Genomic DNA, 57,671 nt, shown 5'->3' on the forward strand with positions numbered 1-57,671 from the left:
TATGAGCCGATCTGCCGCGCCGTGCCTTCGGCGGTCTTGAGCGCGATATTGCCGGCGAAGGCCTCGGTCACGACGACGTCGACCGTGCCGCGCCCGATATCGTCGCCCTCGACGAAGCCGACATAGTCGAGCTGCTTGAGGTTCGCCTCCTTGAGGAGTTGGCCGGCGACGCGCACCTCCTCGAGGCCCTTCATCTCCTCGACGCCGATATTGAGCAGGCCGACGGTCGGCCGCTCGACATCGAGCAGAGCGCGCGCCATGGCGCCGCCCATCATGGCGAAATCGATCAGTTGCTGGGCATCGGCATTGATGGTCGCCCCGACATCCAGCACGACGCTCTCGCCGCGCAGCGTCGGCCAGAGCGCGGCGAGCGCGGGCCGCTCGATGCCGGCCATGGTGCGCAGGCAGAACTTGGACATCGCCATCAGCGCGCCGGTATTGCCGGCCGAGATCGCGACGTCGGCCTCGTCCTTCTTGACCGCCTCGAGGGCGCGCCACATGGACGACTTCCAGCGCCCCTTGCGGAGCGCCTGGCTCGGCTTGTCGTCCATCTGGACCGTGACGTCGCAATGGCTGAAGCTGGAGCTGGCCTTGAGGCGCGGGTACCCGTCCAGCAACGGCACCACCTTCGACTCCTCGCCGAAGAGATGGAAGCGGACATCCGGTCGCCGCACGAGGGCGATGTCGGCACCGGCCAGGACCGTGGACGGCCCGTGGTCGCCGCCCATCGCGTCGATCGCAATTCTAACCATTCGATCCCTTCGACATCGCCCAATGCCGCCTGGCCTTCCGCCGTCGGCCCGGCCGTCACGGCCGCAAAATAGCGGCTTCGAACCACTCTAGAAACGGCTTTCGCCGCTTCCGGTCAGCTTATTTGTCCTTGAGGCGGGCAAGATTGGCGAAAGGAGAATCCTTTCGGGCCTCTCCTGCTGCAAATTCATCACTCAGTGCGGCTCCTTTGGCGCGCGGATAGGGATCCAGCGCCAGCGCCAGCTGTTCCACAATCAGCGGCCCCAGATCAAGCACCGGCCCTTCCAGGTCGTCCGGCGGATCTTCCTCGTCGAACTGAACGATCACCTCCGCCTCGGCAACCGTGCGCGGCTCGACCTTGCGCGCATGGGGCGGCAGAAATGTGAGGTGAAACGGCTCGTCGATCGACTGGGCGACGGGTTCGAGCGTGACGACGCAGGCCTGCACGACCTCGGCGCGGAGCTGCGCCTTCACCTCGATGCCGGCGTTGGACCAGCGCGAAACCGCGACGCTCACCGAAAGCGCGTTGACGGCGACGATATCGAGAAACGCCGCGATGGCCAGGCGCTCGCCTTCGCTGGTCGCAATCTCCTCGCGAACCGGGTCGTGACCGAGCCGGCGCGTGTCGAACGGGCGGTGGAAATCTGGAAAATCACTCATGCGGCCACCTGCCTACCACTCCGATCGGGTGGAGGAAACTCCAACCGGCCGGCGAAGAACTGCTCGACCGGCTGATTCGCGAGGGCCGCCGCCGCGGTGCGGGCATAGGACGCAAGGGCTGCGCCGGCCTCGTCCGCCTCCGCGCCGGGAAAGACATTGCGGGCGATCGCGTCGGCGAGCTCGCCGGGATGGGGATCCGCCAGCGCCGAATCATAGGCGCCGACGCGGCCATAAAAGGCCTGCGCCATCTTCTTCAGCCGCTTCGGCACGCCGATATCGCTGACGCCCATCTCTCGCAGATTGCGGTCCATATCCTTGAGAAAGGCGTCAAATACGTCCTGGCCGAGCTGGCGCTGCTCCTCTGTGGCCGTCTTCATGCGGTTCAGGAACAGGAAGGCGTGCAGCACGATCATGTCGAAGCGCCCATCCAGCGTGTCGGGCACGCCAAAATCGCGATAGAGCGCAGGCTCTCGCGCCTGCGCCACGATCGCGCCGTAAAGCGTATATGCAATGCTGGCATTGTTGCGGCGACGTGCGAACAGGCGCTGGAACATTCGGCCTCCTATCCGGGCGGACATCGAAAGCGGGGACACCGCGATTCCGACGGGTGGTTCCTTCAACGGGACGAGGAACGTTGCCACGAGCCCTAGCGCACGCTAGGGAGATTGCCAACCCGGGAGTGGTTCAGGAGAATGCAATGCGATTTGGCGTGACCGCCCCCCCTTCGGTCAATGTCGGAGCCAGGCGCCCTGCCGGCGTCGCCATGCTCGTCCTTGCCGCCGTCGCTTCGATTTCCGGCTGCGGTTCCAGCGGCGTCATGGGCACCAACGGCATCGTGAAGACCAATGTCGTCGGTGGCCTCAACGAGACCTATCATTCCGGCTTCGTCATGCCGGAGAACGGCCTCGACCAGGTTCCGATCGGCGCGAGCCGCGACCAGGTCCAGATCGTGCTCGGATCGCCGTCCACGACGGCCGATTTCGGCGGCGAGGTCTGGTACTACATCAGCCAGACGCGCCAGCGCACGGCGCTGTTCACGAAGCAGAAGATCGTCCAGCAGCAGGTGCTCGCCATCTATTTCGACAAGAAGGGCACCGTCGAGCGCATCGCCAATTACGGCCTGAAGGACGGCAAGGTCTTCGACTTCATCGCGCAGACGACACCGACAGGCGGCAAGGACCAGGGCTTCCTGGAGCAGGTGCTCACCGGCGCGCTCAATGTCGGCAGCCCGCTCGGCGGCTGACGCGAGGCTCCTATCGCTTCCATGAAAAAGGGCCGCCGGATCACTCCGGCGGCCCTTTCCGCTTCGGGGCGGCGTTCTCGCCTCAGTGATGCGCGAGCACCGCGAGCAGCAGCAGCGCGACGATATTGGTGATCTTGATCGCCGGGTTGACCGCCGGACCGGCGGTGTCCTTGTAGGGATCGCCGACCGTATCACCGGTCACCGAAGCCTTGTGCGCGTCCGAGCCCTTGTAATGGGTCTGGCCGTTGGCGTCGGTGAAGCCGTCCTCGAACGACTTCTTGGCATTGTCCCATGCGCCGCCGCCCGAGGTCATCGAGATCGCGACGAAGAGGCCGGTGACGATGACGCCGAGCAGCATGGCGCCGACGGCCGAGAACGCCTCGCTCTTGCCCGCGATCCAGTAGATCACGAAATAGACGACGATCGGCGCCAGCACCGGCAGCAGCGACGGGACGATCATTTCGCGGATCGCCGCCTTGGTCAGCAGGTCGACGGCCTTGCCGTAATCCGGCTTCTCCGTGCCCTGCATGATGCCCGGCTTCTCGCGAAACTGCCGGCGCACTTCCTCCACGATCGCGCCCGCGGCGCGGCCGACGGCGGTCATGGTGATGCCGCCGAAGATGTAGGGGATGAGGCCGCCGAGCAGCAGCCCGACCACCACATAGGGGTTGGACAGCGTGAAGTCCGGCACGATGCCCTTGAAGTACTGGAACGCCGTCGCCCCTTCCTTGTTTGCCTCAGCGATGAAGTAGGAGAGATCGTAGTTGTAGGCGGCGAACAGCACGAGGGCGCCGAGACCGGCGGAGCCGATCGCATAGCCCTTGGTCACGGCCTTGGTGGTGTTGCCGACCGCATCGAGCGCATCGGTGGACTTGCGCACCTCCTTGGGCAGGCCGGCCATTTCGGCGATGCCGCCGGCATTGTCGGTGACAGGGCCGAAGGCGTCGAGCGCCACGACCATGCCGGCGAGGCCGAGCATCGTCGACACCGCGATCGCCGTGCCAAAGAGGCCGGCGAGCGAATAGGTGACGATGATGCCGGCCACGATGACGATGGTCGGCATCGCCGTCGCCTCGAGCGAGACGGCGAGGCCCTGGATCACGTTCGTGCCGTGGCCGGTGACCGAGGCCTGGCTGATCGAGCGGACCGGGCGGTAGCCGATGCCGGTATAATACTCCGTGATCCAGACGATCGCGCCGGTGACGACCAGGCCGGCAAGGCCGCAATAGAACAGGTTGATGCCGGTGATCGACTTGCCGGCGACCGTGCCGATCTCACCCCAGCCGGTGAGCAGTTGGGTCGCGACGGCAAGGCCGATGACGGAGAGCAGCGCCGAGGCGATGAAGCCCTTGTAGAGCGCGCCCATGATCGACTGGTTGGCGCCGAGCTTCACGAAGAAGGTTCCGGCGATCGAGGTCAGGATGCAGGCCGCGCCGATGCCCATCGGAAACAGCATGATGCTCGGCAGGGCCGGCGAGCTGGCGAAGAAGATCGCCGCCAGTACCATGGTGGCGACCAGCGTCACCGCATAGGTCTCGAACAGGTCGGCTGCCATGCCGGCGCAGTCACCGACATTGTCGCCGACATTGTCGGCGATCGTGGCCGGGTTGCGGGGATCATCCTCCGGAATGCCGGCCTCGACCTTGCCGACAAGATCGCCGCCGACATCGGCGCCCTTGGTGAAGATGCCGCCGCCGAGGCGGGCGAAGATCGAGATCAGCGAGGCGCCGAAACCGAGCGCGACCAGCGCGTCGATCACGCCGCGGTCGTTCGGCGCATAGCCGGCGAACGAGGTCAGCACGAGATAGTAGACGGCGACGCCGAGGAGCGCGAGGCCGGCCACGAGCATACCGGTGATGGCGCCGGACTTGAAAGCGATCTCGAGCCCCTCCCCGAGGCTCTTGGTCGCCGCCTGGGCCGTGCGCACATTGGCGCGGACCGAGACGTTCATGCCGACGAAGCCGGCGATGCCCGACAGGATCGCGCCGATGGCGAAGCCGATCGCGACGGGAATCGAAAGAAGCAGCGCGACGATGACGAAGATGACGACGCCCACCACGGCGATCGTCGTGTATTGACGCTTCAGATAGGCGCTCGCGCCCTCACGGATCGCCGCGGCGATCTCCTGCATGCGCGCCGAACCGGCGTCCGCGGCGAGCACTGATCGCGTCGCCCATGCGCCATAGGCGAGCGCGAGCAGTGCGCAGAGAATTATCAGATAGATCACGTCGTCTTTCCTCCCGTTGCCGGCCAGGGCACACCGAGATTCAGCGTCGCCGCGCCGGCCGGGCCGCGCGGCGGGAAAAGCGATCGACCTCCCTGCTTTTCCCCCAGCTGAGATGAGTTGAGAACGCATTCGCGAATCGGTCAAGCGGATGCTGAAACCGCCTGACTTTTCGGTTTGCCGCTGCACGCCGTCTCCCGCTATTGTTGTATCGCCTCGCTGGGACGAGGCATCGATCGTTCCAGCCGGGAATTGGACATGCCGTCGCTTCGTTTGCTCGCCGCGCTCCTGGTCATCGCGACCTTCGTCACGCCGGCGGCGGCTCGCACTGACCTCATATCGAGGAATGCCTGCGCGTCCGGCGCGCCATGTCGTCCGCTCAAGGCCATGCGCCCGTCCGGTTCGTTGTCTGCGGCCCCAATCCCTCCGGCGGCCGACGCGCTGTCGCGCGATGCCAACGAACTGCGGCTCGCCGAGATCGAGGCGCAGATTGCCCGGAGGCCGCAGGATGAGTTCCTGCTTGTCGAGCGTGCCGGTCTGTCAATGGCCCTTGGACGCGTCGCAGATGGGCTCGCCGACTATGACGCAGCGATCAAGCTCAATCCGGCGATACCGGATTTCTATGCCTTTCGCGGGCTGGCGCGCTGGGATGGCGGCAGGCTGGAGGCGGCAGCGGAAGATTTCGGGGCGCTGATCAAGATCAATCCCCGCAACCCATGGGCTTATGGCAATCGCGGCGACATCGAGAGAACGCTCGGCCATCGCGCCGCGGCCTATGAGGATTACAGTGCTGCGATCGAGATCGAGCCGCGCGACTCAAAGAGCTACTTCGGACGCGCCGATGTGCTCTTCAGCGCCCGATTCTACGCTCAGGCAGCAGAAGACTATGGCGCCTCCATCGCGCTGGATTCGTCCGACTTTGCAGCCTACTACAACCGCGCGCTCTGCTATCGGAACCTCGGGCGATTTGCGGAAGCGGCATCCGATCTCGAGGCGGCGCGCAGGCTGGCCGGCGATGATCCTCGCGTGCTGGAAATCCAGGCGCGCAACGCGATCGATCTCGACGATCTGGACGCGGCACTCGTAATCGCCATGGCGCAACTGGATGTGCCCGGCCGCGCGGCCGATGGCTATCTGACGATCGGGCTCGTGCGCATCAAACAGCGCGACTTCGATTCGGCTGTCGAAGCCCTGAAGTATGCCCGCTCGCTCGGTCTCGATTCTTCGGAACTCTTTCTCGCGCTCGGCACGGCATTCGACAATCAGAACCGCCTGGACGAGGCGATCGAGGCCTATGGCAAGGCCGCCGAGGCCGAGCCCCTCGACAGGCGGCCGGTTCGCTGGCGCGGAGAAGCCCAACTGCAGATGGACCGATACGGCCTGGCACTCGTCGATTTCAACCGTCTGATCCGGGACGATCCGACGGACGCCGCGGCTCTGCGCAAACGCGCCGCCACCCTGCTGAGGTTGAACCAGACCCAAGATGCGCTCGCCGACGCCACGGCGTCTATCGTCCTCGATCCCGATTCGTATGAGGGACGGCTCATCCATGGGATGACCCTGCTCGGCGTCGACCGCTATTCCGATGCACTCGCCGCACTCGACCGCGCCCTCGCGATCCGTCCCGACAGCGCCTTTGCCATCTATCAGCGCGCCATCGCCCAGGACCTCCTGGATGACCAGCCGGCCGCGCTCGCCGGCTACGACCGTGCGCTGCAGGCGGATCCGGATCTCGTCGATGCCTATGCGGACCGATGCGATCTCAAGTCCCGCATGGGGCGCCTCGACGACGCCCTTGCCGATTGCGGCAAGGCACTCGAGCGCGACCCGCAGAGCTTCAACGCTCTCGTTGCACGCGCCGATAACCGGGTGCGCCGCGAAGAATATGCAGCGGCGATCGACGACTTTAGCGCGGCACTGCGCATCCGACTCAATGCCACAACGCTCGCCGATCGCTGCAAGGCGTATCGCGGCGCAAACGAGTTGGAACTCTCCCTGGCCGATTGCACGATGGCGATCTGGATAGATCCGCATCTGGCGGCGGCTTACGCGCAACGCGGACGAACGCTCCTCTCGCTCGATCGCTACCCAGCCTCGATCATCGATTTCGATCGCGCCCTCGCGATCGCGCCGGATGATTGGTGGTCCCAGTATTACCGGGCGCGCGCGCTCGATTTGAATGGCGATCGCGACGCAGCCCTCGCCGGATTCAATCACGTCATCGAGTTGAACCCCGAGGCGGCGCAGCCCTATGCCCAACGATGCAACCTTCGCGACCGCATGGGTGAGACCGATCTAGCGATCCAAGACTGCGACCGGGCACTCCTGGCCAACCCAGAATTGACGACAGCACTGGATTTCCGCGGGCAGATTTTTGTCAACGAAGGCCGATACGACGACGCCCTGAAGGACTTCACGGCTGTGATCGATATCAAGGGCGATACGGATGCATATCTGGCTCGCTGCGATGCCTACAAGCAGATGGGAGACGCGGAGACCGCGCGCGCCGATTGTCGAAAAGCCGTCGAGATCAGCCCGAATGACGCAAATGCCCACGAGGCTATGGCGGACGTTCTCGTGGATCTCGGCCTCTACAGCTCCGCGACCGACGAATACGGGGCTGCAATCGAGCTTAGCCCAGGGCGTGCCAGCCTGTTCGTCGCTCGAGCCGATGCGTTCATCAGAACAGGGCGCCCGGATAGGGCGGCCGACGACGCACGCAGTGTCATCAGCATCGACCCCGACAATGCGATGGCTCACAACAATCTAGGAGTTGCTCTCGAAAGGCAGGGCAGTATCGACGAGGCATTCGAGGAGTATCAGAAGGCCATCCGGCTTGATCCGAGCGATGCACTGCCGCTCATGAATCGGGCCGACATCTACCGACAGCGCGGCCAGTTCGACCTCGCACTGGTCGACCTCAACCGCGCGGTGAGCTTAAATTCCGAGAATCCCGACCTGCTGCTGTCACGAGCTTGGGTTTTCCGACTGAAGGGTCAGTTCGATGTGGCCCTCGCGGACGCTGATCGCGCCCTTTCTATCGATAAGCGCCAGGCGTGGGGCCATTTCGAGCGCGGCGCTGCTCTGGAAGGCCTGGGCCGGAATGGCGATGCTGTAACCGCGTACGAACAGGCTATTCTGATCGATCCAGACTACGTGCCTGCGATCCGCAACCGCGGCGGTCTCCTCGGCCGCCTCGGCAATTTCACGGCCGCTCTTGCGGATCTGGATCTGGCAATAGCCAAGGATCCCGAGGATGGGACGGCCCTCCTATTTCGCTGCCGCGTGCGGAACAGCATAGGTCGCAATACTGAAGCGCTTGCCGACTGCGACAATGCCCTGAGGATCGATCCCGGTCGGGCTGAGACACACTATGGACGCGCGCTCGTGCTATTTGATCTTGGCCGAGCCCAGGATGCCTTGAAGAGCATTGATCGTGGAATTTTATTATGGCCGGACGATCCGGAACCACGAATAGCGCGGTTTCTCTGGAGCGTAATTCTAATAGACTGGAACACAGCCGGCCTCGACTTCATCCATCTTCTGGCTGTGCGAACAGGAAGCGTCCGGAGAGATTGAACGGCAGAATTCCCGTTAACATGGTCCGCGTCTTCCACCGCAACGCCGCCACAGCGAGAACGAGACGGCGGGGCGAGCAAACTGAGGACTCTGCGTTTTCCCGATCATGACAGGCGGGATTTCACGTTGGCGCGTCGGTCGAGCGGCTGGCGCGGGGCAGCGTCGCCCCCCTTTTGCGAACGGACGCTTCTTCCCGCTAGTCTTGCGGAGATTCTCGTCCTGCGTGTTCCTGGTCCGATCGGAAAAGTGACTGATGCGAAGCCTGCCGATGTTCGCGATCCTCCTGGCCCTGATCGCGCCGGCGGCTGCCGAGCCGGTCGCCGGTGCGAGCGCTGATTCTCTGGTCGCGCCTGCAGAAACGCCGTCCGACGCCAAGCGCCTGATCGAGAGCGGCAGCGCGGCATTCGAGCGCGAAGAGTTCGACGCGGCCCTCGCTGATCTCGACCGCGCGATCGCCATCGACCCGTCCAATGCGACAGCCCTCGCCCTGCGCGGGTCCGTCTATCGCGCGCTCGCGCGCTATGACGAGGCGATGGCGGATTTTGATGCGGCGATCGATCTTGATCCCACGCGCGCCACCGCCTTTGCCGGTCGCTGCGATACCTACCGCCGGATGGATCGACCCAATACGGCTGTGCCCGACTGCGCCCAGGCGCTCATCCTCGACCCCATGAATCCGGATGCCCTGCTGGCCAGGGGACGACTCGCACTCGATCTCGACGACAGCTATTCGGCGATCCGCTATTTCACGGTGGTGATAGAGAAGGACGATCGCAATCGTGTTGCGTTTTTCGACCGGTGCGGCGCCTACAACAGCCAGAAGAATGTGGAGCGGGCTGTTGCGGACTGCAGCCGCGCCATCGAACTCGCGCCACGCTGGGCTGAGGCCTATGCGCGCCGCGCCAATGTCTATCTCGACGACAATCAGCTCGACGCGGCCATTGCCGATTACTCGAAGGCCATCGCGCTTGATCCGCGCTCGGCCAGCTACAGGATCGATCGCGGGCATACGCGCATTCTGGCAGGGCGCTACGCGCTCGCCGCCTCGGATTGCGAGGCCGCCTTGCGGCTCGATCCGGAGAGCGCCCTAGCGTTCAACAATCTGGGCTTCGTCCGGGAGCGGCAGGACCGCCCGGACGAGGCGCTGCGTCTCTATGCCCACGCGGCGGAGATCGATCGCGGCAATCTTCTGCCGCGATACAACCGGATTGACCTGCTCAAATCGCTGGGACGAAATGAGGAGGCCATGGACCTCCTCGATGCGCTGATCGCGGATGCGCCGGAGGAATCCGACGCCTATGCCGGGCGGGCCGAACTCAATCTGACGCTGGGACAGACACTGGATGCGCTGAGCGATGCGGGCAAGGCGATCGCGCTCGACCCTCGCAATGCCTGGGCGCACAATATCGAGGGCATGACGCAGGAGCGCGAGGGGCGAACCGACGCGGCGCTGGCCGCCTATGGGCGCGCGATCGACATCGATCCGGACTATCAGTCGGCCCGGCGCCAGCGCGCGCAGATCCTGCTCGATCGCGGCGACGCCGAGGCCGCCATCGCCGACCTCGACGCGGTAATCGAGGGCAAGGATCCGAGTTCCGCGACGCTGCTGCTGCGGTGCCGCGCGCGCATGCAGATGGGCGCCCTGCCCGAAGCGCTCGACGATTGCGACCGTGCGCTGGAACTCAATGATTCGAATGCGCGGATCTACGAGCAGCGCGGACAGGTTCAGGTCCGCCTCAACGACGATGCCGGCGCACTGGCGGATTACGACGCGGCCATCAGGCTGGACCGGCAGTCGGCCGTCGCCTATCGCGGACGGGCCTGGGTGCTCATGGCATTGGAGCGCAGTCCGGAAGGGCTGTTGAGCTTCGACCGGGCGGTGGCGCTCGATCCGAACGACTACGAAACGCGAGTCGGCCGACTGTTCTGGAACATCTATCTGCTGGACTGGTTCGGCACGGCGTTCGACGCGTCGCGCGTCATCGCGCTGACGGCACGCCGGAACTGAGCCCCCTCACGCCATCCGCCGCGACCGGAGCAGCGCCGTCCAGGCGAGAGCGGCAAGGCAGAGGATGGCGACGGGGAAGATGATCGCGTTGATGAAGCCCCAGCCCGGGCCGTTGAACAGGACGCCGGCGCCGAAGGAGCTGGCCGCGGAGGTGGCGAAGACGAGGAAGTCGTTCAGGCCCTGCACCTTGCCCTTTTCCTGCGGCAGATAGGTCTCCGTCAGCATGGCCGTCGCGCCCATGAAGCCGAAATTCCAGCCGACGCCGAGAAGGATCAGTGCGCCCCAGAAATGGGCGAGCGAGATGCCGGTGATCGACACCACAGCGCAGAGCGACAGCAGCGCCAGCCCGGCGATGACGACCCGGTCCTTGCCGAAGCGCGCGATCAGGCGGCCGGTGAAGAAGCTCGGCGCGAACATGGCAAGCACGTGCCACTGGATCCCCAGCGCCGCGTCGTCCTGCGTCAGCCCGCAGCCGACCATGGCGAGCGGCGCGGCCGTCATGACGAGGCTCATCAGCGCATAGGACGACATCCCGCAGAGCACGGCGGCGAGGAAGCGCGGCTGCCGGGCAATCTCGCTGAGCGAACGCGCCGGTCGCCGATCGGCCGCCACGGATTGCGCGTGACTGATCGGCCGCAGCAGTGACACGACGGCGGCATTGCCGACGGCGAGGAAGGAAATCGCCAGGAAGGCGCCGGCGAAGGGGATCGGCGCGAAGAGGTCGCGCGTCAGGATCGCCGTCTGCGGGCCGATGATCGCCGCCAGCACGCCGCCGCCCATCACGAGACCGAGGGCGCGGCTCCGCGCCACCTCGCTGCCGCCATCGACAGCCGCAAAGCGATATTGCTGGACAAAGGCGGCCGTGCAGCCGGTCAGCAGGCAGCCGAAGGCGAACAGCAGGAAGGAGCCGTGCAGGATCGCGATGCAGGTGACCACGCCGCCCAGCATGGCCGGCACCGAGCCGATGATGAAGCCGGCGCGCCGGCCGACCCGGGCCATCAGCGTCGCGGCGGGGATGGTCGACAGCGCGGAGCCGAGCGTCAGCGCCGTGGCCGGGATGGTGGCCAGCGACTTGTCCTCGGCGAGCAGATAGGAACCGACGAGGCCCGCGAACACGATCGCGATCGGCATCAGCGAGCCGCCAAAGGCGGTGGCGGCGGTCAGGATGATGGCGTTGCGCCGGACGGTGCGGTCGATCTCGACGCCCGTCGCGCCCGGATTGCCCTCGGACAGCTTCGACACTTTACGATCCCCAAGAGCATTTTCGAGCGAAGTGTGGGAACCGTTCGCATGAAGAAAATGCGTCGAAACAAGAACCATGGCGTTTCCCCGGTGAACCGGAGTTCGCCGGAGAGGCCCTAGAAGTGGTCGTGCGAGACGCGACCCATCGAAATCGGACGTCCCGCGCCGTCAATGGCGCGGGGCGCATCCATGCCGTCGACGATGCGTCCGATCACCGTGAGAGGAATATTCGCCTCTCGGGCTTCGTCCTGGAATGCATCGAATCGCGCCGGCGGCACCGATGCTAGAATTTCATAGTCGTCGCCGCCCGTCAGCACGCTTGTGAGCGCCGTGTCGTCGCGGCGGACCAGTTCGCGCGCTGCCGCCGAGAGCGGGACGGACGTCGCGTCGATCTCGGCGCTCAGACCGGAAGCGCGGGTCATGTGGGCGAGGTCGCCCATGAGCCCGTCCGAAATGTCGAGCGCCGCATGGGCGTGGCGGCCGATCGCAGCGGCGAGAACCGTGCGCGGCTGCGGATGGAGATAGCGATCCAGAAGATGATCGGCGCCCTCGGCCGGCGGGGCGATCGTGCCGAGCCGGAGGCGCAGGCCCAGCGCCGCGTCACCGATCGTGCCGGTCACGACGAGCAGGTCCCCTGCCCGCGCGCCGCTGCGGCGGACCATGCGGCCCGTCGGAACCTTGCCAATGGCGGTGATCGAGAGCGTCAGCCCGCCCGGCGCGCGGACAGTATCGCCGCCGAGCAGCGCGATCCCGTAGCGGGCCTGGTCCTCGCCGAGCGCCGCGGAGAACGCCTCCATCCATTCGACCGTCCAGTCGGAGGGCAGCGCCAGGCCGAGCAGATAGCCGATCGGCTCCGCGCCCTTGGCCGCGAGGTCGGAGAGATTGACGCGCAGCGCCTTGCGGGCGATCGACGCCGGCGGGTCGTCGGCGAAGAAATGGATCCCCGCGGCGACCATGTCCTTGGTCAGGACGAGGTCATGGCCGGGCGGGGGCGTGAAGGATGCGGCGTCGTCGGTCAGTCCGAAGGCGGCAGGGTCGTCGGCCAGCGGTCGGAGGAAGCGGCCGATCAGCTCGAACTCGCCGGGCCGCCGGACCTCCCCGGACATGCTCAGCCGCCTCCCGAAGGAGCCGGCGATCCCTCGAACTCGTCGGGGCGAAGGCGGCGCGCGGCCGTGTCCAGCACGCCGTTCACCATGCGGATCTCGTCGCCCATGCCGAAGAACGCGCGGGCAACGTCGACATATTCGGTGATGATGACGCGCGCCGGCACATCCTTGCGGCCGACGAGCTCATAGGTGCCGCAGCGCAGGATCGCGCGCAGCGTCACGTCGATGCGCGTCAGCGGCCAGTCGGAGGTCAGCGAGGTATGGATCGCCGGGTCGAGATTGCGCTGCTCGCGCACCACGCCGGCGATGATGTCGCGGAAGAAACCGGCATCGGCGTTGCGATACTGCTCGCCGTCGAGCTCCTTGCCGAGGCGCAGGTTCTCGAATTCGGCGACGACCTCGGTCAGCGAGGCGCCGCCGACATCCATCTGGTACAGCGCCTGGACAGCGGCGAGGCGGGCCGCGCCGCGCTGGTTGGCGGGTCGGGTGGCGCGGTCGGTCGGCGCCCGGTCGGCAACCACCTCAGATACCGAATTTCTTGCGGAGCTCGACCATTGCGAGCGCGGCCTCGGCGGCGGCTCCGCCCTTGTTCTTCTCGGCGACGCGAGCGCGCGCATAGGCCTGCGCGTCGTTCTCGACGGTGAGGATGCCATTGCCGACGGCGAGCGATTCGATCACGGCCATGTCCATGATCGCGCGGGCCGATTCGTTCGCGACGGTGTCGTAATGCGTGGTCTCGCCGCGGATGACGCAGCCGAGCACGACGAAGCCGTCATAATCCGCCTCGCCGTCTTCCATAGCCGCCAGCGCCATCGACATGGCAGCCGGAATTTCGAGCACGCCGGGAACCGAGACGCGATCGAACGTCGCTCCGGCCTTCTCCAGCGCGAGGCGCGCGCCGAGGAAAAGCTCGTCGGAGATATCCTCGTAGAATCGTGCGTCGATAACGAGAAGATGGGGAGCGTCGGTCATTTCGGGGGCTCTTCTATCGGTACTGCGCGGTGTCCGAACGGGCGGCAGGTGAACCACGCGCATCCCCCGCTGTAAAGGAAAAAGAGCGTCACGCCCTGCATGCCTGCCGCGCACAGCAACATGGCTCCGATCGCGCATGGCGCGCCGGCCTGCCCAAGCGGGGCCGGCAGCGGCGGAAATGTCGCGATGGCGCGGCGCGCCCGCTCAGGCCGCCTCGGTCAGCCGCGCGACATAGCGGGCCATCTGATCGACCTCGAGATGCACGCGGTCGCCGGCCTGGCGGCTGCCCCAGGTCGTGACGTCGGCGGTCAGCGTGTGCGGGATCAGGAGGACCGAGAAGCGGTCGCCCTCGACCCAGTTCACCGTCAGCGAGGTGCCGTCGAGCGCGACCGAGCCTTTGGTGGCGATGAATTTCGCCAGCCGATGCGGCGCCTCGAAGACGAAGCGCGTCGTCTCGCCGAGATCCTCGCGCGAGACGATCGTCGCGACGCCATCGACGTGACCTGAAACCATGTGACCGCCGAGCTCATCACCGAGCTTCAGCGAGCGCTCGAGATTGATGCGCGTCCCGGGCTCCCACTTGCCGACTTCGGTCAGGTCGAGCGTCTCGGGCGCCGCCTCGACATCGAACAGAACGCGGCCATCCGCCTGCGGGGCGAGCGAGATCACGGTGAGGCATACGCCGGCGCAGGCGATCGACGCGCCGATGGCGATCGTCGCGGCGTCATAGGCGCTGTCGATGGTGATGCGGTTCACGTCATTGCGCCGCTCCACGGCGGTCACGCGGCCGACATCGGTGATGATTCCAGTGAACATTGCTCAGCTCTTTCTCTCGAAGCGAACCATCCGGTCCTCGCCGAGAAGCGCCTCGTCGGCGATCTCGTAGCGGGGATTGCGATCGATCATGGAGAGCGCCGCGCCGGCGAGCGCGCGCACCCCGTCCGGCCCGACCACGACCGGCGCGCGATAGAGCACGACGGCGTCGGCGAACCCCTGTGTCACCAGCGAGGCGGCCACCCGGGCGCCGCCCTCCACGAGAAGATTGTTGATGCCGCGCTCGGCCAGGAAGCGCAGCACGGCGCCGAGGTCGAGCCCGCCGCTGCCGGTGCCGATCCTGTGAACGCTCGCGCCGGCCGCTTCGAGGACCGCGCAGCGGGCTGCGTCCGCCCCCTCCCCGACCATGACCCAGAGCGGCGCCTCGCGCGCCGTGGCGACGAGCGCGCTCGCCTCCGGCAACTGCGCCTGGCGGTCGAGCACGACACGGACCGGCGAGAGATGGGATAGGCCGGGAATGCGCACCATGAGGCGCGGATCATTGGCGAGCGCCGTGCCGATGCCGATCAGCGAGGCATCCGCCTCGATGCGCAGGCGCTGGAGATGATCGAAGGCTTCAGGGCCCGAGACCAGCATGCGCTCGCCGCTCCGCCGGCCGATCATGCCATCGGCCGAGACGGCGAGCTTCAGCGTGACATGGGGTCGCCCGACGGCGACGCGCATCAGATAGCCGGCATGGACGCGCCGCGCCTCCTCGCCGAGCACGCCGGCCGTCACCTCGATGCCGGCCTCGCGAAGGCGCGCGAAGGTAGCCCGCGTATGACCAGGCCGGGGATCCTCGAGCGCCGCAACCAGGCGGCGTATGCCGCTCGCGACGATGGCGTCGGAATCGGAAGTTCCGTCGGCGTGGCGGATCGGCGGTTCGAGGCTCGCATAGAGCGTGGCCCCCCGCGCGGCCTCGCCCGCCATGGCGAGCGCGGCCTGCACGGCATGCTCGGCTCCGCCGGGGCCGGTGGTGCCGCGGCCGACAATGATCGGCGCCTGCCCCTGCCAGCGGACGACGAGCGCGCCCACGGCGGGCGCCGGACGGCTGCGCCCGAGCGCGCGACGGCCGAAGCGGATGGCCGCGGCCATCAGCCTCCGATCGAGTTCGGGATCCGCAGCCTGCCGCTGGTCCAGCGCCATGGGCCTCTCCTGACGATCTCGCCGCTCGCCCGACCGCGGGACTGCGATTCGGTCGCCATGCGTCCTACCGGACGCGTGGCGATCTAACTCTTTGTTTTCGCATCGGATTGATCCGAAAACCGGATCCCACTTTTCGGTCCGATGCTCTAAACCTTGCCGGCCAGCTGTTCCTGGCCCGAGAGCTCGTCCAACACCGCCGAGAAATCCTTGGCCTCGCGGAAATTGCGATAGACCGAGGCGAAGCGGACATAGGCGACGTCGTCGAGGCCCTTCAGCCCCTCCATAACGAGCACGCCGATCTGCTCCGACGGGATCTCGTTCTCGCCGAGGCTCTCGAGCTGGCGCACCACGCCATTGACCATGCGCTCGACGCGCTCGGGATCGACCGGCCGCTTGCGCAGCGCGACCTGGACCGAGCGCATCAGCTTGTCGCGATCGAAGGGAACGCGCCGCCCGCTCTTCTTCAGCACGATGATCTCGCGCAGCTGGATGCGTTCGAAGGTCGTGAAACGGCCACCGCAATCCGCGCAGACGCGACGGCGCCGGATGGACGTGTTGTCCTCCGACGGCCGCGAGTCCTTCACCTGCGTGTCATCGCTTCCGCAATAGGGGCAGCGCATGGCGGCGCCCCTAGCTGTAGATCGGGAAGCGCGCCGTCAGGGCGTGAACACGCTCCTTGACCGACGCCTCGACGAGCGGCGCCGCGCCGTCCTCGGACTGCGACACCGCGCCGAGCACCTCGGCGATCAGCCGGCCGACCTCCTGGAACTCGGCGACGCCGAAGCCGCGCGTCGTGGCGGCCGGGGTGCCGAGGCGGATGCCGGAGGTCACGAACGGCTTCTCCGGATCATAGGGGATGCCGTTCTTGTTGCAGGTGAGGCCGGCGCGCACGAGCGCCTTCTCCGAGACATTGCCCTTGACGCGCTTCGGACGGAGATCGACCAGCATCAGGTGGTTGTCGGTGCCGCCCGAAACGATGTCGAAGCCCGAGCCCTTCAGCGTTTCCGCAAGCGCACGCGCGTTTTCGACGACGTTCTTCGCGTAGATCTTGAAGTCGGGACGCAGCGCCTCGCCGAAGGCGACGGCCTTGGCGGCGATGACATGCATCAGCGGACCGCCCTGGAGACCCGGGAAGACGGCCGAGTTGATCTTCTTCGCGATCGCCTCGTCATTGGTCAGGATCATGCCGCCGCGCGGGCCGCGCAGCGACTTGTGCGTCGTGGTGGTCACGACATGGGCGTGCGGCAGCGGCGAGGGATGCTGCCCACCGGCGACGAGGCCGGCGAAATGCGCCATGTCGACCATCAGATAGGCGCCGACCGAATCGGCGATCTCGCGGAAGCGCTTGAAATCCCAGATCCGCGAATAGGCCGTGCCGCCCGCGATGATCAGCTTCGGCTTCTCGCGCTCGGCGATCGCGGCGATCTCGGCGTAGTCGAGCAACTGGTCCTCGCGGCGCACGCCATAGGGCGCCACCTTGAACCACTTGCCGGACATGTTGACCTGCGAGCCATGGGTCAGGTGACCGCCGGCGGAGAGGTCGAGGCCCATGAAGGTGTCGCCCGGCTGCAGCAGCGCCAGGAAGACGGCCTGGTTCATCTGGCTGCCGGAATTGGGCTGCACATTGGCGAACTCGCAGCCGAACAGCTTCTTGGCGCGCTCGATGGCGAGCGTCTCGGCGATGTCGACGAACTCGCAGCCGCCATAATAGCGCTTGCCCGGATAGCCCTCGGCATACTTGTTCGTCATGACCGAGCCCTGCGCCTCGAGCACGGCGCGGGAGACGATGTTCTCCGACGCGATCAGCTCGATCTCGTGCTGCTGGCGACCGAGCTCCTTGGCGATCGCATCGGCGATCTCCGGGTCTGCTTCGGCGAGGCTGCGGTTGAAAAAGGCTGCGGTCGACGAGGTCATCGTCGCGCTATCCGTCACGGACATGGGCATCCATCCTGCTGAGAGCGCCGGGTCGGGAGCACCGGACTCGGAACCAGCGCGAAGTACCACATATGGTGGCGCCAAGCCAACCGGCTACGAGCAGCCCAGCAGGATCCGAGCGGCCGAATCCGGCCGCCCGTGCCTCATGCCGAAGTCACTGCTGCAAGGCGAGCTGGCCGGCGCCGTCGCGATTGTAGATGTCGTTGCGGAAATGCACGGTCCCGTCGGTCATGGCCCAGGCCGTGATGTATTGCAGGAACACCGGCATTTCCGGCTTCAGATTGACGTCCACCTGCTCGCCGGTCTTGAAGATCTCGTCGATGCGGGAACGCGGGAACTCCGGATTGTCGCGCAGCAGCCAGCCGATGACCTGGCGGATGTTCTGCACGCGGATGCAGCCCGACGAATCGAAGCGCTGCTCATGGCCGAAAATGTCCTTGAGCGGCGTGTCGTGCATATAAACCTGCTCGTCATTGTGGAACGAGAGGCGCACGGTACCGAGCGAATTGAAGTCACCCGGATCCTGGCGGAACATGTAGCCCTTGGTCGCCTGGTCGGTGTTCCAGTCGATCGAGGTGGACGGGACTTCCTGGCCGGACTGATCGTAGATGCGGATGTGCTTCTTCGTCAGATATTCCGGCTCCTTCTGCATCAGCGGGATCAGGTCCTTGCGGATGATCGAGGCCGGCACGGTCCAGTTCGGATTGAAGCTGATGCGATAGATCTTCGAATTGAGGATCGGCGTCTCGCGATCGATCTTGCCGACGACGGCCGTATGGCGCGACACGACGCGGCCATTCTCGACCACCTCGATCGCGGCGGCCGGAATGTTGACCATCACATAGCGGTCGGGCAGCGAGGCGGAGGCGGTTCGCACGCGGCTCAAATTGGTCTGGAGCTGGCCGAGGCGGATATCGGCCGACACATTCATCATCTGAACGGTCGAGCCGCCGACGACGCCATCGGCCGGCAGGCCATGGCGCGCCTGGAAGCGGCGCACCGCGGCGTCGACATAGGAATCGAAGGTCTGCGACGTCGGAATGCCGGGCGCGAGATCGCCGGTGACGGTGAGGCGCTGGCGCAGCACCGGAACCTGGGGGTCCTTCTTGCCGAGCGAGAGCTTCAGATCCGGCGACAGCACCGGCCAGCCGCCGCGCGCGACGATGTCGGAATATTGCGTGATCGCCAGCTCGATCGCCTGGGCCGTGGCGGGGGAGAGGATCGGCTCGGTCGTACGCACCGAGGCCGCGCCGCTCGACGCCGCGTCGAAGCCGTCCGACCAAGCGCCCTGCTGGTTCTGCAGCATCTGCAGGACCGGATCGTCGCTGGTACCGGCGAAGGCCGCCGTCGAGAGCACCGTCGAAGCGGCGGCGCCGCCAAGCAGCGCCCGCATCACCGCGCGCCGCGAAACGCCACGACGGGAGGAAGAGTTCTCAGCAGTACGGCTCATCGCGTCCTGATTCCGATTGAATTGTTCGCACAGAGACCGGGCCAAACCGCCCTCGCCTCCCAGACCCGCCCAATACGCGGCGGAATTGCCCTAACGCGCACCGACCGGCATCGGCAAGACACATCGCTCTCACGATCCCGGCACTTGGACGCATGATCCATGCCAGTATGGCGCTTTGATGTCGGGGCAGGACCGCGTCGACGCCGGGCGACGGGCGTTCGCGTCGCGACGTCGGAACGAGAAAAGCCCCGGCGGGGGCCGGGGCTCTTTGGCGCAGGGGTGGGTTGGTCGAGGAACGGTCGGCTTAGAGCCGGTAGAGGATCTGGTCGGTCCAGAAGCGCTCGAGGCGCTGGAGGGACTTGTTGAGGCGCTGGAAATCGTCGATTGCGATGCCGCCGACCTGCTGGATCGACTTGATGTGGCGCTCATAGAGGCGGCTGACGATGTCCGCGATCTCCTGGCCCTTCGGCGTCAGGCTGACGCGGACCGAGCGGCGGTCCATTCGCGAGCGCTGGTGATGGATATAGCCCATCTCGACCAGCTTCTTCAGATTGTAGGAAACGTTGGAGCCGAGATAGTAGCCGCGGGTGCGCAGTTCACCGGCGGTCAGTTCCGCGTCGCCGATGTTGAACAGCAGCAGCGCCTGCACCGAGTTGACGTCCGAGCGGCCGGAACGGTCGAACTCGTCCTTGATCACGTCGAGCAGACGACGATGAAGACGTTCGACAAGCGTCAGGGCTTCCATGTAAAGCGGCTTCAATTCCGGAGCGGCGGTCGGTTGAGCCTGCGAATCCACTGCCCGTTTCGCGGTGTTCATCTTCAAAACCCTTCTGTTGCCTGTGCGGTGTTCTTCCCGCCTCGTGTAGGGCCAACTTAGAGGGGCCGTTTGAAAATCACCTTAAGCAGCAGCCTTAACGCGGGCTTACCTTGCATTTCAGATTTCGAAACGAATCTTATCGTTAAAGAGTCGCTATCCGCCGGGGCGAAAGGCAGGGCCATCGTCCGCCGAGGCGGCGGATTTCCGCGAAATCAGTGCCGCTCGTCCGCGCCGCTCAGGCGGCCTTCGCGGCGTAACGCTTCTCCAGGATCACCAGCGCGGCGAAGCCGGCGAGCGAGGCGACGTGGAAAAGGACGATGATCAGGTCGAGCCCGAAGGTCTGCTCGAAGACCGTGTGCAGCGCGATCTCGAAGACCGCGGCATAGATCCACAGCACATTGCCCCAGGAGACGCGCATCCAAAGGCCCACGGCGGCGACGAGATCGACGACGGCGAGATGGATGGTGACGAACTGCCACTGCGTCGTCATCGTCTCGAGCGACCAGCCGGGCTCATCGAAGACGCCGGCGATATAGATCCATTGGCGCAGGCCCAGCAGCATGAGCACCGCCGCGATGCCGCGCAGATAGACGGTGATCGCGAGCGCATAGGGATTGTCGGGCTCGTTCGGGAGCTGGGTGATGCCGGTATCGATCATTCGAGCTCCAGATCCCCGTCGGCGGGGGTGACGAAATGCGCCTCGACCGCCCTTGCATCGACCTCGGCGAGGCCCGCTGGGCGCCAGCGCGGCTGGCGGTCCTTGTCGACCAGGGCCGCCCGCACGCCCTCATAGAAGTCGTGTCCGGTCAGAATATGGCTGGCGATGCGGTAGTCGAGACGGATGCAGTCGTCAAACGACAGCTCCCGCGCCGCCCGCACCTGGCGCAGCGTGACCTTGAGGCTGGTGGGGGATTTCGTGCGGATGTCCGCCGCCGCCTTCTCGGCGAAGAGGGCATGCGGACCCTCCGCCGCATCGAGCCGCGCGAGGATCGCTTCGACGCCGCCGGTCGCGAAGATGCGCTCGATCTCCGCATCGACGGCGTCGAGCGTTTCAGGCGCGATGCTCTGCGGCACATAGGGCGCGAGAACGGCGTCCACGTCGCCGGTCGACGCCAGCGCCTCGACGATCGCGTCGAAGTCACCGGCGGGCGCGGCATGGGTCGCGATGCCGGCATGGAGCGAATCGCCACGCGCGAGCCGCGCCGAAGCGAGCGCACAATACACGCCGATCTCGTGCGGCAGGCGCGCGAGCGCATGGCTGACGCCGACATCGGGGAAGAAGCCGATGCCGGTCTCCGGCATGGAGAAGACGGCGTCCTCCGCGAAGACGCGATGCGAGCCATGCACCGAGATGCCGGCGCCGCCGCCCATCACATAGCCATGCACGAGCGCGACATAGGGCTTCGGAAAATGCCGAACCGCGGCGTTGAGGCGGTATTCGTCGCGGAAGAAGGTGGTGAGCGGCGTGCCGTCGCGGCCGACATCATAGGCGCGGCGCACATCGCCGCCGGCGCAAAAGGCGCGGCCCTTGCCGCGCACGACCACCGCGGCGACCGCATCGTCGTGCTGCCATTCGCGCAGCTTCTCCGCGAGCGCGACGACCATCGCCTCCGTCAGCGCGTTGAGCGCGGCGGGTCGGTCGAGCGTCACGAGGCCGATCCGGCCACGCCGCTCGAAAAGGATCTCCGCATCTGCGCTCATCAAGTACTCCCTGTCCAAGGCCGCCCGATCCTAGGCAGGCGCGCCGAGTCGGCAAGGGTCGATCGGCAGTTGGTGCATTGATGAGACGTCCTGCGCACGCCGTTGCGCTGGATACTGGCGAGCGGCGCGCCAGTCCGGTATCATCTTCAACGCCATGTCCACACAAACGACGAACGGATCATCCGACGCCGCCCTTGAAAGCGCGTCGCGCCGAAACATGCACCCTCCCCCAATCGACGCTTGCTTCATCCCGACGGACCCTGCCTGCCGGGGGGAATCATGATCTGGGCCGATCTTCTGATCATCGCCGCCCTTATCGCCTTCAACGCGTTCTTTGCGCTTTCCGAGATCGCCGTCGTGTCGGCGCGTCCCGCCCGCCTGCAGGGCATGGCGAACGACAATGTCCGCGGCGCTGCCGCGGCGGTCCGCCTCGCTGAGGATCCGACGGGCTTCCTGTCGGCGGTGCAGATCGGCATCACGCTGGTCGCCATCCTCTCCGGCGCGTTCGGCGAGGCACAGCTCGCCGATCCGCTGAGGGCTTTCCTGCTCGAGGTGTTCCCCAGCCTCGGCCGCAACGCCAACACGATCGCGACGGTCGTCGTGGTCTTCGGCCTCGCCTATTTCTCGCTGATCTGCGGCGAGCTGGTGCCGAAGCGTCTGGCACTCACCAATCCCGAGCGCGTCGCCTGCTTCGTGGCCGGGCCCGTGGGCCTCGTCGCGCGGGTTGCCGCGCCGATCGTCTGGTTCCTGCGCCTCAGCACCGAGGCCATCCTCCGCCTGCTCGGCCGCAGCGTGAACGACGAGCGTGCCGTGACGGAAGAGGAAGTGAAGACGATGATCGCCGAGGGCACCGAGGCGGGCGTCTTCCATCAGGCCGAGCGCGAGATGATCGAGGGCGTCATCCGCGTCGCCGATCGCTCGGTGCGCTCGATCATGGTCGCGCGGCCGGATGTCGTCTGGATCGATTCCGACGATCCGCCGGATGAGGTCTTCCGGACGATCGTCGATTCGGGTCATTCGCGCTTCCCGGTCAGCCGCGGCGAGGTCGATGCCGTGCTCGGCATCGTCCATGCGAAGGACCTGTTCCAGCAGATGCGCAGCGGCGTGCCGATCGATCTCGCTCCGGCGATCCGCGAGCCGCTCTATGTCGACGAGCGCATGCCGATCCTGCGCATGCTGGATCGCTTCAAGACGTCGAACGTCCATATGGCGATCGTGCTCGACGAGTATGGCAGCTTCCAGGGCGTCGTGACGCCGATGGACATCCTCACCGCCATCGCCGGCGATATGCCGGAGCGGGCGGAGGACGAGGAGCCCGACGCGATCCAGCGCGACGATGGCTCCTGGCTCATCGACGGCAGCGCGCCGATCGATGTCGTGGAACGCACCCTCGGCCTCAAGGCCATGACGCAGGACGATGATTTCGCGACGGTGGCCGGCTTCATGCTCCACCATTTCGGCCACATCCCGGATCCGGGCGAATCCTTCGCCTATGAAGGCTGGCGCTTCGAAGTGGTCGACCTCGACGGCCGGCGCATCGATAAGGTGCTGGCCGAACGGCTCGAGCCGATCCCGGTATCGTGATCGCGAGGGCGCAGGCGTCCGGGAGTAGGACGTTCTGCGCCCTTGCCACATGGGCCGGTGGTGCTAACGTCCGCCGGCCGCGAGACGAGGAATTTTCATGACTGCCCATACGCCCTCCCCCAAATTCGACCTCAAGGGCGTGCTCGGCGGCGTCAGACCGCGCCGCAACCGCCGCGCAGACTGGTCGCGCCGTCTGGTGCGCGAAGTCGTGCTGACGGTCGACGACCTGATCTGGCCGATCTTCCTGATCGACGGCGACAATTACCGCGAGGATGTCAGCTCGATGCCGGGCGTCGAACGCCTGTCGGTCGATCTCGCCGTGCGCGAGGCCGAGCGGGCGGCTGGCCTCGGCATTCCCGCCATCGCGCTCTTCCCCTTCACCGAGCCGGCGCTGCGCGACCCCACCGGCTCGGAATCGCTGAACGCGGACAATCTGGTGTGCCGCGCCGTGCGCGCGATCAAGAAGGCCGTGCCGGAGATCGGCATCATCTGCGATGTCGCGCTCGACCCCTATACCAGCCACGGCCATGACGGCGTGCTGTCCGGCGAGACCATCCTGAACGACGAGAGCGTCGCGCTGCTGGTCCGCCAGGCGCTCAACCAGGCGGCCGCCGGCGCCGACGTCATCGCGCCGTCCGACATGATGGACGGGCGCGTCGGCGCGATCCGCGAAGCGCTGGATCATGCCGGCTTCCTCGACACGCAGATCATGGCCTATTCGGCCAAATACGCGTCCGCCTTCTACGGCCCGTTCCGCGACGCCATCGGCACGTCGAAGACGCTCATCGGCGACAAGCGCACCTATCAGATGGACTATGGCAATACGGACGAGGCGCTGCGCGAGGTCGAGCTCGACATCGCCGAGGGCGCCGACATGGTCATGGTGAAGCCCGGCCTGCCCTATCTCGACGTGGTCCGCCGCGTGAAGGACGCCTTCTCGATGCCGACGTTCGTCTACCAGGTGTCAGGCGAATACGCGATGATCCGCGCGGCCGAGCGCAATGGCTGGATCGACGGCGAGCGCGCCATGCTGGAGAGCCTCTACGCATTCAAGCGCGCCGGCGCCGACGGCGTCCTCACCTATTTCGCGCCCTTCGTTGCGCCGCTCCTGAAGCGCTAGGCCCGCGAGGACAGAGGCGGCCGGCAGGAAATGATGTCGGCCCGCGCAATCCTCACCCTGCTGTCGCTCCTCACCGCTCTCGTCCTGGCCGGATGCAGCCCGGTAGACCGCCAGCAGGCCGGGGTCTGCGTCGCCGTCGCAACTGCGATCGGGCCCGAAAACCGCGCGATCACCGTCCAGTCCGTCGCGCCGCTCGACGGCATCCCGCATGCCCTCCGCGTCGAATTCTCGGCCGCCGGTGATCCCGCCCCGCATTTCGCGGACTGCGTCTTCGCGGGCGGCGTGCTCGATGCCGGCCGCGGCGAGGTGATCGCCGTGCGGGGCGATCGCGGCGTCCTCGACGACAGGGAGATGGCGAATCTGCGCCGGTGGTTCCTCGACCAGCCGGGCGCCATCGCCGCCGCGATCGAAGAGACGAATTTCAGGGCCGAACGGTTCTCCCTCCTTCCGGTCGCGCCGCCGAAATGGCTCGGCTTCGCGCTCCAGCAGGCGACTAACACGCTCAACGTTGCGGCATTCTATGTGCCGCTCGCCCTCGCCTTCGCGCTCATCTACGGCCTGATCGGCCGCATCAACCTCGCCTTCGGCGAGATCGCCATGATCGGCGCCTATGGTGCCGTGTTCGGGATCGAGACGGCGATCCTGTCCGGCCTGGCCGGTCTTGTTCCGGCGATCCTGCTCGCCTTCACCACGGCGGTCGCGCTGGCGGCGCTGACGGGCTGGCTGGTCGGGCGCGTGGTAGTCACCCCGCTCGCCGAGGCGCCACCGCGCCCCTTCATCGTCGCGACGGTCGGCCTGGCCCTCGTCCTCTCAGAAGGCGTCCGCCTCGCCCAGGGCGCGCGCGAGGTCTGGCTGCAGCCCATGCTGGAGACGCCGATCGAGATCACCGGCGGGGAATTCCCGGTCGTGGTGACGCTGATGCGGGTCCTCATCATCGCCGGCGCGCTTCTCGTGCTGCCGCTCGTGCTTCTGCTCATGCGGCGCTCGGGCTTCGGCCGGGCCTGGCGCGCAGTGGCCGACGACCGGCTGATGGCGCGCCTTTGCGGCGTGGACCCGCTGGCGGTCACCGCGGCGACCTTCGTGCTCGCCTCGTCGCTTGCCGCGGCCGGCGGGGCGGTGCTGGCGCTTTCCTATGGCGGAACGTCGTATTCGCTCGGCTTCATGATCGGGCTCAAGGCGCTGTTCGCAAGCCTCGTCGGCGGGGCCGGTTCGCTGCTCGGCGCTGTGCTCGGCGGCCTCCTGATCGCCGCGATGGAGACAGGATGGACGGCCTATTTCGGCAGTACGAACCGCGATATCGTCGTCCTCGCCGTGATCACGATCCTGTTCGTGCTGCGCCCGAACGGGCTCCTCGGCCGCGGGCGTGCGGTCGAGGAAGGGCGGACAACGCGCCTTTCCTGATGGGAATTCCTGACCGATGGACCAGCCGCTCCCCCCGATCCCGACCCTCGACGACATACGCGACGCCGCAAAGCTGATCGCCGGCGAGGTCCTGCGCACGCCGATCCTGCCCGCGCCGCGCCTCTCGAAGCTCACCGGCGCGCATATCGCCGTCAAATACGAGAACCTGCAGGTCACGGCGTCGTTCAAGGAGCGCGGCGCGCTGGTGAAGCTACTCTCGCTCGATGCCGCGGAGCGCCGGGCCGGCGTCGTCGCGATGTCCGCCGGCAATCATGCGCAGGCCGTCGCCTATCACGCCGCGCGGCTCGGCATCCCCGCGACGATCGTCATGCCGAAGACGACGCCCTTCGTGAAGGTCGAGGCGACGCGCTCGTTCGGCGCCCGCGTCCTCGTCGAGGGCGACACGCTGGTCGAATGCCATGCCATCGCCTCCGGTATCGCGGACACAACCGGTGCCGTCTGGGTGCACCCCTATGACGATCCGCACGTCATCCGTGGTCAGGGCACGATCGCGCTTGAGATGCTGGAGGACGGGCCGCCGCTCGACGTTCTGCTTGTGCCGATCGGCGGCGGCGGATTGATCTCGGGCATCGCGATCGCCACGCGGGCGCTGTCGCCGGATACCGAGATCATCGGCGTCGAGACGGAGCTCTATCCCTCGATGCGCGCGGCGCTGGACGGAACCGAGGCGCGCTGCGGCGGCAATACGCTGGCCGAGGGCATCGCGGTCAAGGAGGTCGGCCGCTTGACGCGGGAAATCGTGCGCACGCATGTCGACGATGTCGTGCTGGTGCCGGAGAGTGCGATCGAGCGGGCTGTGAACGCCTATCTGACGCTGCAGAAGACCATGGCCGAAGGCGCCGGTGCCGCAGGGCTCGCCGCCCTCCTCGCCGATCCCGATCGCTTTGCCGGGCGAAGCGTCGGACTGGTGCTGTGCGGTGGCAATATCGATCCGCGACTCGCCGCCTCGATCATGGTGCGCGAGCTGGCGCGCTCGGAGCACATTGTCGGGGTGCGCATCGTCATCCCCGATCGGCCCGGCGTGCTCGGCGACATTGCTGCGACGATCGGCGCGAAGGGCGGCAACATCCTTGAAGTGCTGCACCACCGCACGCTGCTCTCGGTCCCGGCCAAGGGCGCCAGCGTTGACGTCACGATCGAGACCCATGGCCACGACCATGCGGCTGAAATCGTGGCCGCGCTGGAGGAACGCGGCTACGCCGTCCGCCGTCTCGATGGTCCGGAGGCCTGAAGCGTTCCGGTCCCAGCCTCAGAACGGCGTGGCGCCCGGCAGGCAGGCCGTCCGCTCGAACAACCAGAGCGGCGCGCCGCCGACCGCGCCCATCACACGGCCAGTCCAGACCGGATCGCGACTAAGCCGGGCGAGCAGGTCGGCCTCGAAGGCCGTTCCCGGTAAGAAGTCGGTGCGGCCAGGCATGGCTGGATCCGGAATGAGCACCAGATCGGCATTGCCGACGAGGGCATCGACCTCGCTGGCGGTTCGCGCCAAGGGCGAGGTGCTGTAGTCGACGTTGATTCCGCGCAAGGCAAGTTCGAGCAGGATCGCCTCGGGCGGGAATGGCTCGGGATTGGTCGTGAGCAGCCTCGGATTGCGCCCGCTGCAGATTGAGCCGGGACTCTGCGTTGCGCCGAATTTGGCAATCTCGTCCGCGGTTCGCGTCAGCAGCGACCGGAGTTCCGATGCCGAGGCCGGCAGCCCCGAAAAAGTGGTTACGATCGGCCGCGTCGCCAGCAGAACCAGCGCAAGGGCGGCCAGCGCCAGTGTCACGTTGCGGCTCGGCCAGATCTGGCGCGCCACCGCACCGACCCGCGCCATGGCCCCGGCAAGGACGAGGACGAAGGGGCAATAGAAGAAACTGCCCTGAAAGGGTGTCTTCTCCGCCGACGTCGCCATGGCGATGTAGAGGACGACAAGGGTCAGATAGAGCGCATGGGCAATCTGGCGCTCACGGCTGGGACCAGCGCGGGACAGGAGAAACAGGTCGGCCGCGATGACCGGGATCGCGATCCAGTTGAACGGTTTGAGCGCAGCGCGCCCGCCTTGGTCGAACGAATGGTAGAGCGCATGAAACAAGAAGCCTCCATCCGTCCGCCAGATGTCCTTGTTGCCGACCAACGCCTGGTAGATGTACCGGGCCGTAGGTTGTCCCCATACGATCGCAAAGGGCGCAAGCAGCACGACATACGTCGCGGCAGGCAGGAGCGCGCCACGGAGTACACGAACAAAAGGGACGCCCGTCGCACGGGCCTGCACAAGCGCGGTCATTGCGACCGCGATCCCGATCCCGGGGATCACCAAGATAACGCCGCTCGGCTTGACGATCGTCGCCGCGACGCAGAGCGCAGCAACCCCGATCCGCCGCCAGCGAGATGATGTCAGCAGGTCCGTCGCTGCGATCGCAATGAGCGCGAGCGCAAAGACGAGACCAGCCGCCATGTCGGGTCGGAACTCGGTGATCATCACGTGGCTGATCGGGACGAAAAGCAGGATCGCGACGAGCAGAAACCGCGCGGGAAGGCTGACGAGCGGCCGGCTCATCACGGCAAGCGCGGCGATGAAGAGCGCCAGGATCCAGCCATTGGCGAGATAGGCCGACTGAACTTCGTGTCCGAACAGCGTAAAGCCCAACATAGCTGTTAGCGTGCTCGCCGGGGCGTGGGGCGGGTTGGCGAGGATGCCGTCGGCAAACGAGCCGAACCCGCCCGGCATGTCGAAGGTCAGTCGTCGAACGGCGTCGAGCAGATAGACGACATCGTCATAGCGCGGGACGGTCGAAAGGCGGGAACGCAGTGCACTGAACGCTATGTTCCGTTCGAACACGAAAGCAAAGAGGCCGACGAGGCCGATCCCGAACGCGACGCGGCGCCAGATGCCCACCCGTGGCGGTGCCTCGGCCGAGGCCACGCTGGCACCGGTGAGGCTGGCGACCAGAAGGGGCATGTGGACGGAGGGAGCGCCGGGCGCAGACAAAGCCGTCCCGTACGCTGACCGGATCATTTCGCGGACCATCGTCAATTCAATCTATTCAAGAGGCCACGAGCGGCCCTGGGCGAAGCCCACAGCCCGTCGGGACATCGGCTGAGGCTCCCCGATCGGCCGTCTCGGGAAGACCCGAGACCGGCACCGCGCCAGGGCAACGACGCTCTTCTAAGGCAAGATATGTGGGTAAAATTCCCACGTCAATCTGATGCGCGCAATAAACCGCGCGCGCCGTCGCAGAGCCGCGAGCGGTTCGCGTCCGCGCTTCCTTCAGAGGATTGCTGCCGACCGTGATTGGCGGCCCGCCCTGTTTGTCTTGCGGCTAGGGCGTGTTTCGCTGCCCAGCGGCGGCGCCCGGTAAGCAGGCCGTCCGCTCGAACAACCAGAGCGGCGCGCCATCTACCGTTCCGACAATCAGTCCGGACCAGGTTGGATCGGTCTGGAGGTCGTGGAGGACGTCGCCGCCGAAAACGCTGCCCGGGAGCTTCTGGCCGAGCCCCGGCATGGATGGGTCGGGCGCGAGCACGATATCGGCACCGTCAATCGTCTGCTGGATCGCCTCGCGCGTTCGCAGGAGGTAGACGCTGTCGAACCTGGCGATATGGCCACGCACGGCCAGCTCGAACAGCACGCTTTCCGGCGTCAGCGGCGCCGGATACGTCGCGCTCAGCACAGGCATCCGGTCCGGACAGCCCGGCCCGATGGTGCGGCGGGACAGGAAGTCGGCCGTGCGGTCTGCCACGCTCTGGAGGAGGACCGGCAACTGCGGCGCGAAGGCCGGCACAGGCGTATAGCTAGATCCGAGCGGGCGTGAGAATGCGAGCGCGGCGACGAGACACGCCAGGACCGCGTCGGCCCCCCAGGACGGCAGGAGCATCGCCCGCAGCGTGACGAGGACGCGCACCATCGCGAGGGCCACCGCCAGTAGATATGGCAGATAGAAGAAGCTGCCCTGGAACAGCGTCTTCTCAGCCGACAGGGCCATGGCGGCATAGAGCATCGCGATGGTGAGGTAGAGCGCGAAGGGCGCGATGCGCTCCGCGCGGGGCCGATATCGCACCAGCAGGCAGATATCGGCGCAGATCAGCGCGAATCCGAGCCCGTTGAAGGGCCGCAGCGCCAGCGTGCCGCCATATCCGGAATAGTGGAAGGTCCAGTGGTAGTAGCGGCTGCCTTCGGTACGCCAGACATCGGCATTGCTGACAAGAGCCTGGTAGATGTAGGCGATGGTCTGCCCGCCCCAGACGAGCGCGAACGGGACCATCAGCACAACATAGGCGACGATCGGCAACAGGGCCCGCCGCAGCAGCGCGCCGATCGGTGAGCAGCCGATCCATGCCCGCAGCGCGAGTGAGAACACGAAGGCAAGGCCGAGGCCCGGGATGACGATGACGATGGCGCTCGGCTTCACGATCGTGGCCGCCACGGCCACGGCGGCGACAGCGATCCGGCGGCCGACGCTGGCCCGGCTGAGATCCACCGAGACGATGGCAACGAGCGCGATGGCGAAGATCAGCCCCGCCGCCAGATCCGGCCGAAACTCCGTGATCATGGCGTGGCTTGCCGGCGCGAAGAGCATCGCGGCGACGAACAGCAGGCGCGCCGGGATCGTGGCCAGTGGCCGGCTGACATACGCCATCACACCGATATAGAGGGCGAGGATCCAGCCATTGGCGAGATAGGCGGACAGCGGCGTGGGCCCGAACAGCGCGAAACCCAGCATCCCCGTCAGCGTGGTCACGGGTGCGTGCGGCGGCCCGTGGACGAAGCCGGATACGAACGTTCCGACGCCGTTTGCGAGTTCGAAGTTCAACCGCCGGATCGCGTCGAGCAGATAGGTCGTGTCGTCATAGCTCGGCGTGGTCGAAAGCCGCGAGTGATTCAGGCTGAAGGTGATGTTGCGCTGCAGGACCAGCGCGAACAGCGCGACCAATCCGGCTACGAAGACGGCCTGCCGGGCCAGACGCTGTTCGCCGAGACATCGTAGGACCTTCGACGACGACCGCTCGGTCGAGCGCTGCAAGGCCGGCTCGTTCGATGAAGAAGATGCCGTCACGCCACGTCCTTGCCCTCTCAGGAAGGGCTCGACACCGGCCCTCCGCCCCCATGACCTACGCCGTCTGCGACCCGCGATGCGTCTGAACAGCACAGGATTGAATATACGTCAGAGGCCCCACCCGGCTCAAAGTGAAGTCAGAAAGGTTACGGGATCGGACATTGTCCACAGGTCGGCCCATCCCACTCTGCGCGACCCGCCCTTGCGACAGGGCTCCCGGCATTGCAGCGGCGCGGTTGACGCACCATTTTCTCGCTGTGACGGTTTCATGGAGATCACGATGGCGCAGCGCGACGCGGTCTATTACGGCGAAGAGGTCTTCGATCCCGCGCGGGAGCCGGAACTCTTTTCGGGCGTGCTGTCGAAGCGCGTTCTCGCCTTCATCGTCGACGTGATCCTGCTCGGCGTGTTCGAACTCCTGGCGGTGCTCGTCGTCTTCGCGCTCGGCATCTTCACGCTCGGCTTCGCCTGGCTGCTCTTCGCCCTGCCCTTCTTCGCGATCGTCGCCGTTCTCTACGTCGCGCTCACGCTCGGCGGTCCGAAGGCGGCGACGCCCGGAATGCGGCTCGCCGGCGTCACGATCCGCTTCATAAATGGCGAGCGGATCGGCTTTTTCTTCGCCGCCGCCCACGTCATTCTCTACTGGGTTCTGCTCTCGTTCCTGACGCCGCTGGTGCTGATCGTGGGTCTCCTCTCCAATCGCAAGCGTCTCCTGCACGACATGCTGATCGGTACGATCGTGCTCAATGCCGATCCGCTCGTCCGCACAAGGCGGTGATCTGCTCTTTTCCCTTCCGATCCGACGCGACGGCGTATTATCGTCAGGGCTTCGGTGAAGCGCGTCGGCTGCAGGAGCGATGACTCATCACTCGACCGATACCCCGCAGTTCTTCCTGACGGCCCCCTCGCCGTGCCCCTATCTGCCGGGGCAGATGGAGCGCAAGGTCTTCACGCATCTCGTCGGCGGCCGGGCCTCCACGCTCAACGAGGTGCTGACGCAGGGCGGCTTCCGCCGCAGCCAGAACATCGCCTATCGGCCGGCCTGCGAAACCTGCAAGGCCTGCATCTCGGTCCGCGTCCCCGTCGAGCGCTTCCGCATGACGAAGAGCTTCCGCCGCGTTATCGACGGCAACCGGGACGTAATCGGAACGCGGGTCGAGGCCGCGCCGACCTCGGAGCAATATTCGCTCTTCCGCGGCTATCTCGACGCGCGGCACGCCGAAGGCGGCATGGCCGACATGTCGGTGCTCGACTACGCCATGATGGTCGAGGACACGCATGTCGAGACGATGCTGGTCGAATATCGCTTCCGCGGCCCGGACACCGCGTTCACGGGCCAGGGCGAGGGGCCGCTCATCGGGACAGCGCTGACCGACGTGCTCTCGGATGGCCTGTCGATGGTCTATTCGTTCTACGAGCCGGACATGCCCGACCGCTCGCTCGGAACGATGATGATCCTCGACCATATCGCCCGCGCGCGCCGGATGGGGCTGCCCTACGTGTATCTCGGCTATTGGGTGAAGGGCTCGCGCAAGATGGGCTACAAGGCCCGCTTCCGCCCACAGGAACACCTCACCGGCCAGGGCTGGGAGCCGGCGGCCGACGTCGAGTGAAGCCTCGCCTCAGCGTAACAGGCCAGCGATCTGCCGGCGGAGGCGGCTCGTCTCTCGGCGCGCCTTCTGAAGGATCGACAATCGCGGACGGGCTGCCTGCGCCGGTGTCTGCAAGGGCACCTCGGACATTGCGTCCGGCACCGGCATAGTGGCGTCGGCGATCGGCGGAGGATCGAGCTCGGGCAGGGTTTCGACGACCGCTTCGGCCTCGACAGCCTGTCCGAGATCCATGAAAAGGTCGGCCGGGCCGGAAGCGTCGACATCCTTGACGGGGTGATGCAGCCGGCCGCGTTCCGGGAACAGCTCCGGCGCCTCGTGGAAATACTGGAAGCTGAAAGGCGGCCTGTAGCCGAAATGCGGCGAGAGCTGCGTCGGACCGGTTGGCGGACGATAGTGCCGCCCCTCCCACCCGTTAGGCACGAACGCGCCGCTGCCGCCGAGATCGACGACCGACAAGCCGTGATGCGCCGCGATCGTCGGATAAAGCGCCTCGGTATGCCCGGCCCAGTCGCCTTGCTCGACCGCATTTGCATAGACTTCGAGGAAGCGGCGCGAGAAGCGCGCGACCGGATGGAACGATGCGAGATGCGTCGCCGGGTCGGTCTCCGGTGGCGTCTCGAGGGTCCGCCAGTGCCACCAGTCCGGATCATCGGTGCGCGAGCGCAGATGGGTCGCGACATAGTCGCCCGGCAGCGCGGCGACGGAGCGGAAGAAATCGCCCCAATGGCCCGAGAAGTCGACGTCATATTCGACGAACCAGACGTGCTCGAGGCCGCGCAGCGGCCCCAGCATCGCCGGAAAGCTGAACCGGTCCGCCGAGCCCGTCCAGATGCCGTAGCGTTCGGCATAGGAGGCACGGCGCGGCAGAACGGCGGCACCATCCGATGGCCGGACGACGATGTCGGGCACGCAGCCCTCGGGCACCGTCGCGTCGTCATGCGGAAGGCTGTAGGCGAGATAGACCGACATCATCGTGCCGGCTTCTGCTTTCAGGCGGTCGATGTGCGCGCCGATGCGTGGCGACCAGCGATGGGCCAGAACCATCGCCGCCTGCTCCCCGCCGAAAGTGCGCGGGGCATCGAAGGAAGCCAGCAATCCCGTCACGGCAGCGTCGGTGTACCGAAGCTGTTCGATTTCGGGAACTTCTCGGGCGGCAGGCGCCCGGCCTGGCCCCGTTCCGCGATGAAGTCTTTCAGTTCCTCCATAGAGCGGGTGAACGAGCGTCCGGACGAATCGACCCATATCAGTCCGTCCGCCTTGGCGAAGACGCGCATATCGGCCGGCCCGCCGTCGCGATAGCGCTGCAGCCGAACGCCCTTGCCGCGCGTCATCTCCGGCACCTGCTCGAGCGGGAAGATCAGGAACTTCCGGTTCTGGCCGATGATGGCGACCATGTCGCCCTTCGCCTCGACGCAGAGCCGCGCCTCGTCGGGCGCCTCGACATTGAGGACCTGCTTGCCCTTGCGCGTGTTGGCGACCAGCTCCGCTTCCGGAACGACGAAGCCGCGCCCGTCGGTCGCCGCGAGCAGCAACTTGCGCTCCGGCCGGTGGACGAAGACCGAGACGATGTCCGTCTCATTGTCCATGTCGACCATGAGACGGATGGGCTCGCCATGGCCGCGGCCGCCCGGCAGCTTGTCGGCCGCGAGCGTGAAGAACTTGCCGCCGGTGGAGAAGACCAGGATCTTGTCCGTCGTCTCCGCATGCAGGGCGAATTTGAGCTGGTCGTCCGTCTTGAAGGTCAGCGTCGAGAGATCGGCCTGATGGCCCTTCAGCGCGCGGATCCAGCCCTTTTCGGACACGATGACGGTGATCGGCTCGCGCTCGATCATCGACTGCTCGATGTCGACGGCATCGTGGGTCGGCGCCTCGGCGAAGGTGGTGCGGCGCTTGCCGAGCGGCGTGTCGGGTCCGAAGGTCTTGCGAACCTCGCCGATCTGCCACGCGATCGTCTGCCACTGCTTCGGCTCGGACTCCATCAGAGCCTCGATCTGCGCCTGCTCTTCGGTGAGCGCGGCGTGCTCGCGGCGGAGTTCCATCTCTTCGAGCTTGCGCAGCGAGCGCAGGCGCATGTTCAGGATCGACTCGGCCTGAAGGTCGGTCAGCTCGAAGACCCGCATCAATTCGGCCTTCGGCTCATCCTCCTCGCGGATGATGCGGATCACCTCGTCGAGGTTGAGGAAGGCGATGATGTAGCCGCCGAGCACCTCGAGGCGGTGACGGATCTGCCCGAGGCGGAAGCGCGAGCGGCGCAGCAGCACTTCGCGGCGATGGTCGAGCCACTCCCGCAGCACCTCGCCGAGGCTCATCACCTTCGGGACGATGCCCTTGGAGAGCACGTTCATGTTGAGCGAGATGCGACTCTCGAGGTCCGAGAGCTTGAACAGCGATTCCATCAGCAGCGCCGCGTCGACCGTGCGGGCGCGCGGCTCCAGCACGACGCGGATATCCTCCGCCGACTCGTCGCGCACATCGGCCAGCAGCGGCACGCGCCGCGTCTGCACGAGTTCGGCAAGCTTCTCGATCAGGCGCGATTTCTGCACCTGATAGGGAATCTCGGTCACCACGATCACATAGGTGCCGCGGCCTTGGTCCTCGACATGCCAGCGCGAGCGGACGCGAAAGCCGCCGCGGCCGGTGCGATAGGCCTCGGTGATCGCGGCGTGGTCGTCGACGATGATGCCGCCGGTCGGAAAATCGGGGCCGCGAACGATGGCTGCCAGTTCCTCGACCGACATCTCCGGCTTCTTGATCAGCGCGAGCGCGGCGTCGCAGAGCTCGGCGACATTGTGCGGCGGGATCGACGTCGCCATGCCGACCGCGATGCCGGAGGAGCCATTCGCCAGCAGATTCGGGAAATTGCCCGGGAGGACGATCGGCTCCTTGTCCTCGCCGTCATAGGTCTCGCGGAAATCGACCGCGTCCTCGTCGAGCCCTTCCAGCAGAAGGGCCGCGACCTCGGTCATGCGCGCTTCGGTGTAGCGCATGGCCGCCGCGCCATCGCCGTCGACATTGCCGAAATTGCCCTGGCCGTCGACGAGCGGATAGCGGACGGCGAATTCCTGCGCGAGGCGGACCAGCGCGTCATAGACCGACTGGTCGCCATGCGGGTGGTATTTGCCGATGACGTCGCCGACCACGCGCGCGCACTTCTTGAACCCGGAATTGGGATCGAGCTTGAGCTGGCGCATCGCATGCAGGATGCGCCGATGCACCGGCTTCAGCCCGTCGCGCGCATCCGGCAGCGCGCGGTGCATGATGGTCGAGAGCGCATAGGCGAGATAGCGCTTCTCCAGCGCTTCACGCAGGTTGATGCCCTCGACGTCACCGCCGGGCGGAGGAATCACCTCTTTTCCCATACCCTATCCGACTAAACGCCGGAGAGCAGGGTTTCAAGGCGTTGCGACGGCCTCACTCTTCCGCGAGCGGCGCGCGGGCGCGGAACGCTTCGGCGCGGCGGCATCCTTCTTGGGCGCCTTGGCTGGCTTGGCGGCCTTGGCGGACACAGGCTCGGATGATTTCGCGCTGCGCTTGCGCGCGGCCGGCGCAGCGGCGGAAACGACGTCTTCATGCACGATGCGCGTGCCGAGCACCTTCAGGCATTCGCGCATGAAGGCGGCGAGCGCGGTCCAGCCCTTGGCCGAGACCATCGTGCCGTCGACATAGGCCTCGGTGGGCGAGAGGTCGATATAGGTGCCGCCGGCGAGCGTCACTTCCGGCTCGCAGGCGCCGAGCGCCGCGACCTTCTTGCCGCGCACCACGCCGTCCACCGCGATCAGGATCTGCACGCCGTGGCAGATCGTGAAGATCGGCTTCTGCGCCTCGTGGAAATGGCGAACCAGCGCCTGCACGCGCTTGTCGGTGCGGATATATTCCGGCCCACGGCCGCCGGCGCAGTAGACGGCGTCGTAATCCGCCGGATCGACCTTGCCGAAGCTCTTGTTGATGACGAAGTTGTGCCCGAGCTTCTCGGTATAGGTCTGGTCGCCCTCGAAATCGTGCAGCGAGGTCCGCAAGATGTCGCCGGCCTTCTTGTCCGGGCAGACGACGTGGACCGTATGCCCGACCGCCTCCATGCCCTGCTGGAACACGAAGATCTCGTATTCCTCGGTGAAATCGCCGACGAGCATCAATATCTTCTTGGACGCCATGTCCGTCTCCTCCCGGTGAACTGCCTCTGCGCCGCCATCATTCGCGGTCTGTGGGTCCGATGATCATGTTCATCTTCGTCGCGGGAGACAATAGGCAGACATGAGGGCGCCTGCCGCTTTCGCAGCGGCAGGCATTGTGCCGATCAGGCGGGCTTGTGATGCGCGTGCCAGTGCCAGGCGATGTCGATGCGGCGGGTGATCCAGGCCTTGTCCTTGGAAGCGACGTAGTCGACGAAGCGCTCCAGCGCCTTGATGCGCCCGGGGCGGCCGACGAGGCGGCAATGGAGCCCGATATTCATCATCTTCGGCGCGCCCTCGGCCCCCTCCTCGTAGAGCACGTCGAAGGCGTCCTTGAGATAATTGAAGAACTGGTCGCCCGCATTGAAGCCCTGCGGCGTCGCAAAGCGCATGTCGTTGGTGTCGAGCGTATAGGGGATGATCAGATGCGGGCCATGCGGGCCCGCGATCCAATAGGGCAGGTCATCGGCATAGCTGTCCGATGTGTAGAGGAAACCGCCCTCCTCCATCAGGATCTTCAGCGTATTGTCGGACGGCTTGCCCTGGTAGAAGCCGAGCGGGCGCGAGCCGGCGACCTCGGTGTGCAGGCGGATCGCCTCATGAATGTGGCGACGCTCCTCCTCCTCCGGGAAATCCTTGTATTCGAGCCAGCGGAGGCCATGGCTGGCGAGTTCCCAGTCGGCTTCCTTCATGGCCGCGACGGCCTCGGGATTGCGCGCCATGGCGAGCGTCACGCCATAGCAGGTCACCGGGATCTTGCGGCTCGCGAACAGCCGCCACAGGCGCCAGAAACCGGCGCGCGAACCATATTCGTAGATCGATTCCATGTTGAGATTGCGCTGCCCCGGCCAGGGCTGCGCGCCGACGATCTCCGACAGCAGCGATTCCGACGCCTTGTCGCCATCGAGGATGCTGCTCTCGCCACCCTCCTCGTAATTGACCACGAACTGCACGGCCACATGAGCGCCGCCGGGCCATTTCGGATCGGGCGTGGTGCGGCCATAGCCGATGAGGTCGCGCGGATAGGGTGTCGTCATCGAAAGTCTCTCTCGCGAGGCCTTCCTCAAGAAGGCTGTTCGGTGCGGAGAGTGCCGCAGGCGGACGCCAGCGGGCAAGCGTCAAGCATGCGCATCGCGCTGCATGTTTTCGCAATCCCGCGTGCACGACCCGCTAACCTTTACGTGACGTTAACCTTCGTGGATCAAGTTTTAATCAAATGAGTTCTGAACGCTGACCCGCCGCCGAGGAGCCTTAGCCGATGTCCGCCGTCCATGCCTTCGAAAGCGCAACCCTTCCCGCCGACGATCCGCGCTTCATCGCCGCGCTCGATCTGCAGATCGCGCAGATGCGCCGCGTTCTCGACCTGATGGCGCCCGTCTCGGATTCGGAAGCGCTGCGCTCGCTGCGCGACGCCTTCCCGGATGCGCCGTTCGAGGAGCGTGCCCGCGCCGTCGCCGGCGCCTGAAACGCCTAGGGCGAGGGAGAGTTCTCGCTCGCCCGGCGTTCGGCCTCGGCATAGCGATGCCAGAGGCGCCAGCCGAAGGGCAGCGCGGCGAGATATAAAATGGCCCCCGCGGCAAGCACGTGCCACGGGTAGGACAGAAGCAGCGCCGCCACGACCACCACCACGACGAACAGCGGCAGCACCGCGTCACGCGGCACGCGCGAGCCGAACTTCTTGCCGGACCATGTCGGCAGGCTGCTGACCATGAACAGGCCGATCACGATCGTATAGACGAGGACGATCGGCAGCGTCGCAACGCCGACCGGCACTTCGAGCTTGTCGAGATAGAGCGGCAGCAGCACGACCAGCGCGCCGGCGGGCGCCGGGATGCCGGTAAAGAAATTCGCGTGCCAGTCCGGTTTCGGACCGTCGATCGAGACGTTGAAGCGCGCGAGGCGCAGCGCCGCGCAAATGGCGAAGATGAGCGCCGCGATCCAGCCGAAGGAACGCGCGCCGTCGAGAATCCACACATAGAGCATCATCGCCGGCGCGACGCCGAAATTGACGAAATCGGCAAGCGAATCGAGCTCCGCGCCAAAGCGGGACGTCGAGCGCAGCAGGCGCGCCACGCGTCCGTCGATGGCATCGAGCACGGCGGCGAGCACGATCATGCCGATCGCCTCGCCATAGCGCCCCTCGATCGACATGCGGATCGCCGTCAGCCCGGCGCAGAGGCCGAGCAGCGTGATGAGGTTGGGCAGGATCATCCGGATCGGGATCTGCCGCACCTGTCGCAGGCGCGGCCTCCGGACATTGTCGTCGTCCGGATCGAAGGGCGGAAAGAGCGTTTCCATCACTCGATCCTGACGGCTGGATCCGCCAGGCCGCCACCGAAGCGCGCCAGCGTCGTCTCACCGGCGATCGCGATCTGCCCGACGGCGACGATCGGCTCCGCCCCTTCGGGCAGATAGACGTCAAGCCGCGAGCCGAAGCGGATCAGGCCGAAGCGCTGGCCGACGGAAAGCTGTTCCGCCTCGCGGCTGAAGCAGACGATGCGGCGCGCGACGAGGCCGGCGATCTGCACGACGGCGACCGTGCCGTGCTGGCTGTCGAGCACGAGGCCGTTGCGCTCGTTGAACTCGCTGGCCTTGTCGAGCTCGGCATTCAGAAACTTGCCGGGCTTATAGGCGATGCGGCGGATCCGTCCCGAAACCGGCGCCCGGTTCACGTGGCAATTGAAGACATTCATGAAGACGGAGATTCGGAGGCGCGGCGCCGGCCCGAGCTCAAGCTCCGGCGGCGGCACGGCCGGTCCGACCTGCGACACGCGACCATCGGCAGGCGAGATCACCAGCGAGGGATCGAGCGGGGTGACGCGCGGCGGATCACGGAAGAAATAGATGCACCACGCCGTGACGACGAGGCCGAGCCAAAAGAGCGGCCCCCAGAGCCAGCCGAGGAACAGCGAGAGAAAGGCGAGAATCGCGATGAAGGGGTATCCCTCGCGATGGATCGGAACCAGGGACGCCCTGATCGATTTGAGCACCGAATCCATGCCCTACCTCTTGTCGCAACGCACACTGAGGCGCTCATAAAACACGGATGGGGCGCCCTGTGAAGCGCCCCAGCGGTGGCAGATCGTCATGCCGGGAGCGCGGCGTCCTCCGCCTTCGTCCCGCGCCGCACGATGCCGAGATCGTCTTCGTCCTCGACTTTCCTGAGCCGCTCCGCGGCCTCCGCCGCCTCGCGCTGGCGATTCCACATCGAGGCATAGAGCGCGCCGCGCGCCATCAGTTCCTCGTGCCGGCCGCGCTCGACGATCCGCCCGGCTTCGAGCACCAGGATCTGGTCGGCATGGACGACGGTCGACAGGCGATGCGCGATGACGAGCGTGGTCCGCCCGCTCGAGACGCGATCGAGCGCGCCCTGGATCTCGCGTTCGGTATGCGTGTCGAGCGCCGAGGTCGCCTCGTCCAGGATCAGGATCGGCGGCGCCTTGAGGATCGTCCGCGCGATCGCGACGCGCTGCTTCTCGCCGCCGGAGAGCTTCAGTCCGCGCTCGCCGACCTCGGTCTCGAAACCATCCGGCAATTGCTCGATGAAGCCCGCGATCTGCGCCATCCGCGCCGCCTCGCGCATCTCGGCCTCGCTCGCGCTCGGCCGGCCATAGCGGATGTTGTAGGCGATCGTATCGTTGAACAGCACGGTGTCCTGCGGGACCATGCCGATCGCCGCGCGGACGCTGTTCTGCTGCACGTCGCGAATGTCGTGGCCGTCGATGGTGATACGGCCGCCGGTCGCGTCATAGAAGCGGAAGAGCAGGCGCGAGATGGTCGACTTGCCGGCGCCCGAGGGACCGACGATCGCCACGGTGTGGCCCGCGGGCACGTCGAACGAGATACCCTTCAGGATCGGCCGCGCGGCGTCATAATGGAAGGCGACGTCCTCGAAGCGCAGCGCGCCCGGACCGGCTGGCAGCGCTGGCGCGCCCGGCTTGTCGCGGACTTCCTCGCCTTCGTCCAGCAGGTCGAACATCGCCTCGACATCGGCGAGGCCCTGCTTCAGCTCGCGATAGATCATGCCGATGAAGTTCAGCGGGAAGGAAAGCTGGATGAGCAGCGCATTGATCATGACGAAATCGCCGAGCGTCTGCTCGCCGCGCAGGATCGCGAGGCCGGAGAGCACCATGCAGGTCGTCATGCCGATGGTGAAGATCACCGTCTGGCCGATGTTCAGCCAGGCGAGCGACGTCCAGGTCTTGATCGAGGCGGCCTCGTAGCGCGCGAGCGAACGATCGTAGCGCTCGGCCTCCAAATCCTCATTGCCGAAATATTTCACCGTCTCGTAGTTGAGCAGCGAGTCGACGGCCTTCGAATTCGCCTCCGTGTCGGAAGCGTTCATCTCGCGGCGGAGCGCGATGCGCCAGTTCGAGGCGACGATGGTGAACCAGACATAGGCGACGACCGTCGCGACGATCACGCCGAGATAGGTGAAGTTGAACTGCCAGGCGATGATCGCTGCGGCGAGCAGGAACTCCAGCACGGTCGGCACGGTGTTGAGGATGATGTGGTCGACGATCGAATCGACCCCCTTCATCCCGTGATCCATGGTGCGCGACAGACCGCCGGTGCGCCGCTGCAGATGGAAGCGCAGCGACAGGCGATGCATGTGCACGAAGGCGCGATGGCCGAGCTGGCGGATCGCATGCTCGCTGACGCGCGCGAACAGCGCATCGCGGAGCTGGTTGAAGAGGTTGAGCAGGATGCGGCCGCCGCCATAGGCGATGACCAGCAGGATCGGCACGGTCAGCACCGTGGCGATCCCCGCGCTCGTGTCGGCGCCACGCGCCGCCGTCAGCGAGTCGGCGGCCCATTTGTACGCATAGGGCACCATGACCGTGACGAGCTTCGCCGCGACGAGCACGACCAGCGCCAGGGCGACGCGCATCTTGAGGTCGGGGCGATCGCTCGGCCAGATGAACGGCCAGAGCCGCTTGAGCGTGGCGAAGGCGGCGCGCTCGTCAGTCGCCTTGGGCCGGGGCGGCGCAGCGCCTGTGGTGGCCGTGGAGGCGGGTTCGGCCGGACCCGGCACGGCGCCGTTTGCTGCGCTCATTCTTGTAACACTCCCGTAGGCGGTCCCGAGGCATGGCACCCCGGAAATGCAGACACCCGCCCCACGCAAGCGTGGAGCGGGTCAGGGCCGGGCGGCCCGACTCCGATCGGACCTTGCAGATAGGGAGTGACGGTCAGTTCGTCCAGCGGGCATCGCCCGCCGGCAGCACGAAGATCTGGCCGGGATAGATCCAGTGCGGATCGCGGATCTGGTCCGTGTTCGCCTCATAGATCGTCGAGAAGCGGACGCCCTTACCGTAGAGGCGCCGCGAGATCGTCCACAGATTGTCGCCACGACGGATGATGACGTTCTGCGGTCCGGGCATGGTGCCGGCGGCGCTCACACCGGCGCTGCCGCCGCCTTCCGTCGTCACGGGCGCCAGGATCGCGACATCGGCGCTCTGCTCGAACGGCACCTCGGCGCGGACGACCACATTGCCGGTGTCCTTGTCGATCTGGTCGGCGCGGACCGTATGCTGGCCCGGCTTGATCTCGTGCTTCTTCTCCAACAGCCAGCGGCCGCCCTCGCCGGTCGCAACATCGCCGACCGGCACGCCATCGACATAGATGCGCACGGTGCCGCCGGTCGCAGCCGAGCCGGCGATATAGATGGTGCCGTTCTCGAATTCGACGGCATCGACGGTAACCTTTGGCGCGACGGCCGGCTGGGCAGCCGCTTCGGTATTGGCAGACGGCGTGGCGCCAGCGGTCGCGGCGGCAGGTGCGGTCGCGGTGTCACCCGAGGTCGATGCGGCCGCGTCAGGCGCCGACGCGGTCTTGTTCTCGGCTGTCGTGGCATCCGGCGCTGCCGGCGTGGACTTGTTGTCGGCGGCGGCCGCAGCGTCCTGGCCCGCAGGCGCGGTGCCAGCGGCAGGCTGCGACGCCTGCGCAGCGTCGGTCGATCCCGGCGCGGCCTTGTCGGCCGCAGCGGCACCCTGCGGCGCTCCGTCGGCGGAATTCGGCGACGGCTCGGCAGTCGCGACCTGCTGGTCCTGCGACTTCGCGACGCCCGGCGTGGTCTTGTCGCCGCCCGGCACCTGCATCACGCGGCTCGGCGCATCCGGCGCGTTCAGCACGACGAGCGCATCGCCCTTGCCTGGCTCGGGCACTTCAACCGCGACGCGCTGCTCGGAAAGAGCCTGCGTCTTGCCGTCGGGCGAGGTGGTACGGATCGAGAGGTCGTGCGTTCCGGGCGGCAGCGGCTTGTCGACCACGATGGCCCATTCGCCGCGCTCATTCGCCTCGCCCTTGCCGACGGTGCTCGAGCCGTCGAGCACCTCGACTGTGGCCTTGGGCGCCGCGAGACCGGCGACAACCGCTTCGCCCGTCGGCTCGACACGCACGACATCGAAGCTCGGCGCTTCGGAGGCGGCAGAAGCCGCGGCCTGACCGTCGGCGGGTGCGGCACCAGCACCGGCAGCGGCTTCCTTGCCGGCCGTGCCCTGCCCTTCGGCATTCTTGGCAGCAGCGGCGTCGCCAGCGGCAGCATCCGCGCCGGTCTTCGGCTCGCTCGTCGCGCCCGGCGCGGCGGCGGTCTTGTCTTCGGCAGCGCCCTTGTCTTCGGCAGCGCCCTTGGCCGCGTCAGCCGCAGCCTTCGGCGCTTCGGCGCCAGCGGCATCCGTCTGAGCCGCCTCGGATTTGCCGGCTTCGGCCGACCCGCTCTTGGCGGCGTCCGGCGCCGCGGCGGTCTCTTTTCCGGCATCTTCCTTGTGGATGGGCCCTGCGGTCACCGCGTAGTAAAGGCCGAGGATCAGCGCAACCAGAGCGATCACGCCGGCAATGCGGCCGGACGTGCGTGGACCCGGCGGTGTCTGGTCAGCCATCGATGTTCGAACCTTGCCAAGAACGGGCGATCAGCCCGTTGCCCGATCGGGCGGTTGCAGCGCAGCCGGTGCGGAAACCCGCCCCTTTGCGCGAAACTCTATACGAGTATTCCGCGACGCGACAAGGCTCGGAAATGGTTGATTCCCCCGACAAATCGTCCCGCCCTCGGCGCTTGACGCCCCGCGGCCGCGATGCGAGGACAATTCGATGGCCAACATTTCCACGATCTGTGTCTATTGCGGTTCCTCCTCGGGCGGCGACCCGGTCTATGCCGAGGCGGCCGAGGCGCTCGGCCGTGCCATGGGCGCGGCCGGCATCGGCCTCGTCTATGGCGGCGGCTCCATCGGACTGATGGGCATCGTCGCCCGCTCCGTGATGGCGGCCGGCGGCCACGTGACGGGAATCATCCCGCAATTCCTGAAAGAGCGCGAAGTGATGCTGGAGACGGCGCACGAGCTGCACGTCACCGGCGACATGCATGAGCGCAAGCGCGCCATGTTCGATCGCGCTGACGCTTTCGTCGCGCTTCCCGGCGGCATCGGCACGCTGGAAGAGCTGGTCGAGATCATGACCTGGGCCCAGCTCGGCCAGCATCGCAAGCCCGTGCTGATGGCCAATATCAACGGCTTCTGGGATCCACTCGTCGCCCTGCTGCGTCACATGGGCGACGAGGGCTTCATCCGCTCGGGATATGAGGTGAGCTATCTCGTCGCGGAACGGATCGCCGATGTCGTGCCGATGCTGCGATCTGCGGCGGCCGCTGTGCCGTCACGGCCGAAGCCGGCTGCAGCGGAATCGATCCCGATCGCCGATCTCTGAGCGGGGGCGGCGCGGGCCGTGTGCGGACCGCGCCGCGAGAGCTCAGGCTCCGGTGTCGAGCAGCAGGCGCGGCATCGGCCCGGGCGGCGGCGCGGCTAGGTCGACGCCGTGGATCGCGTTCACCTCCGAGCGGAACCACGTCGTGAAGGGGTCGGTTCCTGCGCCGAACTTCGCGAAAGCGCCGGCCGGATCGTCGCCCTCCAGTGTGACGACCACGAAATCGCCCATCGGCGTATGCTGATGGAACGTTCGTTCGCGCACGCCCAGTCGCTTCCGGCTGGCCGTGAATTCGGCTTTCTTGTCGCCGTTCAGATGTCCAATGAAGCTCTCGAAATGCGCCAGCTGACCTGACGCGATCGGGATAGCGATAGCCATCATAGCCATTTGCATCCTCCCACTCCGAGCGGCCTCCCTGGGCCCTCGGAGCGGAGAATTATACGCTTGCATACAATCCTGCGAAAGCGGCGATCAGGCCGGCTGGACGCCGGCCCGGACGAGCTTGAACACGATCGAATCGATCAGCGCCTCGAACGAGGCATCGACGACGTTCTCGGAGACGCCGACGGTCGACCAGCTCGCGCCGGTGCCGTCGCGACTCTCGATGAGAACGCGCGTCACCGCCTCGGTGCCGCCGTTCAGGATGCGCACCTTGTAGTCGATCAGTTCGAGGTCGGCGATGACGTCCTGATAGACGCCGAGATCCTTGCGCAGCGCCCGATCGAGCGCGTTGACCGGACCGTTGCCCTCGCCGACGGTGAGCAGCCGCTCGCCGCCGACACGCAGCTTCACCACCGCCTCCGACTCGGAGAAGTGGCGCCGCCGTCCCTCGGCATCGAAGCGCCGCTCGACGGTGACGTGGAAGCTCTCGACCGTGAAATACTCCGGCACGGTACCGAGCGTGCGCCGGGCGAGCAGTTCGAACGAGGCGTCGGCGCCCTCATAGGAATAGCCGACCGCCTCGCGCTCCTTGACCGCGCTCAGCAGCGTCTCGAGCCGGGTATCCGCCTTGTCGACGGCGATGCCGAGGCGGGACAGCTCCGCCAGCAGGTTGGACCGTCCGGCCTGGTCCGAGACGAGGACACGGCGGCTGTTGCCGACCGACTCCGGCGGGACATGCTCGTAGGTGCTCGGGTCCTTGACGATCGCCGAGGCGTGAATGCCCGCTTTGGTCGCAAAGGCCGAGGCGCCGACATAGGGCGCCTGCCGGTTCGGAGCCCGGTTGACGATCTCGTCGAAGCGATGCGACAGCGCCGTCAGGCCCTTGAGCGCCTCCAGCGACACGCCGATCTCGAAGCGCTCGGCATAGAACGGCTTCAGCAGCAGCGTCGGGATGATCGAGACGAGGTTCGCATTGCCGCAGCGCTCGCCGATGCCGTTGAGCGTGCCCTGGATCTGGCGTACGCCGCCGCGCACGGCCGCCAGCGAATTGGCGACGGCCTGCTCCGTGTCGTTATGGGCGTGGATGCCGAGATGCCCGCCGGGGACGACCTCCGTCACGGCGCGCACGATCGCTTCCACCTCGGCAGGCTGGCTGCCGCCATTCGTGTCGCAGAGCACGACCCAGCGGGCGCCGGCCTCATAGGCGGTGCGCGCACAGGCGAGCGCATAATCCGGATTGGCCTTGTAGCCGTCGAAGAAGTGCTCGCAATCGACGAGCGCCTCCTTGCCCGCCTCGATCGCGGCGTGCACGGACAGGCGGATGCCTTCGAGGTTCTCCTCGGTGCTGGTGCCGAGCGCGAGGCGGACCTGATGGTCCCAGCTCTTCGCAACATAGCAGATCGCATCCGACTGGGCGCCGATCAGCGCGGCGATGCCCGGATCGTTGGAGACCGAGACGCCGGCGCGCTTGGTCATGCCGAACGCGGTGAACTTCGCCCGCTTGGTGCGCCGCTCGGTGAAGAGGCGGTTGTCGGTCGGGTTCGCACCGGGATAGCCGCCCTCGACATAATCGAGGCCGAGCTCGTCCAGCAGGCCGGCGATCAGGACCTTGTCCTCGACCGAGAAGTCGACGCCATTGGTCTGCGCGCCGTCGCGCAGCGTGGTGTCAAACAGAGTGAGGCGCTCGCGTGTCACGGAGTGTCCTCCCCGGCCGTTCGCACTTCCCACGTCGTCCAGAACTCGCCGGTCGCCTCGTCCTTGCCGTCAATAATCATCAGCCCCATCCCGTCGAGCGTCTTGCGAATGCTGTCGGCCTTGGCGAAGTCGCGCGCGCGGCGAGCTTCGATGCGGTCCTGGATCAGCTGTTCGATGAGCGTTTCGTCGAGCTTGGCGGCGGTCATTTGGTTCTTTCTCTTGCGCGCCCAAGTGAGGCGCGGAATGGAAGGCGACGGTCATACTCCCCCGGCCCCGCCAGACCAAAGGTTTTTTGCACCGATGGCGTGAACGCGCCATTTTGGCGCCTGTCGACTCCGCACGATTCCCGGTCCGGCGCCCCTTGCCTTTTGATAAGGCGACAATAGTTTCCACCACGGGCCGGCACTCCACCCCCGCCGCCGGCCCGGGTGACGACGAGCGGCACGACGCTTCGCCACGCCATTGCCTGGAAGCGACCATGCCTGCCCGCCTGCTGCCCGATCGTATCCTCCTGCCTTTGATCGTCGCCTGCGCGCTGTTTATGGAGAACCTCGATTCGACGGTTCTTTCGACGGCGCTGCCCACCATCGCCAAGGATTTTGGCGTCAGCCCGATCAATATGAAGCTGGCGCTGACGTCCTATCTGCTGACGATCGCCGTCTTCATCCCGGCGTCCGGATGGCTCGCGGACCGCTTCGGCGCGCGGACGGTGTTCCGGCTCGCCATCGTCCTGTTCACGGCCGGCTCGATTTGTTCCGGCCTCTCCCATTCCATCGGCGAAATCGTCGCCTCGCGCGTGCTGCAGGGCATTGGCGGCGCGATGATGGTGCCGGTTGGCCGCCTCGTGATCCTCAAATCCGTCTCGAAGGCCGAGCTCGTCGGCGCACTCGCCTGGCTCACCGTGCCGGCGCTGATCGGCCCCGTGGTCGGCCCGCCGCTCGGCGGCTTCATCACGACCTATTTCGACTGGCGCTGGATCTTCTGGATCAATGTGCCGATCGGCATTCTCGGTCTCTTCCTCGCGACGCTCTATATTCCCGACGTGCGCGGCGAGGAGCGCGTGGCCTTCGATTATCTCGGCTTCGTGCTGTCGAGCCTCGGCATCGCCGGCTTCGTCACCGGCTCGACCTCGCTCGGCCTCAATCTGATGCCCTGGCCCTATGTGCTGGCGATCCTGTTCTCCGGCGCGGCCCTCCTGATCCTCTACGTCCTTCACAGCCGGCGCATCGACAATCCGATCCTGGACCTTTCCCTGTTTCGCATCCCGAGCTTTGCGGCCAGCGTCATCGGCGGGCTGCTCTTCCGGACCGGCATCGGCGCCCTGCCCTTCCTGCTGCCGCTGATGTTGCAGCTCGGCTTCGGCCTGACGCCGTTCCAGTCCGGCTCGATCACCTTCGTCTCGGCGATCGGCGCCATCGCGATGAAGTTCGTGGCGCCGCCGCTGCTGCGCCGCTTCGGCTTCCGCAGCGTTTTGATCGCGAATTCGTTCATCGCCGCGATCTTCATCGCCATGCCGGCGCTGTTCGACGTCGGCACGCCGCTCGCCGCCATGACGGTGCTGCTCTTCATCGGCGGCTTCTTCCGCTCGCTGCAATTCACCAGTGCCAATGCGCTCGCCTTTGCGGACGTGCCGCAGAACCGCATGAGCCGGGCGACGAGCCTCACCAGCGTCTTCCAGCAGCTCTCGATGTCCATCGGCGTGTCGATTGGCGCCATCTCGCTGGAACTCACGCTGCATTCGACCGGCGGCCAGATCGAAGTCGCCACCTTCCACCCGGCCTTCATCGTCATCGGGCTGATCTCGATGAGCGCGGCGATCTTCTTCATCCGCATGCCCGCCAGCGCCGGCGAGGAAATGTCCGGCCGCGGCAGGCGCCCGCCGCTGGCGCCAGATCCCGTCACGGCCATGCGCGAGCGCGCCTGATTGCGCACAGTTTGTCGGCATCCGACCAATTTGCCGCCGTCTGCCTAAGCTGAAGTCATTCCAGACATGAGGCGGCGGCCGGATCCCCGGACGGTTCGCGGCTGGCACCAGACTTGCTGATCACTCCCGGCCTGAAAAGGAGACCGGGAATGAGAGTGACCCAGGAGCCGCTCCTGCGGAAGTTCTGGTATTGCGTGATGCCGATGTCGGCGCTCGCCGACAAGCCGATCGGGATGAAGCTGCTCGGCGAGCCCATCGTGCTGTGGAAGGATGCAAGCGGGGCGCCGCGCGCGGTCAAGGACCGCTGCCTCCACCGCACCGCCAAGCTGTCGCTCGGCACCGTCGAGGACGGCAACATCGTCTGCCCGTATCACGGCTGGGCGTTCGACGGCGGCGGCGCCTGCGTCAAGGTTCCGCAGGATGTCGTCGAGAAGCCGCATCCCTTCGGCGTCGCCGGCTATCGCTGCGTCGAGCGGTACAATCACGTCTGGGTGGCGCTCGAGGAGCCTTTCCACGACATCCCGGTGATCCCCGAATTCGGCGCGCCCGGCTATCGCCAGGTGATCGAGTTCTGCGACGACTGGAACTGCGCGCCGCTGCGTATCATGGAGAACGCGTTCGACAACGCGCACTTTGCCTTCGTCCATAAGGGCAGCTTCGGCGATACCGATCCAATCCCCCCGCCCTTCACGCTTGACGAGATGGAAGACGGCTTCGTCATGCGTACCGAAGTGCCGGTGCGCAATCCGGAAGGGATGCGCGACGCGATCGGCATGACCACGGAGCGCACGGTGCGCCGCACCGCGAACCGTTTCTTCGTGCCCTTCTTCCGGACCGGCAAGATCACCTATCCGAACGGGCTCGAGAACATCCTCTGCACCGCCGCCACGCCGATGGACGAGGCGCGCACGCGCTTCGTGCAATGGGTGATCCGCAACGACACCGAGGAGCAGGTGCCGTCCGAGAAGGTCATCGCCTTCGACAAGCGGGTCAGCGAGGAGGACAAGCTCATCCTCGAATCCACCGACGAGAACGTGCCGCTCGACGCGTCCGAAGGGCGCGAGCTGCATATGACGTGCGACCGTCCGGGCATGATGATGCGCGTCAAGATCAGGGAGCTGCTGCGCCCGCGTCCGGGCCAGTCGTCGGCGGCATGAGCGCAGCCCTCGCTCAGGAGTCCGGCGGCCATTTGCCGGCGATTTCGATCGCGGGCGTGTCGATGGTGTTCGACTCGCCGAGCGGCCCCGTCACCGCGCTCAAGGGGATCGATCTTGCGATCCCGAAGAATCGCTTCGTCTCGATCGTGGGGCGGAGCGGCTGCGGCAAGTCCACGCTGCTGCGCCTCATCTGCGGGCTGGTCCGGCCGACGGTGGGCCAGGTCACGGTCGACGGCATGACCCCCGACCTCTACCAGCGCGACCGCCGCTTCGGCTTCGTGTTCCAGGAAGCGACGCTGCTGCCCTGGCGCACGGCGCTCGAAAATGTCGCGCTGCCGATGAAGATCCAGAAGGTCGTGCAGCCGGCGCGGCGCGAGGAGCGGGCGCGGGAGCTGCTGAAGCTCGTACGCCTCCAGGGCTTCGAGGGCCATTATCCCAGCCAGCTCTCCGGCGGCATGCGCCAGCGCGTCTCGATCGCCCGCGCGCTCAGCTACGATCCCGAGATCCTGCTGATGGACGAGCCCTTCGGCGCGCTCGACGAGTTCACCCGCCAGGAGATGAACGAGGAGCTGGTGCGCCTCTGGCAGGAGCAGAACCGCACTATCGTCTTCGTCACCCACAATCTCGCGGAGGCGCTCTACCTCTCCGACATCGTCGTCGTGATGGCGCCGCATCCCGGCCGCGTGCGCGCGGTGATCGAGGTCGACCTGCCGCGGCCGCGCCGGGCGGCGATCCGGCAGGGCGGCGATTTCATCGCGCGTCTCGCCCGTCTCGAGGAGGTCATCAGCCATGACTGAAGCGACCGGCGAAGCGGCGAGCGAGGTGCTCGCACCGTCCCCCGGCAAGGGACCCGGCCGGCTGCGGACCCTGCTCTCGGCCTATGCCCCCGCCATTCTCGTCTTCCTCGCTGTGGGTTTCGCATGGGAGGCGGCCGTCGCCTTCTTCAGGATCCCGAAATTCCTGCTGCCCGCACCGAGCGTCGTCATCCAGCGGATCATCGCCGACGCCGAGCCGCTGGCGCAGAACGTCTTCGTCACCATGCAGGCGGCGGTGGCGGGGCTCATCCTCGGCACGATCATCGCGCTCGCTTTTGCGCTCATCTTCCTGATGTCGCGCATCCTGGAGCGGGCGCTTTTCCCCTGGGCGATCATCGTGCAGACGGTGCCGATCCTAGCCATCGCGCCGCTTTTGACGATCTGGCTCGGCTTCGGCATCGCGCCGAAAATCGCTGTCTCCGCCATCATCACGATCTTCCCGATCCTCGTGAACACGGTGCGCGGTCTTCGCTCGGTCAACCGGCAGGTGTTCGAGCTGATGCGCGTGATCGGCGCCTCGCCCGGCCAGACCTTCCGCGAGGTGCGCGTCTTCGCGGCGATGCCCTACACCTTCGCGGGCCTGCGCATCAGCGCCGGCGGCGCCGTGATCGGCGCGATCGTCGCCGAGTTCACCGGCGCCAATCTCGGCATCGGCACCGTGATCGTGAATGCCGGCTACCGCCAGGACGCCACCATGCTGTTCTCGGCGATCTTCTGCTCCTGCGTGGCGACGATCGCCCTCTTCTACGTCGTGGTCGCGCTGGAGCGGCTCTGCCTGTTCTGGCCCGACGCGCGCCTCGAAAGCTGACGCTTCCCCTCCCCTTCCTCCCCACAAGAAACCAAGGGAACACATGATGAAGCCAAACGTCCGAAACCTCGTCCGATCGGCGGCTGCCGCGGCGCTTGCCGGCGTGGTCGCGCTCTCGGCTGGCCACGCCTCGGCCGCCGACAAGGTGTCGCTACGCCTCGCCTGGCTGCTCAACGTCCAGGGCGCCGGCTATGTCATGGCGAAGGAAAAGGGCTTCTACGCCGATGCCGGCCTCGACGTCGACATCCTGCCGGGCGGCCCGAACATCAACTCGACGGCGCTCGTCGCGACCGGCGCCAACACCTTCGGCACCAATGATTCCGGCCAGGTGATCTTCGGCAAGGCCGAGGGCATGGACCTCGTCATCGTCGCCGCCTGCTTCCAGAAATATCCCGGCGGCGTCCTCTCGCTCGAGAAGACGGGCATCAAGACGCCGAAGGACCTCGAAGGCAAGACGCTCGCCTACAACGAGGGCGGCCCCTGGGCGTTCACGCAGGCCATGCTCGCCAAGGAAGGCGTCGACATGTCCAAGGTGAAGGCGGTCGTCGCCATGGGCAACGAGATCCTGATGAACGGCAATGTCGACGCCAAGACGGCCTTCATCGTCAACGAGCCGATCTCGGTCGAGCTCGCCGGCTTCAAGACCGCGACGCTCGCCCCGGCGGATTACGGCGTCAACGCCTATGCCGAAGCGATCTTCACGGCCAAGGACTTCGCCGAGAAGAACCCGGATGTCGTGAAGCGCTTCGTCGCCGCCACCGTGAAGGGCTGGGACTATGCGCTCGCCCATCAGGACGAGGCCGTCGCGGCCGTGCTCAAGCTCGGCGAACAGCTCGATCCGGAGCAGCAGAAGCGCCAGCTCGCGCTGCAGAAGGACTTCATCGTCTCGCCCTTCACCGAGAAGAACGGCACCTGCGCGTTCAGCGGCGACACGATCAAGGAGACGCAGGACGTCCTGCTGAAGTATGGCGGCCTCAAGGCCCCGATCGCGATCGACGAGGTCTATTCGACGGCGTTCCTGCCCAAGAAGGACTGAGCCGCGGCCACCGGGTGGGTCGCCGTTCCAGTGCGGCGACCCGCCTCAGGCCGGCTTCCGAGCCCGCTCGCTGGCCAGCTGAACGACGGGCAGCTGCGGTGCCTCCAGCCCGGCGAACGGATCGGCCCAGGCCGGAATGGCCTGAAGCCGGTCGTACCACGCCTGCAAGGCCGGAAATTCCTCGAGCGGCAGGCCAGCGACATCGTTGTAGGGCAGAAACGTCGCCATGCGGAAATCCGCATAGGAGAGGCCGCTTCGCAGCAGGAAGTCGCGGCCCGACAGTTCCGACTCCAGCATGACGGCCGACTGGCGGAACTGGGCGATCCCCTCCTCGACCTTGGCCGCGTCGACCGGCCCGAAGCCGTAGCGCTGCTTGGTGCCGAACTCGAAACTCACCTTGTCGCAGGCAGCGACGAAGCGGCCTTGGCCCCAGCTCAGCCAGCGGATCATGTCCGGCTCCTCGTCGTCGGTACGCCAGAATCCGGTCCCGGAGAGCCGCGACAGGCGGCAGGCGATGGCGTCGGCCTCCCAGAGCGCGCCCGTCGGCTCTTCCAGGATGGGAAGCAATTGGCTCGGGTTCAGCATCCGGAACTTTTCCGCCTGGTCCGGCGCGAACGGGGAGGCAAACGAAAAGGCAACCGGCGAGCCCAGATGCCGGGCGACCGCCACGGCGAGCCGCGGATTGGGATTGCGACTGAAATACAGTCTCATGGCGTCCGTTCCCCCAGCGATGAACTCGACGCTCAGCAGGCTGCCCCCATGACGTGGTTTATTCAACCGTCCGGGTATCCAAGACAGCAGGATGGCAGATCGGACGCCCAGGCCGACGGCATCGCACCTCAGGGCTGCCAGCCGCTCCCGTCCTCACCCGCATCGCCCGGCTCCGCGTCCGCGTCGACATCCGCCTTGCGGCCTTTGAAGCCCTTGGCCAGCACGAACAGCTCGACCGAGCCGGCGCGGCTTGCCGGCGGCTTGATGTGGTGCACGGTCGCGAAGTTCTGCTTCAGCGTCGTGAGCAGGCTACCCTCGGCGCCGCCGCGAAACACCTTCGACAGGAAGTGGCCGCCGGGCCGCAGCACGTTGAGCGCGAAATCGGCGCCGACCTCGGCGAGGTAGATCGTGCGCAGATGGTCGGTCTGCTGGTGGCCGGTGGTCGGCGCGGCCATGTCGGAGAGCACCACGTCCGCCGGACCGCCGAGCGCCTGTTCGAGCAGGGCCGGGGCGTCCTCGTCGAGGAAATCCTTGATGAACAGCTTCACGCCGGGAAGCTCGTCCATTTCGAGATAGTCGATCGCGACCACGCGCGGATCGGCGTCGGTCGAGCCCACGCGCTGCACGGCGACCTGCGACCAGCCGCCCGGCGCGGCGCCGAGATCGACCACGCGCTTGCCCGGCGCCAGAATGTGATGCTTGTCGTCGATCTCGATCAGCTTGTAGGCGGCGCGCGAGCGATAGCCCTCGCGCTTGGAGCGCGCGACATAGGGATCGTTCAGCTGCCGTTCCAGCCAGCGCTGCGACGAGGCGGTGCGCCCGCGTGCGGTCTTGACCCGGACCGTGAGCTCGCGCCCGCCTGATCCCTTGACTGGTCCCTTCATGCCGGACGTTCCGTTCTCGGTGTCTGCGGACGGCGCCAGACGCCGTCCTCCGTCATCATTTCAACCAGGATGCCTTCGCGCAGGCCCCGGTCCGCCACGCGCAGCCGCTCGCAGGGCCAGCGCCGCCGGATCGCCTCGAGGATCGCGCAGCCGGCGAGCACGAGGTCGGCGCGCTCGCGTCCGATGCAGGGATTGGCGATGCGCGCCTGGTAATCCATGCCGGTGACGAGCGTCATCATCCGGTCGACCTCCCCGGCCGACATCCAGGTGCCGTCGACCTTGCGCCGATCATAGCGCGGCAGCCCGAGATGGACGCCCGCCAGCGTGGTCACCGTACCGGACGTGCCGAGCATGTGCAGCTTGCCGGCCGAGACCGCCGTATCGAGCGCGGCGGCGTCGGGAAAGGCGAGCAGCATGTCGGCGACTTCCGCGACCATCGCCTCGAACACATCCGGCGTCACCATCTCGCCGCCATGGCGCTCGGAGAGCGTCACCACGCCGACGGGCAGCGACGCCCAGGTGCGGATCCGATCCGACATGCGCCGCCGGTGGCGCTCGGCCGGCCGCGTCAGGTCGACCCAGACCAGTTCCGACGAGCCGCCGCCAATATCGAACAGCAGCGCTCCATTGGTGGTCGGGTCGATCAGCGACGCGCAGCCAGAGACGGCGAGCCGTGCCTCGGTCTCGCGCGAGACGATTTCGAGCGACAGGCCCGTTTCGCGCCGGACCCGGTCGAGGAAGGTGCGGCCATTGTCCGCGAGGCGGCACGCCTCGGTCGCGACGAGGCGCGTGCGGCGCACGCCGCGATCCTTGAGCTTGGCGGAGCAGATGCGCAGCGCCTCGACGGCGCGCTCCATGGCCGCTTCCCCCAGACGACCGGATGAGCCGACGCCCTCGCCGAGCCTCACGATGCGCGAAAAGGCATCGACGACGCGAAACCCGCGCTCGCGCGGCTGCGCGATCAGCAGGCGGCAATTATTGGTGCCGAGGTCGAGCGCCGCATAGAGGCCGTCACGGCCACCGGACCGCATCGTGACCGGGTTCGATACGGCGGAGTTCGGTCGCGGCGCGGCCGCGGGGGCCGCCTTCTGCGCCGCCGGCCTTGCGTCCTCGGCCCGTCCCGCCGGGGGACGCGGCTGGCCGGGCGCGAACACGGGTCCGCGCTTCTTGCTGCGGCGCCGTCCCTTGCGCTTGCCGCCGCCGGGCGCACCGCCCTCAGGCGGACGCGCAGCTACGCCCTTCCCGACAAGGTCCGCCCGGTCCACGGGCGGTCCTGTGACGGGCGCACCCGAATCCGCGCGGTGCGGATCCTCGCCCGATATGGTCAATGTTCGATCCTCGGCCGCGCAGGCTCAAACCACGAGAAAGGCTCGGCGCGCAGCTCATCACGAGTGCCTTAGTTGGCTCCAAGTGTAAGCATGCGAACCACCCCGCACAAGGCGCATGCGGACATGCCCCGCCGGCCGTGGCCGCAGGGTTTCGAGAGAAGAGGTCGCGCGGGGCGGCCGAGTGCCTGCGCGCGGGCGGCGCGCCGGCTGAAGATGATGGATGAGGTGCCCGAGCCGCCCGCTTGAGGCAGCCGGCGCCCCACGCCGACGAGATCTGCGACCGGTACCGATGGACCGTGGGTGTTTCGTTGCTGGGTCACCCGGCGGCAAGTCCCACGCCAGCCTCCTCCTTACGGAAGAAGCCGAACGCCCGCCGCTGGCCCGCGTGTACGGACCCGGCGCATCGGAGTTCCGGCCGCCCTTTGGAGCGAGGCTCGTGACCCCTCGCCCCCAAGGCCCGCCGAGCCCCACCCGCAAACGGAACGACCGGTTCGCCCTCTTCGGTGGGTGGGGATGAGGCAAGTATGCGCCCGGCGAGAGGGGGCGGGGATAGATTATTTTCCCGCGAGGCAGAAAGCCTGGCGTGCGCAAGCGGCTTCCGCCGCCCGACCGAGTGCGAAGCCACCCACAGGCGCTCCCCACCGTTGACGAGCGCTGTCCCGAAGGCGCTAGACTGGAATCATTCCAGGTCTTGGCGGAGATCGGCGGCCCATCATGAAGACGATCTCGCGGCGGGCGCTGGCGCTGGCCGCCATCCCGGCCCTCTCGCTCGTCATCGGCCTCGTGCTCTATTTCGCGGGCCTTGCCGACGCGGCCGGGTGGGCCTGGACCGCCGGCATCGTGCCGGTGCTCGCCTATCTGCTGTGGACCATCGTCACCAGCCTCGCCAAGGGCGACATCGGCCTCGATATCATCGCGGCGCTGGCCATGGGCGGGGCGATCGTCGGCGGCGAGCCGCTGGCCGGCGTGGTCGTCGCTATGATGTATGCCGGCGGCGGCGCGCTGGAGGATTTCGCGCAGGGCCGGGCACAGGCGGAGATGACCGCCCTGCTCGCCCGCGTGCCCCGCGCCGCCATGGTGTATCGCGCCGGCGAGCTGGTCTCCGAGCCGATCGAGAAGCTGGCGCCGGGCGATCGCATCCTCATCCGCCCCGGCGATGTCGTGCCCGCCGACGGCGCAATTGCCGGCGGGCCGGCCGTGCTGGACGAATCGGCGCTGACGGGGGAGTCGCTGCCGGTGACACGGGCGGACGGGGCGCAGGCGCTCAGCGGCGTGACCAATAGCGGCGCGGCCTTCGACCTGATCGTCACCAAGAGCGCCGCCGACAGCACCTATGCCCAGATCACGCGGCTGGTCGAATCGGCCCGCCGCTCCAAGGCGCCGATGGCCCGCCTCGCCGACCGCTATGCGCTCGGCTTCCTCGCCGCCACGCTCGCGATCGCCGGGGCGGCCTGGGTTCTTTCCGGCGAGCCGCTGCGTGCCCTCGCCGTGCTGGTCGTCGCAACCCCCTGCCCGCTCATCCTCGCCGTTCCGGTGGCGATCGTCGCCGGCATGTCGCGCTGCGCCGGGCGGGGCATCATGATCAAGACGGCGCGCACGCTCGAAATGCTGCCGCGCGTGAAGACCCTGCTCGTCGACAAGACCGGCACGGTGACCGAAGGCCATCCCGGGATCGAGCGTGTCGAGCCCGCCGGAGGACGCGACGAGGGCGAGCTGATCCGCATCGCCGGCTCGCTGGCGCAGGCCTCCCAGCACGTCATCTCCGAGGCGCTGGTCGAGGCCGCCCATCGCCGCGCGATCGCGCTGGTGCCGCCGCAGGACGCCGCGGAGCAGCCCGGCGAGGGTGTGTTCGGCACGGTCGAGGGGCATGTGGTGAAGATCGGCCGCCACGCCTTCACGGCGGGGCGGCACGGCAGCGACGGCGACGTCGCCCCGCTGCCGCCCGGCGTCACCGCCCTCTCCGTCTCCATCGACGGCGCGCCGGCCGGCCGCATCCTCTTCGCCGACCGGCTCCGTGACGAGGCGCCCGCGACGCTCGCGGCGATGCGCGAGCGGGGAATCGACCGCATCGTCCTGCTGACCGGCGACCGCGCGGATGTCGCGGAGGGGATCGGCGCGCGGCTCGGCGTCGAGAAGGTGATCGCCGACGCGTCGCCGGAGGACAAGGTCGCCGCCGCCATGGCGGAGAAGAAGCTGGCGCCGACGATGATGATCGGCGACGGCATCAATGATGCGCCGGTGCTCGCCTATGCCGATGTCGGCGTGGCCCTCGGTGCCCGCGGCGCGGTCGCAGCGTCCGAGGCCGCGGACATGATCGTCATGGTCGATCGGCTCGACCGCGTCGCCGAGGCGCTGGCCATCGCCGGACGCGCCCGGCGCATCGCGCTCCAAAGCGTCTTCGCCGGCATCGGCTTGTCGGTCCTCGGCATGATCGCCGCGGCGCTCGGCTATCTGCCGCCGGTGGCCGGCGCGCTGGCACAGGAGGCGATCGACCTCGCTGTGATCCTGAACGCGCTGCGCGCCCTGCGCGGCGGCCGCTGAGGCGCGTTTCGCCCGACACGGCGTTTGGCGTATCAAGGACCTATGGATACGGATCTCGCCCTGCGTCTGCTGCTGTCGCTCGCCATCGGCCTCGTGGTCGGCCTCG

Annotated in this window: 48 protein-coding genes and 2 pseudogenes (2 of these 50 cut by a window edge); 18 read left to right on the forward strand and 32 right to left on the reverse strand. The window is 66.9% G+C overall.

Annotated features, from left to right (window positions below):
• The 3 genes from plsX to GGR25_RS03195 form a co-directional block, all read right to left on the reverse strand.
• Window positions 1-752: the 5' portion of a phosphate acyltransferase PlsX gene (gene plsX, locus GGR25_RS03185; RefSeq protein WP_183397253.1), read on the reverse strand. The gene continues 310 nt to the left of window position 1, outside the view; the window shows 752 of its 1,062 coding nt (coding positions 1-752); its start codon is at window positions 750-752; the stop codon falls past the left edge of the window.
• A gap of 118 nt (window positions 753-870) precedes the next feature.
• A complete protein-coding gene (locus tag GGR25_RS03190) occupies window positions 871-1,410 on the reverse strand; it encodes a YceD family protein (protein ID WP_183397254.1) in 540 nt (179 codons plus the stop codon).
• A complete protein-coding gene (locus GGR25_RS03195) occupies window positions 1,407-1,964 on the reverse strand; it encodes a ubiquinol-cytochrome C chaperone family protein (RefSeq protein ID WP_183397255.1) in 558 nt (185 codons plus the stop codon). Before GGR25_RS03195 ends, GGR25_RS03190 begins: the two co-directional genes overlap by 4 nt.
• A 155-nt stretch (window positions 1,965-2,119) precedes the next feature.
• On the opposite strand from GGR25_RS03195, the gene GGR25_RS03200 reads away from it, so the two are divergent.
• Window positions 2,120-2,653: an outer membrane protein assembly factor BamE gene (locus GGR25_RS03200; protein ID WP_343067950.1), complete on the forward strand. Its 534-nt coding sequence runs from the start codon at window positions 2,120-2,122 to the stop codon at window positions 2,651-2,653.
• 82 nt (window positions 2,654-2,735) lie between these two features.
• Here the strand turns inward: GGR25_RS03200 and GGR25_RS03205 are convergent, their stop codons facing one another.
• Window positions 2,736-5,009 (reverse strand): sodium-translocating pyrophosphatase, encoded by a 2,274-nt coding sequence (locus GGR25_RS03205; protein WP_380146958.1) that lies wholly within the window; start codon window positions 5,007-5,009, stop codon window positions 2,736-2,738.
• 126 nt (window positions 5,010-5,135) lie between these two features.
• Between GGR25_RS03205 and GGR25_RS03210 the strand changes: the two genes are divergently transcribed.
• Window positions 5,136-8,456: a tetratricopeptide repeat protein gene (locus GGR25_RS03210; protein WP_183397257.1), complete on the forward strand. Its 3,321-nt coding sequence runs from the start codon at window positions 5,136-5,138 to the stop codon at window positions 8,454-8,456.
• A gap of 253 nt (window positions 8,457-8,709) precedes the next feature.
• Window positions 8,710-10,464: a tetratricopeptide repeat protein gene (locus tag GGR25_RS03215; RefSeq protein WP_210299786.1), complete on the forward strand. Its 1,755-nt coding sequence runs from the start codon at window positions 8,710-8,712 to the stop codon at window positions 10,462-10,464.
• A gap of 6 nt (window positions 10,465-10,470) precedes the next feature.
• Here the strand turns inward: GGR25_RS03215 and GGR25_RS03220 are convergent, their stop codons facing one another.
• The 12 genes from GGR25_RS03220 to GGR25_RS03275 form a co-directional block, all read right to left on the reverse strand.
• Entirely contained in the window at window positions 10,471-11,706 is a 1,236-nt protein-coding gene (locus GGR25_RS03220; RefSeq protein WP_343067952.1) for an MFS transporter, read from the reverse strand.
• Window positions 11,707-11,822: 116 nt separating this feature from the next.
• Window positions 11,823-12,812, reverse strand: coding sequence for a thiamine-phosphate kinase (gene thiL, locus GGR25_RS03225; protein WP_183397260.1), 990 nt, complete (start codon window positions 12,810-12,812; stop codon window positions 11,823-11,825).
• 2 nt (window positions 12,813-12,814) lie between these two features.
• A complete protein-coding gene (gene nusB / locus GGR25_RS03230; protein WP_343067953.1) occupies window positions 12,815-13,333 on the reverse strand; it encodes a transcription antitermination factor NusB in 519 nt (172 codons plus the stop codon).
• A 1-nt stretch (window position 13,334) separates the two neighbouring features.
• Window positions 13,335-13,784 (reverse strand): 6,7-dimethyl-8-ribityllumazine synthase, encoded by a 450-nt coding sequence (gene ribH, locus GGR25_RS03235; RefSeq protein ID WP_183397262.1) that lies wholly within the window; start codon window positions 13,782-13,784, stop codon window positions 13,335-13,337.
• A gap of 204 nt (window positions 13,785-13,988) precedes the next feature.
• Entirely contained in the window at window positions 13,989-14,600 is a 612-nt protein-coding gene (locus tag GGR25_RS03240; protein WP_183397263.1) for a riboflavin synthase, read from the reverse strand.
• 3 nt (window positions 14,601-14,603) lie between these two features.
• Entirely contained in the window at window positions 14,604-15,743 is a 1,140-nt protein-coding gene (gene ribD / locus GGR25_RS03245) for a bifunctional diaminohydroxyphosphoribosylaminopyrimidine deaminase/5-amino-6-(5-phosphoribosylamino)uracil reductase RibD (protein WP_183397264.1), read from the reverse strand.
• Window positions 15,744-15,889: 146 nt separating this feature from the next.
• Window positions 15,890-16,363 (reverse strand): transcriptional regulator NrdR, encoded by a 474-nt coding sequence (nrdR, locus tag GGR25_RS03250; RefSeq protein ID WP_183397265.1) that lies wholly within the window; start codon window positions 16,361-16,363, stop codon window positions 15,890-15,892.
• 10 nt (window positions 16,364-16,373) lie between these two features.
• Window positions 16,374-17,657, reverse strand: a complete 1,284-nt coding sequence (gene glyA, locus GGR25_RS03255) for a serine hydroxymethyltransferase (protein ID WP_183397648.1) — start codon at window positions 17,655-17,657, stop codon at window positions 16,374-16,376.
• A gap of 175 nt (window positions 17,658-17,832) precedes the next feature.
• Window positions 17,833-19,128 carry a L,D-transpeptidase family protein gene (locus tag GGR25_RS03260; protein WP_183397266.1) on the reverse strand — a complete coding sequence of 432 codons (1,296 nt, stop codon included), beginning with the start codon at window positions 19,126-19,128 and terminating at the stop codon, window positions 17,833-17,835.
• Window positions 19,129-19,432: 304 nt separating this feature from the next.
• A complete protein-coding gene (ldtR, locus tag GGR25_RS03265) occupies window positions 19,433-19,945 on the reverse strand; it encodes a transcriptional regulator LdtR (protein ID WP_183397267.1) in 513 nt (170 codons plus the stop codon).
• Window positions 19,946-20,180: 235 nt separating this feature from the next.
• Complete coding sequence (locus tag GGR25_RS03270) at window positions 20,181-20,603, reverse strand: DUF6163 family protein (RefSeq protein ID WP_183397268.1); 423 nt, start codon at window positions 20,601-20,603, stop codon at window positions 20,181-20,183.
• Window positions 20,600-21,646 carry an enoyl-CoA hydratase/isomerase family protein gene (locus GGR25_RS03275; protein WP_183397269.1) on the reverse strand — a complete coding sequence of 349 codons (1,047 nt, stop codon included), beginning with the start codon at window positions 21,644-21,646 and terminating at the stop codon, window positions 20,600-20,602. Before GGR25_RS03275 ends, GGR25_RS03270 begins: the two co-directional genes overlap by 4 nt.
• Window positions 21,647-21,925: 279 nt before the next feature.
• On the opposite strand from GGR25_RS03275, the gene GGR25_RS03280 reads away from it, so the two are divergent.
• From GGR25_RS03280 to GGR25_RS03295, 4 genes are all read left to right on the forward strand, one after another.
• Window positions 21,926-23,230 carry a hemolysin family protein gene (locus GGR25_RS03280; protein WP_183397270.1) on the forward strand — a complete coding sequence of 435 codons (1,305 nt, stop codon included), beginning with the start codon at window positions 21,926-21,928 and terminating at the stop codon, window positions 23,228-23,230.
• Between the two features lie 97 nt (window positions 23,231-23,327).
• On the forward strand, window positions 23,328-24,350 hold the full coding sequence (hemB, locus tag GGR25_RS03285; RefSeq protein WP_183397271.1) for a porphobilinogen synthase: 1,023 nt from the start codon (window positions 23,328-23,330) through the stop codon (window positions 24,348-24,350).
• Window positions 24,351-24,383: 33 nt separating this feature from the next.
• Window positions 24,384-25,751, forward strand: a complete 1,368-nt coding sequence (locus tag GGR25_RS03290; RefSeq protein WP_183397272.1) for a branched-chain amino acid ABC transporter permease — start codon at window positions 24,384-24,386, stop codon at window positions 25,749-25,751.
• A 16-nt stretch (window positions 25,752-25,767) separates the two neighbouring features.
• Complete coding sequence (locus GGR25_RS03295) at window positions 25,768-27,003, forward strand: threonine ammonia-lyase (RefSeq protein WP_183397273.1); 1,236 nt, start codon at window positions 25,768-25,770, stop codon at window positions 27,001-27,003.
• Between the two features lie 18 nt (window positions 27,004-27,021).
• On the opposite strand, the gene GGR25_RS03300 is transcribed toward GGR25_RS03295, so the two are convergent.
• Entirely contained in the window at window positions 27,022-28,713 is a 1,692-nt protein-coding gene (locus tag GGR25_RS03300; protein ID WP_210299787.1) for a hypothetical protein, read from the reverse strand.
• Between the two features lie 361 nt (window positions 28,714-29,074).
• The gene (locus GGR25_RS03305; protein ID WP_183397275.1) at window positions 29,075-30,775 is read right to left on the reverse strand and encodes a hypothetical protein; all 1,701 of its coding nucleotides are present in this window, start codon (window positions 30,773-30,775) and stop codon (window positions 29,075-29,077) included.
• Between the two features lie 313 nt (window positions 30,776-31,088).
• Here GGR25_RS03305 and GGR25_RS03310 point away from each other — a divergent pair, with 313 nt between their 5' ends.
• Both GGR25_RS03310 and GGR25_RS03315 read left to right on the forward strand, forming a co-directional pair.
• Window positions 31,089-31,586 carry an RDD family protein gene (locus GGR25_RS03310; protein ID WP_183397276.1) on the forward strand — a complete coding sequence of 166 codons (498 nt, stop codon included), beginning with the start codon at window positions 31,089-31,091 and terminating at the stop codon, window positions 31,584-31,586.
• A 79-nt stretch (window positions 31,587-31,665) separates the two neighbouring features.
• Complete coding sequence (locus GGR25_RS03315; protein WP_183397277.1) at window positions 31,666-32,421, forward strand: arginyltransferase; 756 nt, start codon at window positions 31,666-31,668, stop codon at window positions 32,419-32,421.
• Between the two features lie 9 nt (window positions 32,422-32,430).
• Here the strand turns inward: GGR25_RS03315 and GGR25_RS03320 are convergent, their stop codons facing one another.
• From GGR25_RS03320 to puuE, 4 genes and pseudogenes are all read right to left on the reverse strand, one after another.
• Entirely contained in the window at window positions 32,431-33,525 is a 1,095-nt protein-coding gene (locus tag GGR25_RS03320) for a hypothetical protein (RefSeq protein WP_183397278.1), read from the reverse strand.
• The gene (gene parC / locus GGR25_RS03325) at window positions 33,522-35,780 is read right to left on the reverse strand and encodes a DNA topoisomerase IV subunit A (RefSeq protein ID WP_183397279.1); all 2,259 of its coding nucleotides are present in this window, start codon (window positions 35,778-35,780) and stop codon (window positions 33,522-33,524) included. The genes GGR25_RS03320 and parC overlap by 4 nt, the downstream gene beginning before the upstream one ends.
• Window positions 35,781-35,990: 210 nt before the next feature.
• Window positions 35,991-36,572 (reverse strand): annotated as a pseudogene (locus GGR25_RS03330) (DJ-1/PfpI family protein); the annotation flags it as partial.
• 143 nt (window positions 36,573-36,715) lie between these two features.
• Window positions 36,716-37,627: an allantoinase PuuE gene (gene puuE, locus GGR25_RS03335; protein ID WP_183397280.1), complete on the reverse strand. Its 912-nt coding sequence runs from the start codon at window positions 37,625-37,627 to the stop codon at window positions 36,716-36,718.
• Window positions 37,628-37,848: 221 nt separating this feature from the next.
• Between puuE and GGR25_RS03340 the strand changes: the two genes are divergently transcribed.
• Window positions 37,849-38,055 (forward strand): hypothetical protein, encoded by a 207-nt coding sequence (locus tag GGR25_RS03340; RefSeq protein ID WP_183397281.1) that lies wholly within the window; start codon window positions 37,849-37,851, stop codon window positions 38,053-38,055.
• A 5-nt stretch (window positions 38,056-38,060) separates the two neighbouring features.
• Here the strand turns inward: GGR25_RS03340 and pssA are convergent, their stop codons facing one another.
• From pssA to GGR25_RS03360, 4 genes are all read right to left on the reverse strand, one after another.
• A complete protein-coding gene (pssA, locus tag GGR25_RS03345) occupies window positions 38,061-38,888 on the reverse strand; it encodes a CDP-diacylglycerol--serine O-phosphatidyltransferase (RefSeq protein WP_183397282.1) in 828 nt (275 codons plus the stop codon).
• Window positions 38,888-39,589 carry a phosphatidylserine decarboxylase gene (locus tag GGR25_RS03350; RefSeq protein WP_183397283.1) on the reverse strand — a complete coding sequence of 234 codons (702 nt, stop codon included), beginning with the start codon at window positions 39,587-39,589 and terminating at the stop codon, window positions 38,888-38,890. The genes pssA and GGR25_RS03350 overlap by 1 nt, the downstream gene beginning before the upstream one ends.
• Before the next feature lie 86 nt (window positions 39,590-39,675).
• Window positions 39,676-41,646 (reverse strand): ABCB family ABC transporter ATP-binding protein/permease, encoded by a 1,971-nt coding sequence (locus GGR25_RS03355; protein ID WP_183397284.1) that lies wholly within the window; start codon window positions 41,644-41,646, stop codon window positions 39,676-39,678.
• 133 nt (window positions 41,647-41,779) lie between these two features.
• A complete protein-coding gene (locus GGR25_RS03360) occupies window positions 41,780-43,468 on the reverse strand; it encodes a LysM peptidoglycan-binding domain-containing protein (protein WP_183397285.1) in 1,689 nt (562 codons plus the stop codon).
• Window positions 43,469-43,676: 208 nt separating this feature from the next.
• Between GGR25_RS03360 and GGR25_RS03365 the strand changes: the two genes are divergently transcribed.
• Window positions 43,677-44,288 (forward strand): LOG family protein, encoded by a 612-nt coding sequence (locus tag GGR25_RS03365; RefSeq protein ID WP_183397286.1) that lies wholly within the window; start codon window positions 43,677-43,679, stop codon window positions 44,286-44,288.
• 42 nt (window positions 44,289-44,330) lie between these two features.
• On the opposite strand, the gene GGR25_RS03370 is transcribed toward GGR25_RS03365, so the two are convergent.
• The 3 genes and pseudogenes from GGR25_RS03370 to GGR25_RS03380 all read right to left on the reverse strand — a co-directional run bounded on the left by GGR25_RS03370 (window position 44,331) and on the right by GGR25_RS03380 (window position 46,567).
• Window positions 44,331-44,672: a hypothetical protein gene (locus GGR25_RS03370; RefSeq protein ID WP_183397287.1), complete on the reverse strand. Its 342-nt coding sequence runs from the start codon at window positions 44,670-44,672 to the stop codon at window positions 44,331-44,333.
• Window positions 44,673-44,721: 49 nt separating this feature from the next.
• Window positions 44,722-46,361, reverse strand: a pseudogene (gene cimA, locus GGR25_RS03375) (citramalate synthase).
• A complete protein-coding gene (locus GGR25_RS03380) occupies window positions 46,358-46,567 on the reverse strand; it encodes a hypothetical protein (protein ID WP_183397289.1) in 210 nt (69 codons plus the stop codon). The pseudogene cimA and the gene GGR25_RS03380 overlap by 4 nt, the downstream one beginning before the upstream one ends.
• Before the next feature lie 272 nt (window positions 46,568-46,839).
• Here GGR25_RS03380 and GGR25_RS03385 point away from each other — a divergent pair, with 272 nt between their 5' ends.
• From GGR25_RS03385 to GGR25_RS03405, 5 genes are all read left to right on the forward strand, one after another.
• Entirely contained in the window at window positions 46,840-48,285 is a 1,446-nt protein-coding gene (locus GGR25_RS03385; protein ID WP_183397290.1) for a DHA2 family efflux MFS transporter permease subunit, read from the forward strand.
• Window positions 48,286-48,434: 149 nt separating this feature from the next.
• Window positions 48,435-49,442: an aromatic ring-hydroxylating dioxygenase subunit alpha gene (locus GGR25_RS03390; RefSeq protein ID WP_183397291.1), complete on the forward strand. Its 1,008-nt coding sequence runs from the start codon at window positions 48,435-48,437 to the stop codon at window positions 49,440-49,442.
• Window positions 49,439-50,239 carry an ABC transporter ATP-binding protein gene (locus tag GGR25_RS03395; protein ID WP_183397292.1) on the forward strand — a complete coding sequence of 267 codons (801 nt, stop codon included), beginning with the start codon at window positions 49,439-49,441 and terminating at the stop codon, window positions 50,237-50,239. Before GGR25_RS03390 ends, GGR25_RS03395 begins: the two co-directional genes overlap by 4 nt.
• On the forward strand, window positions 50,232-51,065 hold the full coding sequence (locus GGR25_RS03400; RefSeq protein ID WP_183397293.1) for an ABC transporter permease: 834 nt from the start codon (window positions 50,232-50,234) through the stop codon (window positions 51,063-51,065). Before GGR25_RS03395 ends, GGR25_RS03400 begins: the two co-directional genes overlap by 8 nt.
• 46 nt (window positions 51,066-51,111) lie before the next feature.
• Window positions 51,112-52,101, forward strand: a complete 990-nt coding sequence (locus tag GGR25_RS03405; protein ID WP_210299788.1) for an ABC transporter substrate-binding protein — start codon at window positions 51,112-51,114, stop codon at window positions 52,099-52,101.
• A 45-nt stretch (window positions 52,102-52,146) separates the two neighbouring features.
• On the opposite strand, the gene GGR25_RS03410 is transcribed toward GGR25_RS03405, so the two are convergent.
• From GGR25_RS03410 to GGR25_RS03420, 3 genes are all read right to left on the reverse strand, one after another.
• Window positions 52,147-52,812, reverse strand: a complete 666-nt coding sequence (locus GGR25_RS03410) for a glutathione S-transferase family protein (RefSeq protein WP_183397295.1) — start codon at window positions 52,810-52,812, stop codon at window positions 52,147-52,149.
• A 128-nt stretch (window positions 52,813-52,940) separates the two neighbouring features.
• Window positions 52,941-53,696, reverse strand: a complete 756-nt coding sequence (locus tag GGR25_RS03415) for an RlmE family RNA methyltransferase (protein ID WP_183397296.1) — start codon at window positions 53,694-53,696, stop codon at window positions 52,941-52,943.
• A complete protein-coding gene (locus GGR25_RS03420) occupies window positions 53,693-54,961 on the reverse strand; it encodes a Ppx/GppA phosphatase family protein (protein ID WP_343067955.1) in 1,269 nt (422 codons plus the stop codon). Before GGR25_RS03420 ends, GGR25_RS03415 begins: the two co-directional genes overlap by 4 nt.
• A 777-nt stretch (window positions 54,962-55,738) precedes the next feature.
• Between GGR25_RS03420 and GGR25_RS03425 the strand changes: the two genes are divergently transcribed.
• Both GGR25_RS03425 and GGR25_RS03430 read left to right on the forward strand, forming a co-directional pair.
• Window positions 55,739-57,565 (forward strand): heavy metal translocating P-type ATPase, encoded by a 1,827-nt coding sequence (locus GGR25_RS03425; RefSeq protein ID WP_183397297.1) that lies wholly within the window; start codon window positions 55,739-55,741, stop codon window positions 57,563-57,565.
• 42 nt (window positions 57,566-57,607) lie between these two features.
• Window positions 57,608-57,671, forward strand: the beginning of a protein-coding gene (locus GGR25_RS03430) for an MgtC/SapB family protein (protein WP_183397298.1). The gene runs 1,187 nt beyond the window's last position; only the first 64 of its 1,251 coding nucleotides appear in the window; the start codon lies at window positions 57,608-57,610; the stop codon falls past the right edge of the window.

Origin of the sequence: Kaistia hirudinis (assembly GCF_014196455.1) — a bacterium.
Classification (GTDB): domain Bacteria; phylum Pseudomonadota; class Alphaproteobacteria; order Rhizobiales; family Kaistiaceae; genus Kaistia; species Kaistia hirudinis.

Coding starts and splice junctions, on each gene's coding strand:
- GGR25_RS03190 (WP_183397254.1), bottom strand. CDS start 1,410: ATGAGTGATTTTCCAGATTTCCACCGCCCGTTCGACACGCGCCGGCTC.
- GGR25_RS03195 (WP_183397255.1), bottom strand. CDS start 1,964: ATGTTCCAGCGCCTGTTCGCACGTCGCCGCAACAATGCCAGCATTGCA.
- GGR25_RS03205 (WP_380146958.1), bottom strand. CDS start 5,009: ATGCGTTCTCAACTCATCTCAGCTGGGGGAAAAGCAGGGAGGTCGATC.
- GGR25_RS03210 (WP_183397257.1), top strand. CDS start 5,136: ATGCCGTCGCTTCGTTTGCTCGCCGCGCTCCTGGTCATCGCGACCTTC.
- GGR25_RS03215 (WP_210299786.1), top strand. CDS start 8,710: ATGCGAAGCCTGCCGATGTTCGCGATCCTCCTGGCCCTGATCGCGCCG.
- thiL (WP_183397260.1), bottom strand. CDS start 12,812: ATGTCCGGGGAGGTCCGGCGGCCCGGCGAGTTCGAGCTGATCGGCCGC.
- ribH (WP_183397262.1), bottom strand. CDS start 13,784: ATGACCGACGCTCCCCATCTTCTCGTTATCGACGCACGATTCTACGAG.
- GGR25_RS03240 (WP_183397263.1), bottom strand. CDS start 14,600: ATGTTCACTGGAATCATCACCGATGTCGGCCGCGTGACCGCCGTGGAG.
- ribD (WP_183397264.1), bottom strand. CDS start 15,743: ATGGCGCTGGACCAGCGGCAGGCTGCGGATCCCGAACTCGATCGGAGG.
- nrdR (WP_183397265.1), bottom strand. CDS start 16,363: ATGCGCTGCCCCTATTGCGGAAGCGATGACACGCAGGTGAAGGACTCG.
- glyA (WP_183397648.1), bottom strand. CDS start 17,657: ATGACCTCGTCGACCGCAGCCTTTTTCAACCGCAGCCTCGCCGAAGCA.
- GGR25_RS03260 (WP_183397266.1), bottom strand. CDS start 19,128: ATGAGCCGTACTGCTGAGAACTCTTCCTCCCGTCGTGGCGTTTCGCGG.
- ldtR (WP_183397267.1), bottom strand. CDS start 19,945: ATGAACACCGCGAAACGGGCAGTGGATTCGCAGGCTCAACCGACCGCC.
- GGR25_RS03270 (WP_183397268.1), bottom strand. CDS start 20,603: ATGATCGATACCGGCATCACCCAGCTCCCGAACGAGCCCGACAATCCC.
- GGR25_RS03275 (WP_183397269.1), bottom strand. CDS start 21,646: ATGAGCGCAGATGCGGAGATCCTTTTCGAGCGGCGTGGCCGGATCGGC.
- GGR25_RS03280 (WP_183397270.1), top strand. CDS start 21,926: ATGATCTGGGCCGATCTTCTGATCATCGCCGCCCTTATCGCCTTCAAC.
- hemB (WP_183397271.1), top strand. CDS start 23,328: ATGACTGCCCATACGCCCTCCCCCAAATTCGACCTCAAGGGCGTGCTC.
- GGR25_RS03290 (WP_183397272.1), top strand. CDS start 24,384: ATGTCGGCCCGCGCAATCCTCACCCTGCTGTCGCTCCTCACCGCTCTC.
- GGR25_RS03295 (WP_183397273.1), top strand. CDS start 25,768: ATGGACCAGCCGCTCCCCCCGATCCCGACCCTCGACGACATACGCGAC.
- GGR25_RS03300 (WP_210299787.1), bottom strand. CDS start 28,713: ATGCCCCTTCTGGTCGCCAGCCTCACCGGTGCCAGCGTGGCCTCGGCC.
- GGR25_RS03310 (WP_183397276.1), top strand. CDS start 31,089: ATGGCGCAGCGCGACGCGGTCTATTACGGCGAAGAGGTCTTCGATCCC.
- GGR25_RS03315 (WP_183397277.1), top strand. CDS start 31,666: ATGACTCATCACTCGACCGATACCCCGCAGTTCTTCCTGACGGCCCCC.
- parC (WP_183397279.1), bottom strand. CDS start 35,780: ATGGGAAAAGAGGTGATTCCTCCGCCCGGCGGTGACGTCGAGGGCATC.
- puuE (WP_183397280.1), bottom strand. CDS start 37,627: ATGACGACACCCTATCCGCGCGACCTCATCGGCTATGGCCGCACCACG.
- GGR25_RS03340 (WP_183397281.1), top strand. CDS start 37,849: ATGTCCGCCGTCCATGCCTTCGAAAGCGCAACCCTTCCCGCCGACGAT.
- pssA (WP_183397282.1), bottom strand. CDS start 38,888: ATGGAAACGCTCTTTCCGCCCTTCGATCCGGACGACGACAATGTCCGG.
- GGR25_RS03350 (WP_183397283.1), bottom strand. CDS start 39,589: ATGGATTCGGTGCTCAAATCGATCAGGGCGTCCCTGGTTCCGATCCAT.
- GGR25_RS03355 (WP_183397284.1), bottom strand. CDS start 41,646: ATGAGCGCAGCAAACGGCGCCGTGCCGGGTCCGGCCGAACCCGCCTCC.
- GGR25_RS03360 (WP_183397285.1), bottom strand. CDS start 43,468: ATGGCTGACCAGACACCGCCGGGTCCACGCACGTCCGGCCGCATTGCC.
- GGR25_RS03365 (WP_183397286.1), top strand. CDS start 43,677: ATGGCCAACATTTCCACGATCTGTGTCTATTGCGGTTCCTCCTCGGGC.
- GGR25_RS03370 (WP_183397287.1), bottom strand. CDS start 44,672: ATGGCTATGATGGCTATCGCTATCCCGATCGCGTCAGGTCAGCTGGCG.
- GGR25_RS03380 (WP_183397289.1), bottom strand. CDS start 46,567: ATGACCGCCGCCAAGCTCGACGAAACGCTCATCGAACAGCTGATCCAG.
- GGR25_RS03385 (WP_183397290.1), top strand. CDS start 46,840: ATGCCTGCCCGCCTGCTGCCCGATCGTATCCTCCTGCCTTTGATCGTC.
- GGR25_RS03390 (WP_183397291.1), top strand. CDS start 48,435: ATGAGAGTGACCCAGGAGCCGCTCCTGCGGAAGTTCTGGTATTGCGTG.
- GGR25_RS03395 (WP_183397292.1), top strand. CDS start 49,439: ATGAGCGCAGCCCTCGCTCAGGAGTCCGGCGGCCATTTGCCGGCGATT.
- GGR25_RS03400 (WP_183397293.1), top strand. CDS start 50,232: ATGACTGAAGCGACCGGCGAAGCGGCGAGCGAGGTGCTCGCACCGTCC.
- GGR25_RS03405 (WP_210299788.1), top strand. CDS start 51,112: ATGAAGCCAAACGTCCGAAACCTCGTCCGATCGGCGGCTGCCGCGGCG.
- GGR25_RS03410 (WP_183397295.1), bottom strand. CDS start 52,812: ATGAGACTGTATTTCAGTCGCAATCCCAATCCGCGGCTCGCCGTGGCG.
- GGR25_RS03415 (WP_183397296.1), bottom strand. CDS start 53,696: ATGAAGGGACCAGTCAAGGGATCAGGCGGGCGCGAGCTCACGGTCCGG.
- GGR25_RS03425 (WP_183397297.1), top strand. CDS start 55,739: ATGAAGACGATCTCGCGGCGGGCGCTGGCGCTGGCCGCCATCCCGGCC.